Source organism: Chlamydia avium 10DC88 (assembly GCF_000583875.1).
Classification (GTDB): domain Bacteria; phylum Chlamydiota; class Chlamydiia; order Chlamydiales; family Chlamydiaceae; genus Chlamydia; species Chlamydia avium.
In genome coordinates, this window is the sequence record NZ_CP006571.1 from 57,672 (window position 1) to 115,342 (window position 57,671).

Below are 57,671 nucleotides of genomic sequence, written 5' to 3' on the forward strand. Positions count from 1 at the left end.
GGGTGTTGGTGTTAAAGAATTGTCAGTATATTGACATGCGCGCAACTCATTAGTTTTATGATAACGAGTAAAAGCAGCAAAGAGAGCTCCCCCTTGATTTGTTCCGATAAGCTTAATGGTGTTATCATCATTATTGTCTACAGCGTTAAATAGGATACTATGGTGAGGGGCACTTCCGCGATGTTTCCAGGTTTTAGGAATAGCTAACAATGGTAGCTGGAATGGTGGGGCTGGATCCTCCTGGATCATAAGTTTTATCCCAGGATTGGCTTTACTTTGATAACAAGATACCTTTGTTCGTCTAGACGGAGTAAATTGTGCAGATACTGCATGGCCGGGAAGTTGTCTGAAGTATAGATCTAATGATTCTAGCCAATTTCCATCTGCGTTTTTTGTTAAGTTTATGTAAGCAAGTATAGCGACGCTAGCAAATAACACTGAGGCTATGAGTAAACTAAGAAATATGGGGGATCCCAAAGTAGCTGTTAAGGTTATTCCTGCAATACCCACACCTATAGCTAGTGTAGAGAGGAGGGAAACAATAGCTACTTTTAGTATTTTTTGATTTCTCTGAACGGCAAGCTCTTCCTTAGAGAACATTGCGACAGAGTTTGAGCCCGTACTGGTAATTTGTGAGGGTAAGATAGGATTCGTCATAATAATAATTTTTTATAATTTCATTACTTAATTATATCACTAATTTATTTTTATTTAACATCAATTAGGCAAAGTTATTATCTACAAAATTATATTTTATAACTTCGAAAGAATAGGATTCGCGAGTTAGGTAGGTTTTCTGGGGATACAGAGCTGTTATCTTTCTTAGTGTCAATTGTATAGGGACAAGAAATGTATAGGAACAAGAAAGTGTGGGGGAGTAGCAGAAATAAGGGGTAACAGTTTACAGTAATAACTCCTCAAAGATTAGTATCGTTAGGAAGGAAACAACACAGCAACAGAAGAAGGAGAAAAATTTTCCTTAATTCTTGAGTTAGGGTACCTTCGGCGAATAGCAGATTAGGAAGATCCTCATGAGGAGAGGGAGAGGATAAAACCACGACAAAACAATATTAAATTAGCTCATGAGACTAAAATTCTATTTGAATTAAACTTTTTTTTCAGGAGCTTTGTCTCTGTCTGCATTGGTGAGTAGATATACTTGAGAGTTAGAAGTTTTCTGAAATTCTTGGAGGGTGATAGGGCCCAAACACCAGTAGATTTTGTTAGGGAATCTAGAGAATAGTTTAGTATAAGCACGGACCCCCGAGGGACTAGTAAAAATAATATTTTTATAGGGGGAAAAAATAGAAGGATCTAGGTCGCGTGGTCGGACTGTGTAATGAGAATAAGCAAAAAATTGTTTGTTTTCCCTAGTTAAAAAATCTGTAATTACTGGACGGGAGAAAGAAGAGTGTGGATATAAGATCCGTGTATTGTCTGTTAAGGGAAGAATTAGGGGAAGAATACCCTCACTAGTTTCTGTCGTCGCAAGGGAATAGTGTGCACGAGGTAGGAAATCAAGGAGACGTTTTAGGGTGACTTTTCCTATACATAAGTAGTGTAAATTTCTTAGGTATTGTTTGTGCTTTTTCATTCTTGCAAAGAAAAGGGATGTTGAGGAGGGACTAGAAAGTACAATATGAGACGTACGTTTTAGGTAATGAGTGGCTTGACGTATTTGAGGAGAGCTTTTGGCATAGGGGACGAGTTTTAAGATAGGGATGTAGTCAGCATGGTATTGTTTTGCTGTTTGTGAATTGAGTCCTAAATATGCAGTTTTTGTCTCGCAGAAGCGCTTATATATTTGAGGATGCATATCTTTCCTTTTTTCATAAAGAGGTATAACAGGTTTTTTACTATTTTATTTACTTGAAAGTGCGTTTTTCTCACTGCCTAATTTGGGTAAGGAGCGGATTGACTTTTTTCGATACGCTAGCTAGGATGTCTTTTTTAGATCTGGGATTTTTCTCTAAGAAAAATTGCGCTAGTCCCCAGGGGTACTTGGGTGAAGGAATGCATTTAATTTTTTTCCGTTCAGTTGTTATAGGATTCAGTAATGTCATCGTTGTTGCATAAGTTTTTAGAGAACACAGGGAAACGTAGTCAAGATCTTGCTAGTACAGCTTATTTAGCTGCGTTGGATCACCTTATACATTCTTTCCCTTCCATAGGAAAAAGTATTATTAATGAGTTGAAGAGTCAGCGTTCTTGTTTGAAGATGATCGCTTCTGAAAATTATTCTTCATTATCCGTACAGCTGGCGATGGGGAATTTATTAACGGATAAGTACTGTGAAGGTAGTCCTTTTAAGCGTTTCTATTCGTGTTGCGAAAATGTAGATGCAATTGAGTGGGAGTGTGTAGAAACAGCGAAGGAATTATTTGGGGCAGAAAGTGTTTGTGTACAGCCTCATTCTGGGGCCGATGCTAATTTATTAGCTATGATGGCAATTATTACGCATAAGATTCAAGGGCCTGCTGTTAATCGTTTAGGCTATAAAAACATTAATGATCTTACTGAAAAAGAATATGTAGAGCTAAGGAATGAAATCGGATCTCATGTTTGTTTAGGCCCCTCACTAAATTCTGGTGGACATCTCACACATGGAACAGTGCGTTTGAATATTATGTCTAAATTAATGCGCTGTTTACCTTATGAGGTGAATCGTAAGACGGAACGTTTTGATTATGCAGAGATTGCACGTTTAGTACGCACACATAAACCAACTATTTTAATAGCTGGTTATTCTTCCTATTCTCGGAGATTAAATTTTTCTACTTTAAAACAGATTGCAGATGATAGTGGAGCTATATTATGGGTCGATATGGCGCATTTTGCAGGATTAGTAGCTGGAGGGGTATTTGTTGAAGAGGAAAATCCCATTCCATTTGCGGATATTGTTACAACAACTACGCACAAGACATTACGAGGACCCAGGGGAGGAATAGTATTAGCGTCTAAAGAATATGAAGGTATGCTGAATCGTTCATGCCCTCTTATGATGGGTGGACCGTTGCCTCATATGATTGCCGCCAAAGCAATTGCATTAAAGGAAGCATTGACAGTAGATTTTAAAAAGTATGCTCACCAGGTTGTTGATAACGCGCGCTTATTAGCAGAGCATTTTCAAAAACAAGGTCTACGTATCCTCACTGGGGGCACAGATAATCACATGGTGATTATTGATTTAAGTTCTCTGGGTATTTCTGGAAAGCTAGCTGAGGATGTTTTGAGTTCTTTAGGTATTGCTGTGAATCGTAATACTATACCATCAGATTCACCTGGGAAATGGGAAACTTCAGGTATACGTTTAGGAACAGCAGCTTTAACTACTCTCGGTATGGGAAGTAGTGAAATGGAAGAAGTTGCAAATATTATTGTGAAAGTATTGCGAAATATTACTTTGAGACGTAATGCTGATAATAGTTTGAGTAAAAATGAAGAAAAGTTGCCAGATAGTATTGCTCAAGAAGCAAGGGAACGAGTAACTAATTTGTTAACGCGTTTTCCTTTATATCCTGAGATTGATCTGGAAGCTTTAGTTTAGTTGGGAGATATGTTGTTTTATGCCTGATGGGGAAGAAGTCCGTAAATTACAAGACGTTATAGAAAAAAGAATTTTAGAATCCCGTCGGATATTCTTTTCTGAACCTGTAACGGATAAAAGTGCGGCGGAGGCGATTAAAAAATTGTGGTATTTAGAGCTCACTAATCCTGGCCAACCTATTGTCTTAGTTATTAATAGTCCTGGGGGCTCTGTGGATGCAGGATTTGCCGTTTGGGACCAGATAAAGATGCTAACTTCCCCGGTGACCACTGTTGTAACTGGATTGGCTGCATCTATGGGCTCTGTATTGAGTTTATGTGCGTCTCCAGGGCGTCGTTTTGCAACTCCTCATGCACGTATTATGATTCATCAGCCTTCTATAGGGGGACCTATTACGGGACAGGCTACAGATTTAGATATTCATGCACGGGAGATTTTAAAAACGAAAAAACGGATTATTGATGTTTATTTAGAAGCTACAGGCCAATCTAGAGAAGTAATCGAAAAAGCTATTGATCGAGATATGTGGATGACAGCAGACGAGGCTAAAGATTTTGGTTTGTTAGATGGCATCTTGTTCTCTTTTAACGACTTGTAAGCGATTTCTTTATTCTGGGGCAGGGAACCGTTTTATTCTTACTACCGATACCTGCTTAGATCAAGATCATAGCTTCATTTCTATCCTATGCCAAGAGAAACAGGTAGATGGGATACTATATATTCTTCCTTCTTTGTGTTCCGATGCTCGATTGGTAATTTTTAATGCAGATGGCTCGCGTCCTAGTATGTGTGGTAATGGTTTACGCTGTGCTATGGTGCATGTCTCCACTTTAGTATCTAAAAAACGTATTAGTATAGAAACAGATATTGGAGTGTATTCAGGAATAGTATATTCTTCTCAGCGTGTTTTTGTGGATATGACTCTTCCTCAGTGGAATTATTGTTGTCATCAATTATCACATACAGTTCCTGGATTGCCTACAAAGGTATTTTTTATCCATACTGGAGTACCTCATCTTGTAGTTTTTGTTGATAATTTATCAGAAATTCCTGTACATGCTTGGGGGCAATTTTTGCGCTATCATGAAGCTTTCTTTCCTGAAGGTGTGAATGTGAATTTTGTTCAATATTTGAGCAATCGAGAATGTTGTATTCGTACTTATGAACGAGGGTTAGAAAGGGAATCTTTAGCATGTGGCACAGGAGCTACAGCAGTTGCTCTCGTTGTTTCCAAGTGTTATGGGTGGCAGAGAGGTAAGATTGCTATTCGAACCTGGAGTGATGTTATTCTTAAAGTTTTTCTGAATCATGGTCGGGTGTATCTTGAAGGTCCTGTAGAAAAGGAAGGAGAATTTTAACCAACTTTATAAGAGTATTTTTGACTTACGTTTTTAGATCAAAAATAGCTAGAAAGAAATTATATTACTTGTATTCTTATTTAGAAGCTTATTGTATTGGGATGAGTTTCTTGTATCTAAATCGAATCTTTATAATCTAGATAGAATTTATGACAACATATCCTGTTCCACAAAGTCCTCTTTTATTACGTGCTTTGCGTTTAATGAATGCCTTTTCAAAATCTGATGACGAGAGGGATTTTTATTTAGACCGTGTTGAAGGTTTTATTCTTTATATTGATTTAGATAAGAGTCAGGAAGATCTTGATAAGATTTATGAGGAGTTAGATGTTAATGCTGAGAGGTATTGTCTTATTCCTAAGTTGACGTTTTATGAAGTAAAGAAAATCATGGAAACCTTTATCAATGAGAAAATTTACGATATAGATACTAAGGAAAAATTTCTTGAGATTCTACAATCGAAAGATGCTCGTGAGCAATTTTTAGAGTTTATTTATGAACATGAGTCTGAGTTAGAAAAGTGGCAGCAGTTTTATCTGGAGCGTTCGCGAATTCGTATTATTGAGTGGCTACGTAATAATAAATTTCATTTTGTTTTTGAAGAAGACTTAGATTTTAGTAAGCATATTTTGGAGCAATTGAAAATTCATCTTTTTGACAGTAAGGTGTCTAAGGAGTTAAGCCAGGCGCGACAATTGTTAATGAGTAAAGCTAAAATTTATTATTCAAATGAAGCCTTGAATCCTCGTCCGAAAAGGGGGCGTCCTCCGAAGCAATCAGCTAAAGTAGAGTCAGAAACAACAATATCTAGTGATATTTATACGAAAGTCCCTCCTGCTGCACGACGTTTTCTTTTCCTTCCGGAAATTACATCGGCATCATCAATAACATTTTCTGAGAAATTCGACACGGAAGAAGAGTTTCTAGCTAATCTTCGAGGATCAGGAAGAGGGGAGGATCAATTAAATCTTGCCAATCTATCAGAAAGGTTTGCTTCTCTCAAAGAACTGTCTGCTAAGTTGGGTTATGATTCTTTGTCTACTGGGGATTTCTTTGAGGACGATGATGAAGACAAAAAAGTTTCTGCGAAACCTAAATCTGCTAAACGTGGGCGTAAAAAGTCTTCTTGATATCAGGCCTTTATTTTTTTTCGAGGACCCAAATTGTTGCTGCTCCGCAAGTGAGTTTGCGTTTTTGAGTTATAGCGAACTTTGATTTTTTAAATAATTGCTCTAAATCCCGATCTTTAGGAAGTTGTACGATGCTTTGACTTAGATAGGTATAAGCATCCGTACTTGTGGAATAGTATTTTCCTAGTTTGGGAACGATATAGTTTAAGTAGAACCAGTGTCCTAGATATAGAGGATGTTTTCGTGAAGGCTGGGTAAGCTCTAATATTCCCAGGGATGCGTGTTTTTTTAGGACACGGTAGATTTCATTTAAGGCATGTTGTGGTTCAGGAAGGTTGCGTAGTCCATAAGCTAAGGAAGCTAGTACATGAGACTCTGAATTGAAAGGTAGTTGTGTAATATCGCTTTCTATGAAAGTAAATGGAGAGTTGGGATAACGCTTCTTAGCTTCGAGGAGCATGTTGGGGGAGAAGTCTACGAGAATGGCCCGTGCTTGAGGATAGTAACAGGTATATTGGTGGGCAACTTTTCCCGTACCAGAGCATAAATCAAGAATACATTCTGATTGTCCAAGCATTTTTGAGAAGATACGATTCCAGTAGTGGTGCATTCCTAGAGATAAGATGGTATTGATTTTATCGTATTTAGGGGCTAGGAAATTAAACATTTCTTGGATATTAGGTTTGTTCATAGATTTTACTATAGTATTCTCGGAATTTTTGGAGTCCTTCATGATCATCTTCTTTTAATCGGTAACGGCATAAGGAATAGTATTCTTGAATTAGTTTTCTAGGAAGTTTAGATTGTCGTTCTGCTCGAGCAAGGACTTCATTAGGAGAAGACTCATATTGATAGAGGGAGTGTTCGAAAGCATCTTGTACTATTTCTTTTTTTTGAAGAGTAGGGCAGAGGATAGTAGCAAAAACGAAAGGAAGGTGAGTAAGTTCATACCATCCTTGAGCTAAGTCATAAGTAGAAAATCCGGGGATATTGGGATGACGAAGTGCTTGATCTCCAATGAGTAGTAATCCGTCATAGTTACCAGGAGATGCCGTGATGAGAGTATTAGACGGGAGTCGTATGCTATTAGGGATTGGGGCATTCCATAGGTATTTACAAAGAATATGCAGGAGATGTATGGAGGACAGGCTTTCGTTAGTTACTCCGATGAGTGGTTTCCCCTTAGCGAAAAATTCTGGTGTTGCATAAAGATTGACGCTAAGGATTTTTTTGTATGCAGCTATGCCAAACTCGGGGAAAAAGTTCAGAGGATAAATAAAAGATCCTAGAGAGGATGCGAGTGCATAGTGTAATTTTTTCTCGAGCAGTTTGGGAATAAGATCAGCAGGAGGAGCAGTGTGGAGAAGGATATCGCTTCTTTTTGCTAATCCTAAAGAAAAAGGTAGAGCATTGATATAGCTTATGCATCCTATAGCTAGACGTTTGTTGAGTTTGTTAGACATGGTATACGTTTTTTCTGTTTGATGAGATGTTCCATACCAGCGATATCCATTTTTATTTTTTTTGAGAAGAAGCCATGGTGAACACTTTTTCTCCTAAATGAGTAGATGAGAAATCATTAGCTCCACAAGATAAGAGGTGGAGTGCTAGATCGATTCCTAAATAGTTCCATAGGGCCTTAATATTTTTAAAGTTGTCTAGGAATAACCTAGAGACGGCAATGATTGAAGCTGGAGGAATACGATGTGAGCGTCCCCATTTGGTTAAGCGCTTTCCTAAGGAATTATTTTCTGCTGCAAATTTCAGCATGACAAAGTTTTTAAAACCTCGAGTCTCATCTTGTAAATCTCGTAATTTTTGCATATGAGTAACGATATCTTCAGGACGTTCTTTGTGGTAACAAAGTAAGGTACTGTTGCTGGGGATTCCAAGTTGATGTGCTGTTCTATGGATTTCTAAGAATTCTTCAGAAGATAATCTTTGGGGAGCTAATTGCTTGCGTATTTCATCAACTAAGACTTCAAAGCCTCCTCCTGGAATAGAATCCAGTCCAGAATTTTTTAAAGTTAACAAGACATCTTTAACAGAAATATTATGCAAATCCGCTAAATAAGCATGTTCTATACCAGTGAGTGCTTTAATGTGGATATGGGGGAAATCTTTTTTTATTTTTGTGAATAATTCTACGTAATAATCAAGATTACATTTAGGGAAGCACCCAGAAACAATATGAACTTCGGTAATAGTAGGGGCTTGATAAATTTTTTCTATTAGTTGATCTGGAGAATATAACCACCCTTTACTATCACCGGGCTTTGCATAGAAAGCACAGAATGTGCAATTAAAATCACAAAAATTTGTTGGATATAGATACAGGGTAGAAGAATAGTATACTACATCTCCTACATGTTTTTTTCTTATTTTATCTGCAAATGCCCATAACGAGCGTTGGTCATTATCGTCTTCTAACAGTAATAGGCGTAAGGCACTTTCTTGTGAGCACCGTTCACCTTGATCATAATCATAAAAAAATTGTTTTAACCAGGCATTTTTAGGGAGAATGCGTGTCGTCATGGTGGGGGGCCTTTGTTTTTGAATCGGCTTGTGTATATGTGTTTTGAGATGTTTTCTGACAACAGTCGGATTTCCCACATCCTTTAGATAGAGGTCTGCCTAATAAATAGGAACCTAGAAATATTACAATGGCGCTTACCCCTAATAATGCAGCTGCGCAGATAATTAAAAGAAAAAGACTCATGATTCCTCCTCAGTTAGTGTAGATCAATCCAAATAGGAGAGCTCCATGCCATAGATTGGTCTACTTGAGTTACTCTTAAATAGTAGAAAACAAAAGGTTGTTTTCCTTTTGGATCGGGAAGAGTTACTGTAGCTAGAGGTTCCATATCATCATACTCATAGTCAAAATTGTTACTTTGAGGATGGAAGGTTTTGAGAACTTCTCCATTACGAATAATTTCAACGGTTTTGATTTGTGTAGTTCCTGCTACATATCCGGAGATATGTCGGTTAACAGTAAGCCCTGGCTTTGTTACTGTTGATAGTTCTGATCCCATGGGGGCTGAAGTAATATCGAAGCTTAGAATGATTCGTGCTCCGGTTGTGGCATAGCAACGACGGTTGTACAATGCTTCAACCAGAGATTCACGATTGTACTTGTTACATATGATTGCTGTAAGTCCTGGTGTGTATTGGTATTGATTCTCATCGAACAAGTTTTTATATATTCCTCGATCATCAAGACCTCCTGCAACGAAGCCAAAACGCAGGTTATTTCTGAGTGCTTGTATTAAGGTTCCTGAAGCTGTTTCGGAAACGGCTCCCTTAATAGGGAAAGGATTTCCTTCTTTTTCGGTTCTTTCTGAGCATCCCCATGCATTATAAATTTCTACAACACGTTCTAAATCTGGATGGAAATTTTGAAAATTACATTCATAAGTTTTTGCTGCTGTGAAGCAAGGGATAGAAATGATTTCGTGGGGAGATACGCTTTTATATAACTTGGATAGAGAAGGGATTTTACAATCTTTATGTTTCGATCCTGACTTGTTTTCTTTCACATAAAGGATATGTCGGACTCCTTCACTGGGATCTTCTCCCCAATATTGTAATCCTGGTAAAGTTACGAAACGATCTTCTTCATTAAAATCAGTAATTGCTTGTGTGATCATTTTCCAGAGATCGGTATTTAGTCCTTCCTGATTTTCAAAAGAGGATGAAGCATAAAAATTGAGCGCACAATCATCTCTGAAATGGCGTAGACAAGCTTCGATATTTTCTTCAGAATCTACACGTTCTGATTCCCCATGGAGTAGGCCCCACATGAGGTTAGGCGCAGTTTCTGAGAAGCATTTAATAGGAGACGAAACAAAAATTTCTTTTGTGAGTAGATTTTTTAGTTGGATTCTATAAATGCCTGGTTCATTGAAGTATAGGTTGGGTAGGATGACAAATCCTGTTTCTGGGATGAATAACTGCCAATTGAGATTTTCTCGTAGATGTTCATAAGAGAGTTCTATACGTGTATTTTCAGGAGAAAAATTGGTTAAATTATTGAATTCATCTTCAAAACGTATAGTGATATCGAAGCGTTTATTTTTAATGACGTAGGAAGGGGTAAAGATTTGGATATGTTTTAAAATATTTCCTCTGATATCCATAGAGAAGATATCGGGTTCATCATAATTGCCTTTCCCTGTAGGGTCTACGTAAAGATAAAAGAGCTTACGACGCTGAGTGAATAGTTGAGCTCCGTTACCATTTTCATCTAATTGTGGATATTCAGGCGAAGGTCCAAGAACGATAGCTAGGGTTTCTCCTGCTTCTAGTTCATAGGGTAGGGTAAATTCATATTGTGGTGTTTGGCTTTTTGGTAGGGAAACGGGGACGGCTTCTAGAATATCGCCTTTGTGTGTTTCTAAGTAAATCGTATTTTTGGGTTGTTTGAGGTTAACAGAAGGAGCTTCCCAATCAATTGGCCTGCCCTGACTTCCTAAGTCAAACTTGAGTTTTGTTTTTTTTGGTAGGTCATCTACAGGGGAATAAAGAAATTTCCACGTAGATATTTGTCCCGCTCTAGCTACGGAAGGATTAATACAACAAACAGATCTGCGCATAATAACATAGCGAATTGAAGTCAATCAAAAGCAGACTATACACTAGAAAGAGGTTTTTCTCAATCTTCGTCTTTAGATAGTGTTTGTAATGCTTCTTGTACACTATCAAACATTTTAAAATAGGAGAGGAATCCTGTGACATATAGAGTTTGTTCTATTGTTTTTGGAACTGAGGTGAGAACAATTTTCCCAGAGTTTTTCCCTACTTGATGATAGCTTTGTAGTAGCATACGAATTCCTGCACTAGACATGTAATCTAAGTTTGTGCAGTTGATGACGATGTTTTTTGTTCCTTTGGATAGAGATTGTGAGATGCTTTCCTGTACTTCTGGAGAGAAGATCCCATCGAGTTTTCCCTGAAGATGAAAGACAGTCGTGGTTCCGTGTTCTTCTTTTTGAATGTTATTCATTATCGTTACTTCTCCGGACTTATAGTCGTTATTTAAGACCTAACTCTCGTAAATCTTTTGGTTTTTTGCAAAGGGATTTTTTATATTTTTAGGTATTCTCTTGTAGAATACAGTGAGTTAGTAAGATGAAGCTCTCTTTTTTCTTGGGGTGATTTTGAGTTTCCCAACACTACGTTCTGAGCAGGTAATGATTTCGATATCAAAATTCTCGTGATGAATTTTCATTCCTTTTTTAGGAACAGCTCCTACTTTATGGAATACGTGGCCTCCTAAAGTATCGTAGCTATTTTCATGATCGATTTTTAGGTTGAAATGTTCTTCAGCATCCGAGACATTCATGCGGCCATCTACGATCCATGAATTTCCTATTTTTTTATAGGGGAGATCTTCTTGTACATCATATTCATCAAAGATTTCACCAAAGATTTCTTCAATGATATCTTCCATGCTGACGATTCCTTCGGTAATACCATACTCGTTAACTACAATTGCGAGGTGGCGATGTTTTTGACGAAAATCTTGTAGGAGAGAAGAGACTTTTTTGATTTCTGGAGTATAGAGGGGAGGTTTAGCTACAGAGGCTATGGGTCGAGAAGACTGCATGGACAGAGAATCCATGGTGAGTAGATCTTTTACTAATAGAATTCCAGTAATATTATCGATATTTTTCTTGTATAAGGGAATACGACTATAGCCTTCTTCTATAATTGCGGGGACAGCGTTACGAATAGGGGTATCTTCTTGAAGAGCAAAAATGTCTACTTTAGGAATCATGATTTCTCGAACGATGAGTTTATCAAAGGATTGTAGACTGTGAGATAGTGGGTTCTTTATATGGGCTGTGTAGACTTTTGCAGAGGATTTTTTTTGTGGCATGCAGTGAAGGAGAAAACAAGGGATTTGCAGAAGATGTGCTAGTGTGCGTAAGGAGGAATGTATTTTCTTAGGTAGTTGAACTACATAAGGTAAGAGATTGTAAGCGAGTGGTGCTGCGAGTATATAGACAATCCAAAAGAGTATGGTGAATTTTTGTATTTGTGGTGTAGAGGTATGTATGATGGTGCCTAGGATACCGTAAATACAGAGCAATACGGCAGATAGGATTTGGGAGGGAATAGGGGAATGTACGAAAAAGTTCTTATGATTGCTTTCTGTAGTTTTGCATTCAAGAGATTTTTCTGCGGAGGATTTTTGAGAAAGAGTTAAGGAAAAGAGAAGAATAAGAACGCAGATTGCTAATAAATAATACAGCATTTTAATTTATTAAGAGAGCTTGTTTTTCTCTTAACATACATAAGGCTTGATTTTCTTTAACTCTCATTTTTTTACGTTCCTCAGGAGTTTGATCATCGTATCCTATCATATGTAATAGGGAGTGAATGATGTAGCGAGAGATTTCTTCATGTAATGCTTCGGGATCATTTGCACGATGTTTTAAAAAGCGTTGAGCAGCTTTTGGGCTGATAAAAGCTTCTCCTAGGATATGGGGGGTAGCTTGTGATTGTGGGGAATCAAGAGGTAAGGTAATTGTATCTGTTAGTGAGGGGTCTGCAAATACTTCATTGTGAAGATGAGCCAAATCCTCATCTTCTAAGAAATAAATAAATACCTGATCGGTGGTAATCCCCCAGTATTGTAGACAACAAATAACTAACTTTTTTACAGAACGCAAACAAATAGACACATCTTTTTGTCTATTATAAGCATAAACCTTTGTAAGAGATTTTTTCAAAGCTGTCATTTAATTATTTAACCACAGGAGTTTTTGGTAGGCCTGTGACTTTTTTTGCTGTAGCATCGTTCCATCGACCTAATTTGCGAAGAACTTCTATTCTTTCAAAACGCTTAAGAACATTTCTTTTGGTATCTCCTTTAATGGATTTACCGTAACTACGATGTCGAGACATAATTTTACTCTAGTAATTAACACTCATTTGGGGGATAAAAATGCTTTCACTATTTACAGCATTTTTGTGCTCTTTATAAGCAATTCTTGGAGCAGGCTTAGGATGAACAATAGCATAAATAGGTTTACGCTTTTTCGGACAAGCTGATCTCCTTCGGGCTTGTTTACTTAGACGTGTCATAAGATAACCCAATATTTAATTTTTTAATTCTCCAGTAAGTTTAAAAAGCTGGAAAATCTTTCAAAGAAAAGGATAAGAGAACAAGTGTTTTTTTTTCAATAGGTGAAGGAGTATTCTCTGATCTAAGGTTTACTGCCAAGGGTCTCGGTGATAGATGAGGAGGAAGTAGAAGAACTTGTGGTTAATACTCCACACGAGATCACGTATTTGAATGCGTCTTCGATTTTCATGTCTAGGAGAGTAATATCAGATTTTTTAAATAGTGTGAGAAACCCTGAAGTAGGATTAGGGGTTGTAGGTATGAAGACGGTAATCATAGGGTTTTCGGGATCATCAGAACTGATATAGGGGGCGTCTCCAGCAACTAGGCCTATGCAATGCACTTGTGGATTAGGGAAGGGGACAAGGACAACTTGTTTAAAGGAGCGAGACTGTGATCCGAAGATTGTTGTCATAACTTGTTGAGCAGCTTTATATACTGTTTTTATTATGGGAATGCGGTGGAGTATTTTATCGTAGATGGAGAGTAAGGATTTAAAGATCATTAGTCGAGCGAGGAATCCTAGAAGGACTGTTGCGAAGAATAGTCCGAAGAGCAGGATGATTTGCAGAACTATTTTTAATAAGGCTTTGTGTTTAGAGTAAAAGCTAATACGCTCAAAAAAATCTGAAACCAGTCCTACAAAAGGTTGGGTGAGGAAATTGATAATCATTCCGACAATAGCGAGGGTAATTGCTAAGGGTAGGAGGATGACTAGTCCTGTGATAAAATACTTTTTCATAAGCTGCTATTGTTTTTGATGGTTTTATAGAGATAGCTTCTGTGGAGTGCGGTTATTTCTCCTTTTAATTAGGGGAGCAATTATACTTCTCCATAAAAAGATGATCTACTTTAGGTTAAGGATGATATCTATTTCAATAAAAGCTTAAAATCTTTTTCATTCTAACATTTTTTTAAAATTTATAAAGTTTTTTCTAAGACAAGAAAGTTTTAATCTATTTTTCTAGATTTTGTAGGACAAATCTCCAAGGGAGATCTCGGTATTCTTGAGCATAATCAATTCCTATGCGGGGAGTTTGTAGGATAGTTCCTGTTATTTTTCTTTTGCTTATGTAAATTGATGGGGATGTAATCGAATGGGCATTATGGTTCAGAGTTAGGCTGAGTGCTTGGCATACTTTCCCTGGGCCATTAGTAAGAAGATGAAGGGGTTTATTTTTCCATTGTCTTCTTTGGATCATGATGTCAGTTCCTTCGTAGGGGAGAATTGCGCGAATCAGTATGGCGTGGGGGAGATTTTTTTCCCCTGTAACAATGTTAAACAGAGTATGTATTCCATAACAGCGGTAGAGGTAGGCAACACCTCCGGCACAATACATGGCTGCATTTCTCGGTGTTTTTTTGTAATTATAGGCGTGACATGCTTTGTCATCAGGGCCACGGTATGCTTCAGTTTCTGTAATGAATCCTGAAGTAGTTTCTCCTGCTATTTTAGTAACGAGAAGGTGGCCGAGGAGTTGCTTTGCTATGAATAGTACATCTTTGTTTAGGAAAAAACTTTTAGGGAGCATCACCTTGTTTTCTTTTTTTTGCGACTTTTTGTTTTATTTGTTGTGGGGACGGGTTCAGTACTTTTTGTTTTTGTGACTAACGACCAGGTAATTGTTTGTCTGAAGAGATCAACACTAGTCAGGCGTACGGAAATTTTCGCTCCTGGGCAGATCTTACTTGGGAGGTTTTCAGGAAGGGTTTTCTTTTTAATGACGTAGTTTTTGGGTAATTGTGCTGAGGGTATAAAACCTTCTTGGCAGAACTCAGGTACTGTGAATGAAATTCCTTCGGGGTTGGTTGTGATGATATATGCGGTGTAGGTAGTTTCTGGTTGTTCTTTTAAGAATTTATTTAGAAAACGTATTTTTTTTATGGTTTCGAAAGCTGATTCTGCTTTTGCTGTGATGCGTTCCTGTGTTGAGCAGGTTTTTACAATATGTTCTAAGCGTGTTTCTTCTATAGATAGGGAGTGGAAAAGTAACCGGTGGACAACGAGGTCAATGTAACGGCGAATTGGACTGGTGAAGTGGGTGTAGAAATCAAGTTTTAACCCGTAGTGACCTTTATTTTCTGTAGAGTAAGATGCAGTTTTCATGCTGCGTACAAATTGGGAGTGGAGAATAGCTTCTAAGGGATGTCCTGCGGAACTAGTTTGAAGAAGGTATTGATAATCCGGCTCTTGTGTTGGGGTCATTACGATATCAAATCCCATAGCTTTTGCCATTTCTTGAAAGGAGAGTAGGTTTTCGTCATTAGGGGATTCATGAATTCTGAATGGGAGAGAAACTCCTTGGTGTGAAATATGATAAGCGATTACTTCGTTAGCTTTTAACATGAACTCTTCTATGAGTTTATGAGCTAGTGTTTGTCGAGTTTCTATTAAAGCAACGGGTTCTTGGAGGTTGTCTAAGGACATAGTAAATGATGGTAATGTGAGGTGTATGCATCCGCGTTCTTCCCTTAGATCAGAAAATTTTTTACTTAATTTAGCCATTTCTTGGAGAGTTTTTGAAATCGGGTGGGTTTGTTTTTTTTGATGATCTCATTGACTTCGTCGTATGTCATGCGATACTTACTACGAATCACACTACGAAATATCTCGTAATTTGATAGATGTCCTGATTTAGTGAATGTCATGAATACTGAAACAGCGAGTCTATCTATATTAGGCTTTAGACTACAGAGGTTGTCAGAAAGAGCTGATGGCAGCATTGGGACTACTTTCCCTGGGAAATAAATAGAGTTGCATCGTTTGCTTGCTTCTTGGTCTAGGGCTGAGTGGGGAGTAACGTAATAAGAAACATCAGCAATATGTACGCCAAGGATATAGTTATCATTATTGTCATAGGTTAGGGAGACAGCATCGTCAAAATCTTTAGCAGTTGCAGAATCGATAGTAAAGCATAGGAGGTCACGAAGATCTTTTCTTGATCTTAAGGCTTGGCTAATGTGTTTTTGAGAGAAACGAGTGGTTTCTTCAATAACAGCTTCAGGGAAGTCTTCTTCGATACCATATTCTGCTTTTATGCATGGGAAATCTGATTTTGCATTAGAAATATTCCCAATAAACTCCAGCATTTTTAATGGGGCATTTGCTTTAGATTCAGTTTTTTTCTTCCATTCTGGAGTGCTGAGGAGTATGCGATCTCCAATTTTATATGAACGTTTGGGAAGGAGGGTAGCTTGTACGGGAGTATCAGGGCCTAAAGCATTGACGCAGACAAGAGCTGTTGTTGTATCGAGTAAAGAGGTGATAGTTCCTACCAGGGTGGTTTTCCCTCTAGATAGGACTTCGTGAATCACTCCTTTTCTTTTTTCTCCTTCTTTAGAATTTGGGAAAAGAGAAACAATGACATGGTCTCCATCTAGTGCTCCTTTGAGATCTCTTGCGGGGATAAAAATATCAAAGGGATATTCTTCGGGATGATCTGGGGAGACGAAGCCGAAACCTTTTTTGACATGAACGAATAGGGTTCCTGAAATTAGGATTTGTTTAGGATGTTTTTTAAAGGCTTTTTTCGGTCTTTTTTTTCTTAATTTTTTCACTAGCTACGCTCCATAAGCTGTAGTGTAGAATTTATACATTTACTTTGTCTTTAATTAGATGTTTTTAATGCAAAGATATTTTTTTATGAATAAAGAGTTAATAAGAAAATTCCCTATTTCTCATTGAGAAATAGGGAACCAAGGATAGGATTTTAGGATATTAATTGTTAGGTTTATCTACGATTTCTACATCGGCTTCTTCAATGTTGTCATTGTTGTTAGAAGATGTAGAGGTTCCTCCTGCAGGAGGTCTTGTACTGAAGCTATGTTTTTTCAAGTCTTCGGTATTGATGTTTGGTCCTCCTTGAGGATTTGCCGATGCTGATTGAGCTTGCATAGCTTCTCCGATTTTTTGCATATGTCGGCTGAGTTCTTCAGAAGCTGCTTTGATTTGTTCAATAGGGGCATCTTCTTTTAGAGCTGTACGCACTTTTTCTATACGTTCTTGAATTTCCTGAGTTAAGGATTCTGGGATTTTATCTTTATAGTCTGTTATTGCTTTTTCAGCTCTGAAGATCATACTATCGGCTTCATTTTTTACATCAGAAGCTTCTCGTCGTTTTTTATCTTCATCCTTGTGGATTTCAGCATCTCGGATCATTCTTTGAATTTCATCTTCTTTTAATCCTGAACTGGCTTCAATACGGATTTTTTGTTCACGACCACTTGCTGCATCTTTTGCAGATACATGAAGAATACCATTGGCATCAATATCAAAGGTGACTTCAATTTGTGGGTGGCCTCGAGGTGCCGGAGGAATATCAGTAAGATCGAATCTTCCGATTTCTTTGTTGTCTTTTGCCATTGGACGTTCTCCCTGTAGAACAACAATAGTTACTGCAGGTTGGTTGTCTGTCGCTGTGGAGAAAATTTGTTTTTTCTGTGTAGGTATGGTTGTGTTTCTCTCTACAAGAGGGGTCATAACTCCTCCAAGAGTTTCAATACCTAGGGATAAGGGAATAACATCTAGAAGTAGAACATCTTTGACTTCTCCACCAAGAACTCCACCTTGAATTGCTGCTCCGATAGCTACGACTTCATCGGGATTGACACTTTTGTTAGGTTCTTTTCCGAAAATTTCTTTTACAATTGCTTGAACAGCGGGCATTCTTGACATACCACCGACGAGTAAAACATCATCAATGTCACTTGCAGAAAGTTTTGCATCTTGTAAAGCTTTGATACATGGAGCTTTTGTGCGTTCGATGAGTTCAGCTGCAAGTTTTTCGAATTGTGCTCGTGTTAGTGTTAGAGCGAGATGTTTAGGCCCACTAGAGTCCATTGTAATGAAGGGCTGATTGATTTCAGTTGAGGACATACCGGAGAGCTCAATTTTTGCTTTTTCTGCGGCATCTTTAAGTCTTTGGAGTGCCATATTATCTTTACTGAGGTCAATGCCTTCTTGTTTTTGGAACTCTGAGATCATCCACTTCATGATGACATTGTCGAAATCATCTCCTCCAAGGTGAGTATCTCCGTTGGTGGATAAGACTTCGAAGACACCGTCTCCGATTTCTAAAATAGAGATATCGAAAGTTCCTCCTCCCAAATCGAACACTGCGATTTTTTTATCTCCTAATTTGTCGATTCCGTAAGCAAGAGCAGCTGCTGTGGGTTCAGGAATAATTCGTTTGACTTCTAGTCCAGCAATACGTCCTGCATCTTTTGTAGAAGCTCTTTGTGCATCATTAAAATATGCTGGTACAGTAATTACTGCTTCAGAAACAGTTTCTCCTAAGTAGGCTTCAGCAGTTTCTTTCATTTTAATAAGCACTTGTGCTCCAATTTCTTCTGGAGTGTAGAGGTGCCCATCGACGTCAAATACAGCGTCTCCTTGTTTTCCTGAAGTTACTTTATAAGGAACGGTTTTGATTTCAGACTCTACTTCTGAGTATTTTCTTCCGATGAAACGTTTTGTGGATGCTAATGTTCTTTCAGGATTGGTTATCGCCTGGCGTTTTGCAGGGATTCCTACTAATTTTTCGTTTCCTTTGAAGGCGACGATAGAAGGCGTTGTTCTTGTTCCTTCTGAGGATGTAATGACCTTGGCTTGTCCTCCTTCCATTACGGATACGCAGGAATTGGTTGTTCCTAGGTCAATACCAATAATTTTACTAGATTTTTTTTGTTCGCTCATGATGAATACCTATACTTAATTCTTTAGGGTTAAATTTTATTTTTCTATTTCCTCTGTGTTTTTAATAGAGGGGGCTTTGGCTACCTTAACTTTGGCCACTCGAATGGGTCGATCTTCAATTTTATAACCTTTTGCAAATTCTTCTATGATAGTTCCTTCAGGAATTTCAGTGGTTTCTTCTGTTTCTACTGCTTCATGTAGGAACGGATTGAATTTTTGGCCTAGGGAAGAATATTCAACAATTCCCTTGTCTTCAAAGACTTGTTTGAATTGTTGCAAAATCATGTTGAATCCTAGTGCCCAATTTTTAACTTCATCAGACATTTGTGAGGTAAATTCTAATGCCTTGCCCATGTTTTCCATAGGGACCAGAAAATCTAAAAGAGCATTTTCTACGGCATATTGCATCATTTCTTGACGCTCTTTTTGCATGCGTTTACGTGCATTTTCTGATTCAGCAAGGACCATTAAGTATTTATCATTTTTTTCTTTTAATTCCATTTTCAATGCTGCGATTTCTTGCTGCAGATCTTGGATTTCATTGTCAGATGTTGTAGAAGCGGATGGATTGTGCTCCTCATTGTTGCTTGAGGTGTCTGTCATGCTGTCTCCTTAGGGGGTAATAATTGGATAGAAGAATATCTTGCCAGTAATATGGGATCATTAGAGAGTTTGGGATCAGATGGACAAGGTCTTCTAAAAGATAATTTAAATTTATAAAAACTTTTCGTTAGGCTGGATTTGATCTTATCTGCAAATACTAATAGGGTGTTGTAGATTTCTTTGTAGGGAAGGTTCATGGGGCCAAGAACACCGAAGGCTCCTAGGGGAGTACGATTCATATAGTAAGGAGTGGTGATAACGGTACATTGGGGATTCGGTGTTCCGAAGATATTTGAGAGTTCGCTTCCTATAAATGCTGTGGGTCGATCTCTATGCATACCGATATCTAGAAGTTTGCTCATATGACGACGATTCTCAAAAAAGGATAGACCTAGAGCAAGCATATCAGGATCTTTGAAAGATTCATACTGAAGGAGTTTGGATAATCCTGTTTGATATAAATCTTCTTCACTGAAATTACAGTGGTGTGTTAGGTAGCGGATGACAATTTCGTTATATAGAATCATTCCCAAGCCTTCTTCTTTTTGAGAGATGGCTTCTGTGGGTAGTGGGAGCTTCTTAATATATTTTTGTAGGAAATCTTCGATTCGTTTTAAAGAAGTGGAGGTTATAGCTTCTGGTAGCCATAGGGTGTCGGTGAATACTTGTCCAAATTCTGTAGAGAGAATGACGACGACGCGTTGTTCATCGACTTGGGTGAGTTGGACGTTGGTTACTGCATCGTTTTCGAATCTTGGTGAGGAAAAACAAATGGGTAACTGGAGAGCTTCGCCTAATAGTTCGGAAGCTTTTTGGAGATCTTTGACAATATTACGACTTTCTTCGGGTAATTGGTTGAGTAGGTGAGTAATAGATTCAGGTAGTTCTTCTGGACAACAATTTGCACAGTGATCTACGTAGTAACGAAATGCTAAATCTGTGGGGATGCGTCCTCCTGAAATATGGTTTTTCTTTAAAAAGCCCTCTGCTTCTAATTTTGAGAAATAGTTGCGAATAGTTGCTGTACTTAAATTGGAACGCTCGTATTCTTTAAAAGTCTTTGACCCTACTGGTTGTCCTGTTTTCAGATATAATTCTGTCGCTGTTAAAAGTATGTAAAGGATCTTAGAATCTCGTTTAGATACCTGTGGTTTAGACATGGGCTTCTTCCAGATAATAAGTAATCTATACTGTACTAGTTATTCGCTGTTGATCATTATAGGGAAACTACCACCAGAGGTCAAGGTTATTTAGCACTCAAACTCAAAGAATGCTAACCAGTAGTTAAAAGGCAGGGCTAAGATTTTATTTAGGAAGATGAATTGAGAAGATGAGCTTTGCACCAATTCAAGAAATTCCTTGGTTCTAAAGAAAATTTTTGATGGGATCGAGATTCAATTTCTAAAATTCCCGAGTTGTGAAATGTTTTTCCTAAAATGAGTTTGTAGGGAATCCCAATAAGATCACTGTCTTTTAATTTAAAGCCAAGACGCTCATTACGATCATCTAATAGGGGAGAGTAACCGGAATGAAGCAATTGTTCATAGAGTTTTTCTGCTTCTTGTTTCGCAGGTAGGTCGCCCCCATTATAAAGAACAGAGATATCAAAAGGAGCAATGGCTCGAGGCCAAATAATTCCGCGATCATCAGCAAGTTGCTCTATGCACGCTGCTAGGGTTCTCCCTATCCCGATGCCGTAAGATCCCATCCAACAGATTTGTTTTTTCCCATACTCATCTTGAAATCCAACATCGAAACATTCAGTATATCGCGTTCCTAGATTAAAAATATGTGCAACCTCGACACCTGAGAAGATTTCATAGGGAGCATTTTGGTTTTCTGGGCAACCGTCTCCTGCTTCAGTAAGGAGAAAATCTGCGTATTGGGGTAGGGGAATATCCCGGAGCCAATTAACATTTTTGTAATGTTTATCCTTTACATTCCCAGCGCAAATAAAATTGGTCATTTTCCGTGTGGTTTCATCGCCATAGAAGGGAATGGGGCAATGTAGAGGGCCAACAAAACCTTTTTCAGTTCCTAGATGTTGTTGGATTTCTTCATCAGAAGCAAGGAAACATTCATCAGCATCAAAAATCGCACGTACTTTCGTTAGATTAACTTGACGATCTCCGCGTATCCCTACAGCAACGAAAGATTCTTTTCCTTGATGTAAGCATTTGAATACAAGTGTTTTCATGATTTTGTATGCAGGTAAGGAGAAAAAGTCTGTGAGTTGTTCAATAGTACGTATATTAGGAGTCTCTATCTCTTCCATGGGTAAAAGCGTTGTGTCATAGGTATATTGAGGGGGATGAGCTACGGCAGTTTCGATATTAGCTCCGTAGTTTCCACTTACACAAAGAGTATCCTCACCCAGAGAGCAAAGAACATGGAATTCTTCGGATTTTCCTTTACCAATTTTCCCCCCATCGGCTTCGACAATAATATATTTAAGTTCTAATCTATTGAAGATATTCTGATAAGCTTGTCTGATAAGAGCGTACTGCTCTTCCATTTGCTCTGGGGAATCCGAAAAGGTGTAGCTATCTTCCATGAGGAATTCTTTAGCACGCATTAAGCCAAACCGTGGACGGATTTCATCTCGGAATTTCGTAGTTATTTGATATAAATGGATGGGCAGTTGTTTTCTTCCTGATAGCCATTGAGAGACAAATAGGGAGATGATTTCTTCATGTGTGGGAGCGAGACAAAATTCTTTATCTTCTCTATCTACAAGAGTATAGAGAAGACCTTCAGAACGGAAAGCTTCCCAGCGTCCTGTTTGTTGCCAAAACTCTGCAGGATGGAGGATGGGGAGGACAAGTTCTTGTCCTCCAATAGCGTTGAGTTCTTCGCGAACAATATGCATCATTTTGCTCGCTACACGACAAAGTAGTGGTGTGTAAGTATAGATTCCTTTGGCAATTTTGAAAATATATCCCGCTTTTTCTAGAAGCTCATAAGAAAGAACTGTGGCTTCCTTATTTGTATTTTTTGAAGTCTTATAGAAAAGCTGGGAGGTTCTCATAGAGTGGCCATTTTATCAATCTTCGTAGTTTTGCTGAGGTCGTTACTAGGATTTTCTTTAACATTATGTAAAGAAAAATCATTGATTTCTTCTCAGGGGATCTATCCTAACATAGCGGGTTTTCTTGATCAATCTGCCTTTGTTTCTAAATAAATACTCTTATTATTAACGTAGTTTGATTTTAATAGAAATGATAGTTGTAAATTAGTTATAAATATAATTATTAAGTCGAAAAAATAATTATTTTTATTAAGCTTATGTCAACAATAGGAAATACTGGAACTAGTTCCCCTAATCCTGAAGATCCCAATTTAGCTCATTCTGAGCATTTTGATGATGAGTCTAAAGAACAGGTTGGATCTACCGAATCTGGTCTAAGTGTTACAGTTGCTGTCTCTAGGAGTTTAGTGAATCCAGCTCCTCAAGAAATGCAAGCAGTTCTTGTTGAAGATACAGCCAGAAATGTGATGCAGCATGGGGGGGCTGTATCGGGTTTAGCCCCAAACGCTAATTCTGCAACAGAAGCTGCATCTATGTTAGCAAATGTAGAGCAAGAGTCAGAATCAGTAGAGAGTTTTCTATTTATAAATCAAGAATATCAAGAGTTATTATCGACCATATTAGGATTAGAGAATCGCTTTGATGAGCTATGTCTGCATATAGAAAAGTACCGAGATAAGCAACATACTTCTCAAACTAGAAGATCAACAAGAAGAGGAGAAGATTCCTCCTTAGTAGCACAATATCAAGATGTACAGAGAAGAGCAGGGGATTTGCAAGTTGAGTCAGCTTATCTTGTTTCTCTTTTAAGTGATTTACATAAAAAATTTATGGGATCTTCCTATGACGAGGTATGTGAGCGTTTAGGAGAGGGAGGAGAGGCTATTTTATCAGCTATTTCCTCATTAGGGTTAGAATACGACAAAGATAATAACGATTGGAAAATTTCTTCTACAGGATATGTTCCTAGATGTCATGAGTCAATTCGTAGTTTATGTACAAGCATTGAGAAATACGAACCTTCTAGTTCTCAAGCAAGTTCAGAAACTCGATCTCCATTGCGGGAAATTTTTCAGCAATTTGTGGAATTGTGGAATTCCTTGTTAGAAATGTTTGCTAGGCTAAAACAGCGTTTTATCTTTTTCATTTTGTGGTTGATGAGGGTAGTGTATAATCGCTTGGGAAACAGTCAAAGTGTTCCTACTGAGAATCCCTATGCAGCAGCTGCTTTTACTGAGAATAGAGGATTTCAGTCGTCTTCTTCATTAAGGTCTACAATTTCTGGTAGAAGTGATGTGGGAGATGAGGAACAAATTCGTCGTGCAGATTCTTCTTCCACGAGTACGCAGTCACGGAATGAAGAACATACAAAAAATCGTTCGAATAAAGAAGATAAGGACGAGAAGAGTGGAGAAGAAAATAACTAGTCTTGATTAGTATTTGAGTATTGTTTTTTTTTAAATTCTTCAATATGTTTAGCTCTAGTGTTACGGAGTCTTTCGAGGAATCTTTAGATATGAATTTTAAAAAAAAACTCTTCTTAACTGCCCTTGGAGGAATAGCGTTTACTCTAGTGGGATGTTGTTCTATAACAAATAAATTTTCTCATTCTTCCAAGACATATCTTCCTATCATTAATCATATTTTCAAGCTTTGTGATTTACATGAAGTAGATGCTTCTAATAAGAATTTAGTTGAAAGTATGCGACCACTGCTCATGACTAGAGAACAACGTCGGGATGGTATTTTTGATCCTTTAGTAGTTAAGGATGTTCATGCTTTGTATAATGATCTTTCGTTATTGGGGATGACTCAGGTTGTTCCAGCCCATGCAGCCACTTATGATTGTGCGGTAATTTTCGGGGGTCTTCTTCCTGCTATGCGTCAGCGTTTAGATTTTCTTATTCGTGAGTGGAATCGTGGCGTTCGTTTTCGAAAGATTATTTTTCTTTCTGAGGAGAGAGAACGCTATCCTGGAGTTGAAACTTTTGAGCAGTTTTATAATCCACAAAATAATCCTTTTCCTATAGATAAGTCTTGGCACTCCGAAGATTATTCTCTTCCTTCTTCAGAGAATGAAATTGCTAAATTTATTTGGTCACAAATGTTACTTCCTGCTTCATGGAGGGATTCTACAGATGTTCAAGTTGAGTTTCTTGTTGCTGAGCCATCAGGAGATTTACCCTATACTACTCGTCACGATGCCTTGACGATATTTCGCAAGTATTGGGGAGATTCGGAAGGACGTATTTTATTTGTAAGTAACCAACCTTTTGTGCCTTCAGATCGTGTGCGTATGGCTAAATATTTTACTAAGGATTGTGATATATCAGGCCCTGGATTTGGACAGGCTGTTTTAAAGCAGAATTGGGGTCCTAGGGTGTGTTTACATGCATTGGCTATTTGGGTAAATGAAACTGATGGCCGTCTTGAGCTGTCTCAGGAGTAGTTCTTTGGATACAGAATATTGGATTTTGGAGGTGAAGGTTATCCCAAGATCTAAAGAGAATGCTTTAGCAGGATTTGAAAATGATATGTTGAGAGTCCGTGTTACAGAAGCTCCTGAAAAAGGTAAAGCTAATGATGCTATCATTGCTTTGTTATCTAAGGAGCTTTCTCTTTCTAAACGTGATGTTACGTTAATCTCAGGGAGTACTTCAAGGAAGAAGAAGTTTTTATTGCCTAAGGTTACGGAGTCCATTGTCTCACAATGGAAACGGGAATACTTTAAGCAGGACTAGATAAAGCTTCTCCTTCTATTTTTTCAGTATTTTTCGCAGCGGTCTTTTTATCTTTGAAAATGATTGAACGGAACTGCTTGCGTTCTGTCTTATTAATTTTTAATCCCAAGCGACGGATGATCTCTTCGTTAAACATGGTTGTTTGAGGAAGGGGCTCGGTAGTAATTTTCTTTAATCCTTCGAGATTGGAGTCACAATTGAGAAGATAGCTAATCATCTGTCCTATTTGTTTCCCTGATTTTTTAAAATCCACGCCACAAGCGACACAAGCGCCTTCAGTAACTAAAGATAGGTCATCTGTAATAACAGGAATTTTTTCTTTTATAATATCTTCAATTACAGCAGTACCTTGTTCATAGGATAGAGATGAAAACGGTAAGAAAATTGCTGAGGGACGTTTTTCAATTGCTTGCTGGATACGTGCCTTAAAGTTTGTGGCTGTTATAGGAATAGATGTTACGGAAACTCCCGAAGCACTAAGTTTTTTTGTAATTTCTTGTTGTAAAGTTGAAGGATAAGGTTCTACGGGATTTAGATAAATGAGTGCCTCTGTATTGGTACGTACAGCTTGTATAGCGAAGCAGCATTGATCAATATCTAGAGTATCATTAATTCCATAAGTATTTGCTTGATTTTTTGGGAATGATAAGGTTTCTCCATCAGGAACAGCTGCATAAATGATAGGTTTTTTTGTTTCAATTTGACTCATAACTCTTGTTGCTATGGAGCCTAAGGTTACAATAGCTACAACATTATGATCATTATGAAGTGTGCGAGCAAGCTTCTTAGCTGTTACTACACTATCTTCGGCGTTTACAATGCATATTTCTGGAGATTGTTCCAGAGTTTTTAGTACTTCAATGCAACTTTGAGAGCAATCTTCTAGTAAGGAATGAGAAAAAGAAAGAAATACTGCTATTTTTGGAGATATTTTTTCAGTATTAGGCGAAGACATTACAACAGCTATGAAGGAGCCGATGATGGAAAGAGAAAAGAAGTATCGAGTTATTTTATAAGAAATCATGATGACAGCACCATTCTATCACAGATGGGTGATTGACTTAATCGTTGGCAAGCAAGAAGAATATCTTCTGTTTTCCCTAAAGCAGAAAACCGCATGTAACCTTGCCCGCATGACCCAAAACCTATTCCAGGAGTGATAGCAATATGATACTGGTGTAAGAAAAAGTCAAAAACATCTTCGTCAGAAATTCCATTTGGAATTTCTACCCATAAATAAGGAGCGTGCTGACCACCATATACAGTAAGTCCTGCTTTTTGTAGACTTTCATATAAAAGAGCACTGTTTTGACGATAATAAGAGAGAGCTTCTATATCGGGGAATAGAGAAAGCCCAGTAATTGCAGCTTCCTGTACGGGCAAAGATGCTCCATTAAATGTTGTGCACAAGAGACGTTGCCAGTCATGTATAACGTTGAATCCATTAGCATAGGTAAGCTGTTCAGGAACAACGTTCCATCCTAGACGCACTCCGGAAAATCCTAAGGATTTCGAGAAAGAATTGACTTCTATAGAACAAAAACGTGCTTCAGGAATTTCAAAAATACTTCTGGGTAAAGAAGGATCAGAAATAAAAGCACTGTAAGCAGCATCAAAAATAATAATACTTCCCTGGTGATTAGCATAATTCACGAGTTGACGTAATTGTTCTTTTGTTAAGACAGTCCCTGTAGGATTGTTAGGGGAACAGAGACAGAAAACATCAATAGTTTCTCCATGAGGAATTTGAGGGAAGAAATGAGTTTGTTTCGTACAAGGCAACCTTAGGATTTTCCTTGCTCCAACTAATTGGGCTGCATCACTATATACAGGATACGAGGGATCTTGAATTGCCAGAGTTTTCCCAGGACCAAATAAAGCAAGCAAACGAAAAATATCAGTTTTAGCTCCGTCAGAAATAAACACTTCCTTAGGAGAGATAGAATCATGATATATAACATGAGCAATTTTTTCTCTTAATGGTGACAGCCCTAGTTCAGATCCATAACCAGAGTATGTTTCAGGATTCCCTAATTTGTTTATAGATTGTGTAAAAGCATGTATGACTGAGTGGTGGAGGGGCTGCGTTGTATTCCCTATGGAAAGATCAATAATAGATGCATGAGGATGGTGTTGCTGGAAAGCATGGATTTTCTGGCGAATACTAGAAAAAAGATAATGTTCTTCTAGACGAGAAAAATTAGTGTTCCTGTCCATTTTTTTGTATTTTTATCGTTGAGTACATTGAGAACATCTTAGAAAAGACATTGTTTTTTTTGTATACCTTTTCTATTTTTCCCTAATATTCTTTCTAGGTTATAAAAGGCTGCAGAGGGTAGGGAATCCTATATCTTCAGAAAAACTCCCATCCAGTTCACTGGAAATACTGGATGGGAAAGGAAATGCTTTTTTGCAACTTATGGACACTAGTTGCATCTTTAGGAGAAAGGGTAGGAATAGGTAGGAGTTTTTGTACTATAAGTATTCCAAACTCATATGTTCTTCTTATAATTATTTTGTAATTTTTGTCATATCTTTTTATTAATTTATTCTGTTTTTCAAGTTATTTTATTTTTAAAGCTAATTATTGCATGTATTAATTAAATGAATTTATAGGAAGTCACCTGGGGTTTCCCATAGGGAATTTATAGAATTTTTTATAAATGTATAGTTCGGTTGCGAAATAAATCATTTCTCTTCTATAGATTGCGGATATCATGGGAAAACTATTCTGTTACATTTACTATTTATGTAGCTTAGTATTACTGAGTTATGTTTTTTGTTATTCTTCTATCGATGCCCGGGAGAACAGGTGTTTAGATTGTAAGAATTTCAATAAAGGAGTGTCTTGCACGGATCAGTTGCCTGATAACATCCAGGGGTCGGAAAATAGTTGTTATCTCACGGGATATGTTCAAGCTCTTGTGGATATGCATTTCGTAGATAGCGGGACTCAGGTAGTTGTTCAGGACGGTGTTGCCTATCTTTTTTCTCTCCCTGTGGAGGCATCGCTATCTTCAGCTATTGTTTCATTCGTTAAGGATTTGCCATTTATTTCCTCCATTATTATTTGTGATTCCTCTTATCAGGATTATCAACACATGGCATATCGAGATCCCTGTCCTTTGCCAAAACATAGGGCTTTAGGAACCGCGATAATTTGTGGGAAGGAGGGAGTATGGCTTCCACAGAATACTATTCTTTTTGCTCCATTGATTGCGGATCCACGTCAAGTAACTAATAGTGCAGGAATTCGTTTTAATGAAAAGGTGATTGGGAATCGTGTAGGATCTGCAATTTTTGGTGGGGATTTTATTATTCTACGTTTATTCGATATTTCGCGTTTTCATGCAGATATGGATATTGGATTGCAAGGTGGTGTATTTTCGGTTTTTGATTTAGACCATCCCGAAGCATGTATGGTGAATTCAGATTTTTTTGTTGCTGGCTTAATAGGATGGGCTGTGGATAGATGGAGCTTTCGTTTCCGTCTTTGGCATCTTTCTTCACATTTAGGAGATGAATTTCTTTTAGCTCATCCAAATTTCCCTAGGTTTAATCTTAGTGATGAGGGTATCGACCTTTTTGCTTCTTTACGTTATAACCCACAAATTCGTCTATACGGAGGATTGGGTTATATTGTTAGTAGGGATCTAACATTTCCTGAACGCCCCCTATACGTTGAAGCAGGGGTGGAATTACGTCCTTTTGGATTGCATGAGGACAATTTATATGCTCAACCAATTTTCGCTATGCATTTTCGTTTTTGGGAAGAACAACGTTTTGGAATAGATCAGACTTATATTCTTGGTATGGAATGGTCAAAATTTCGTGACATTGGGCGGAAAATTCGTGCGTTTGTTGAGTATCACCAAGGATTCTCTAAGGAAGGACAGTTCGTCCGCGAACCTTGTAATTACTACGGATTTCGTTTGAGTTACGGTTTTTAAGTTATTTAAACGATAACAAATCCATTAGGGAAGGAGGGATAATCTGGACCTATAGGTAGAGTGTTTGTCATATACTTTCGGAAAATTTCTATCCCTTGTTGAGGAGAAGAAATACAAAAGATACAATTGCTTACCCATTCAGATCCTCGGTTGGTTCCTAACCGGCAATTACTGCGGTAAATAGGAGTGATTTTTTCTTTCCAATAATCTGCAGAACCAAGAAGGAAGACAGGAACAGGAGGCTTTTTCCCTGTTTTTATGCTAATTAGTTCTAAGGCAAATTCAAAATCTGTCCCCAATCCTCCAGTTACGAATATAGCTAAGTCTACGTGAAAGTGTTCTTGACGTTGAATGAGAGCAGAGAGACGGTAGGTCATTTTTGCCTGAACTGCACGGTTAGGTTGTTGTTGAGTAGAGGAAGATTCAAAATCTATTGTGTTCCCACAGGAAAGTATTTGAAGTTCTTGAGCTACTTCGTTGCCAATGGCCATAGCTCCCGGACCTCCCCCTGTCATAATAGCTAGGGGAGTACCTAGAGGAAATCCAGGAGGAGAGTAAGTTTGCATTAGGTTTTTTAATCCTTGTAAAAGAATTAGTAGGTCTTGTTTATAGCCTTCAGAAATAAGGCAAGAACCATGAATACCGACAAAATATGCCGAACAAAATTCCTGAATGCGTTTTATGGGAACAAACATTCCTGAATCTTTTCCTCGACGTTTTACATACTGTAAAACTTGATTTGATTTTGTATCTGCCCAAAATACAGAGATTCCTGCAAAGTATAAATCCATCAATAAAGAACGGTCATTATCAGAGAAATATTCTCCGTAAGAATAGGAGGGAATTTGAAAGTAGATGTGTTTGAGACAAAAGTTTACATAGTAAGAGAGGAGCATGCCTTTTAGGGAGGACGAAGGGAAGTACCTAGAGAAAAGCACGCCTTGGCTGGTAATGTGTCCTGTTTCCATAGCTTTAAGGAAAGGGAAACAGGGTTGTGCCTCTACATATGTTTCTAGGTTTTTTGGTGGAGAGTCGTGGTCATAGAATGCATCTTCTGATCCTACAATCCAGGAATCTGCAGATAGATGGAGAATTTCACTTCCTTTAGAGATGAAGGTAGCTGCTTTTTCTTTTTTCCCGGTAGGGTTTTGAAAATATCAAAAATACAGGCATCAGATTCTAGGGATGACTGTAATAGATCTCGATAGCAAAAGAAAGAGTGTTCTTTATAGGGTTCTATGGTAAAGAATTCCAAAGGGATTTTTTCTATAGGAGAAGCACTATCTCCATATAGTTCATAAATATCCCCAGATTCTTTTGTTGTTGGTTCTAAAATATTTGCTGCTGTATGAGTGACCCCTGGGGGTAGGAGGTTATTTACGACTCGAGCAAAGACAGTACGGACGTATAATGGTTCTGTTTTTATAAGTAAGATACGGTTATTTATCAGATTTTTTTCTTTATCTACCTTATGTTGGTATAAGGAAAGGAAATTACGTATTCTTAAATTGGGCTGGCCTAGAGCTTTCCCTACTAGGGGGAGAAGTCCATAAATTTTATGATCGTATTGGATAACTCCTGGAAGAGTAGGAAGGAAGACCACGAGACGATCATCGATAATATCTAGAGAGATCAGGTGCTCTAATTTTTCCCCGAAACAGAGTAAAGGGGACCCTTGATGATCTGTATGTTTGAGCATTCTTTCTAGGTATTTTATAGAACGTACTAACCTGCGATCATCGGCAGCAAAGAGTTTCGCGACGTAATCTCCGGGTGATAGTAGGGTGAGCATAACAGAGGCAATAGGATCATGACTACTGAGATTCAAAGAAACACGGGCACGTCGTTGTGTCTTGCTTAAATCAATTTCAATGGCTTTGGCATCTACCCCGAGTTGTGCTAGAGAACTTTTTAAGTTGAGTTGTAAGCAATGCTTAGGTAAACGAAATCCCAAGAAGTACTCAGGGATATTTAGGATTTCTATTTCTCCTTCATAGATAGTAGGAGAGATCATACGGAGGGGAGAAGTAAGGTAGCCATCAGGAGAAATAGCATCGTGGTTTCTATGAAATAGATGATTCATGCTTTAAAGGTGGTTTTGTAGTCAGAAGGCTTTGTTTTAAATAAAAAAGGTTTTTAAGAAAACGGAAAGAAATATCTTTGCGATTGAGAATTATTTTTCTCTGCATACAATGGAGGGTTTTTAACAGGGATGGAAAATATGCGAATTCCGAGAAGCGTTGGTACACACGACGGTTCTTTTCATGCTGACGAGGTTACAGCATGTGCGTTGCTTATTTTGTTCAATCTTATTGATGAAGACAAAGTTGTCCGTACGCGAAGTCCAGAGAAACTTGCAGAATGTGAGTATGTTTGTGATGTCGGAGGCGTCTATTCTATAGAAGATAAAAGATTTGATCATCATCAAGTTTCTTACGAAGGTCCTTGGAGTAGCGCAGGGATGATTTTAGATTATCTTAAGAGATTAGAGTTAATTGATACAGAAGAATACCAATTTCTGAATCATTCTTTAATTCATGGTATCGATGAGCAAGATAATGGGCGATTTTTTTCTAAAGAAGGCTTTTGTTCTTTTTCCGATATTATTAAAATCTACAACTCTGAAGAAGGGAAGGATTCTTCAGATGCGGATTTTTTTTTCGCTTTAAGATTTGCTCTAGATTTGCTTAAGCGTTTGAGGAGTAAATTTCGTTATGACCGTATGTGTAGAGATGCTGTACGTTCTGCTATGGAAAAAGACGACTTTTGCTTGTACTTTGATCGTCCTTTAGCATGGCAAGAAAATTTCTTTTTCCTAGGGGGAGAGAACCATCCTGCAGCTTTTGTATGTTTTCCTACATGTGGTCAGTGGATACTTCGTGGAATTCCTCCCACTTTGGAAAGACGTATGGAAGTTCGCGTGCCCTTTCCAGAGAGTTGGGCAGGATTATTAGGAAAAGAGCTAGAAGAAGTAAGTGGGCTTCCGGGGGCAATTTTTTGCCATAAAGGTTTATTCTTATCTGTTTGGGATAGTCAAGACCATTGCCGGCGTGCTTTACAATGGGTATTGGAACATCGGGGATTAGTATGACCATTTTTGAAAAGATCATTGCAGGTACTGTTGAATGTGATAAGGTATTTGAAAATGAAAACTTTATTGTGATTAAAGATCTCTTTCCTCAAGCAGCTGTTCATTTATTGATCATTCCCAAAAAACATATTAAGAGATTACAAGATATGCAAGAGGATGACTTTACTTTGCTTGCTGAGGCAGGAAGGATTATTCAGCAATTAGCTGAAGAATTTTCCATTGCTGATGGGTATCGTGTTGTGATTAATAATGGTATCGAAGGAGGGCAGAGCGTATTCCATTTACATATTCATCTTTTAGGAGGAAGTTCCTTAGGGGCTATAGCATAGTTTTTTTATGTTTTTATAGTCCTGTTGTGCAGGGATCGGATTCTTTGCGACAGCAGTTACTAATTCGGAATTTTTCTGTAGCTATACAAGAAGCCAAAGGATTATTGTCTTCCTCAGACTATTCTCTTGATCAAGCACGGTTAGCTTTACGAGTTTTGGTTCAGGGAAAAGAGTATTCCTCTTGGCGTAGTTCGTTTATTGGTTGTCAACAGCGCTATCCTCAATTATCTCGGGATCGTGATGTTCTGGAAGATTTTGCTCAACAGATTCTTATTGATGGCATTCGTCATCCTTCCATGACAGTACGTGCTTTAAGTGTATTGGCTATGGGATTAGCTCGAGATTTCCGTTTAACGCCTTGGATTGTTTCTAGTCTTTATGATGATAGTGTTATTGTTCGTACACTAGCTTTACAGGTTGCATTGCATTATGGATCTAAGGATTTAAAAGATGCTGTTTCTTATGTAGCACGCTATGATGATGCCATGCAGGTACGTATTATGGCATATCATGTTGCTGCTATGCTGGATATAGAGGAATTATTTCCTTATCTTCAGGAACAGTCCAAGAATTCTCTTATTGATGGAGAAGAACGTCGTGCTGCTTGGCAGGCTTCTTTACGGTTTCCTTCACAGAAAATCATGCTAACAACTGTACAAAGTGATATCGATCATGCAGTATTTGCATGTAAACTTTTTCTTGAAGGTAAAGAGGAGTGCGAAGAAAGCACTTTGCAAAATCTTTTAGCTATTCCTTATCCTGAAGTTCAGGAAATGGCTCTTCGTATTGTATTGTCTTGTGGAAGGGATATGAGTTGTTCTTCTCCATATATTGCTTCTCAAGTACGTAATATTGCAGTGAATTCCCCCATACCAAAAGTAAGTTTACAAGCTGCAGCTATCTTATATCTTCAAGGAGATCCTTTAGGTGAGGAGCTTTTAACCACAGGATTGCTATCTCCATATGCATCTATTTGTGAAGCAGCTTCTGCATCTATATGTTCTTTAGGAATTCGAGGGAAGGAGTTGGCTAATAAGTATCTTGACACTGTGGTTTCTAGGAAAGCTGCTGCTAATTTAGCTATTTTACTTCTTGTAAGTCGAGAGAATGTGGAAAAAGCAGGAGACGTGATTGCTGATTTTATTTCTGATCCAGAGATATGTTGGGCAGTGGAACATTTTCTTTTTGATTCTCCCTGGTTAATACAGGCATCTCCTCCAGGATATGCTGATATGGTGAAAAGTGAAATCGTAAGAAAGTTAATTCGTTTACTATCGGTAGCCCGATATAGCAAGGTTAAACAAGTAACTCGAGATTTTTTTGCCGAAAGGCAACACCAGGGCTGGAGTTTTTTCTCTGGTCTCTTTTGGGAAGAGGGGGACGAATATACCCCAGATACTTGGAGCTTGGATGAGAATTTTGCTACGCAATTAGAAGCAACGCTTTCTGTGTTGTGTAGGGAAAAAACATCATCTTCTTTGCAAAAAGCCATAGGTTTATATCCTAAAAGTAGTTGGCAAGATAAGCTAACTATTTTAGAAGCCATTGCTTTTTCAGAGAATTTGAATGCAATTGATTTCCTTATAGATTGTTGTTATTTTGAGACCCCCTCACTACGGTCTGCAGCTGCGGGGGCATTGCTTGCTTTATTTAAGTAAGGTTGCGTTCGTATGCGGATCTGTCATAGGATTTTCTTGTAGGTTTTTTTTATACTGTTGGATGTCTTCAATCAATAATGAAAGCAGACGCTCTTGTTCTTCTTTGGAAACACGAGACTTGAAATATTCCCCTAGGGTGGCTAGAGTTTCATCTAAGAACTGTATTAAGTAAGCAATATTTTTTTTTAAATAGTTTTTGTAGATTTTTTTAAGACTTTTATAAAGCATAATTATTTGTTTGTTTTCTTTTTTTTAAATTGTTTCTATATTTGTTTCTTTTTAATCAAGGTGGATTTTGGTTGTTTTTAAAAATTGCTTATTCTATTCTTGAGTAGAGGACTGTGGTATTAAGGCACTTAGAGATGTCTAGTTTTTTTTTGATTAAGCTTCTGTCGATTCAGTTCTTTCTGAGCTACCGTTATTCAGGTCGCTATCTCCATCATCACGCCTAACTTTTTCACACAAAATTGTTTGTTACTATTGCATGTCACCTGCTTCCTTGCAGAGGCACGGTTGGCTATGGGATAAATTTTTAAGTTAGGATTTTTACGATGGATTTTGGATTGTTTTTGTTTTGTTTATTTAGTGTTCAGGCCTTATGCCTATTTGTAGGAAGGAAATCTAGTTCTTCTACAGAAGATAGAGAGGGATATTTTTTAGCTGGACGTAGTTTAAAAATGCTTCCTTTAACCATGACTTTTATTGCTACTCAAATTGGGGGAGGAGTCCTTCTTGGAGCTGCAGAGGAGGCTGCACACTATGGTTACGGGGTGATTTTTTATCCTTTAGGGGTAGCTATAGGTTTGATTTTATTAGGAATAGGGCCTGGGAAGAAGCTTGCGTCAGGATCGGTAGTTACTATCGTTGCCCTTTTTGAAACAGTATATAAATCTCCTAAGTTACGTAAGTTAGCTTTTTTCATTTCAGTAGTATCACTATTCTTTATTCTTGTTGCTCAGCTTATCGCTTTAGATAAGTTATTCGGTGTTTTTTCTTATGGAACTGTTCTTACAGCAATTTTTTGGGGTACCCTAGCTCTATATATCTCTTCAGGAGGATTTCGTGGAGTAGTAAGAACAGATATGATTCAAGCTGTGTTCCTCCTATGCGCAGTGTGCTTCTGTACAGTTATTGTGTGGTTGAAATCCCGGGATTTGCCTTTAGTAACACCCAATTTCTCTCCATTACCTGTAAATAAATTGTCTTCATGGATTTTCATGCCCATGGTATTTATGTTAATTGAACAGGATATGGCACAACGTTGTGTTGCGGCATCTTCTCCCAAAAACCTACAGTGGTCAGCAATTCTTGCAGGACTTGTGATCCTTATGTTTAATTTTTTCCCCCTATTTTTAGGTTCCTTAGGAGCAAAACTAGGATTTTCTCCTGACTGTGTCCTTATTCAGATTGTCTCTCATGTCGGTGGACCATCGCTAGCATCAGTTATGGCAGCAGCCATCGGTATTGCTATACTGTCTACTGCGGATTCATTGATGAGTGCGGTTGCTCAACTTATTAGTGAAGAGGTGCCACCACTAGCTTCCATAAACCCTCGTTATCTCATTTTCGCTATTGCTTTGCTTACTCCTATAACTGCTATAGGATTTACAAATATCGTAGATGTGCTAATGCTAAGTTACAGTTTGTCAGTATGTTGTCTTTCTGTTCCTATAGGTGTTGCTCTTCTTACGCGCTATCAAGCAGCAAGGTTATCAGCATGGGCATCAGTGCTTATAGGTGGCAGTGCTTACATTTTAGGAGCATTTGTTTCTTTTCCGTTTTCTAGAGATTTAGTTGCCTGGCTGTGCTCGTTGGCTGCCTTCGTTATCGTAGAAGTTGCTACGGTCTACGGAACAAGCGTTGTTAAGAAGCAAGTCTGATACTTGCCCTTAGAAAATAGTTCACCCCCTTGTTTCACATAAACAAGAGGGTGAAGGGCTGAGAGGAGCTATCTTATGCTAGGATTCGGAAGTTGCTTTAAGTGAGAAAGAAGATCTATGAGCGAAGACAAGAAGGCTTGAAATAAGGGTTCATCGGTATGATGAGTAATACCTCTAAGTAATTTTCTACAATAATAAATAAGCCAATATAAAACATAAAATAAGCATTGTAGAAGATAGAGCTTACATGTGTGTTTTATCATATACCTCCTGAAGAAATACTCTTATTTCCTCGTTTTATTTGATAGTCAAATAGTTAAAAATATAGAAACTATGCAAGAATTATTTTGTGATTATATTTTTTATTTGTAGTTTTTTTTATTCAGTTCATTAGTGGGAAATGGGAGCACAGTTTTGAATTGAAGAAAATAATTCTTTCAATTCTTGGGGAGTAATGTGTTGTTTACCATCACAAAGAGCTTGTTCAGGATTTTCATGGACCTCAATAATTAATCCATCAGCACCTGCTGCCATAGACGCTTTTGCAAGAGGTATAACCAAGGAACGTTTCCCCGAAGCATGAGAAGGGTCGGCAATTATAGGTAGAGGGCAGATTTCTTTAATAAGTGCTAGGGTATTTAAATCTAAGGTATAGCGTGTCGAAGTTTCAAAAGAGCGAATTCCTCTTTCACATAGAATCACTCCAGGACATGTAGGAGAATTCAAAATATATTCTGCGGAGGATAACCATTCTTCAATAGTTGCCGAAGGATGGCGTTTAAGAATAATAGGACGATGAGAACGACTAACCTCTTGGAGAAGAGTGATGTTTTGCATATTTCTTGCTCCAATGCGAAGGATATCCACATGTTCTGCAGAGATTTCTACATCACGAACATCTAAGACTTCTGTTTCTGTTAGTAATCCATGAATGCGTTGTGCCTCTTTGTGCCAAGAAACTTTCTCTCTATCCCACCCTTGAAATGTATAAGGGCTTGTTCGAGGTTTCCTGATCGATCCTCGGAGGACAACAGCTCCTGCTTCTTTAACAGCCAGACCTATGGCAACTGTATGCTCATAACTCTCTAATGTACAGGGGCCCGCAATGAGTAGAGGAGATCCTGGACGTAAAGGAAGGCCTAGAGAAAGAAAACGTGTGGAAATATCATTATGGTCATCAGAACGTTTCAGAGTATGTGGTAGAGGATAAGTTGTTTTAAGAATAATGTGTCTCCTTTGCTATCTGAAGTTCGTTATTCGTTATTTTCTAGTCGTGAGGTGTCTTCAGCATCTTTTCTTAACAGGCAGTTGTAGTGATTAAATGCACGGAATATATGGATGTGTGCTCTATCCTCTGGAGAATAATCTAATTGCAGAAATCCATGAGTTGTCGAAAGTGGTGTAAGTTGTGATGGTGTTTGTGATAGGGAAGTATCTGCAAGATATTGACAAAGGCCTATAAATCCTAAGGAACTAGAAAGAGCTGAAACATGTTCGTCCTCTGCTTGGGAAGTAATGGAATCAAAGATACTTGTGAGTTGATCAACATGAAGTTGTTCGAGTTGATGTAAAATAGTTAGGCGTGTCTCCATAGGATATGCAGTAGGGCGTAGTGTGGAGAGTAAAAATGAATTCTGCAGTTTATTATAGATAGATAAACGGGGACAATTTTTTATGATAAGTTTTTGCCACCGTAGTTGGTTGTTAGCCAAGAGCTCTTGACGTATTTTATTTGTTTGTTGCTCAAGATAGGCCTGGCATTGTTGACCTAAAGTAGAAGACAACGGCCATATTTGGGGATAATGGTTAAGAAACGCAGTGAGTAAGAGTTCTTTAGGTAATAGAGACGATAGTCGAGTTTTGTATTCTTGTGAAGATCGGCGACCAACAGTATTGAGATGTTTGATAAATGCATTCCATTCCATTAGATATTGTGCTTTTATGTTGCGAATGAGTTCACGAGCAGCATGATGACTTGAGGAACTCTGCACAATGTCTAGAATAGCTTGCTGCAACTTAGGATCACATAAGGAAAGTGTTACAGGATATCGGATCAGAAACATAACCGTAGATTCAACTACCTGAGGGTTAATTTCTGAGTCTAGTTTAGGAGGACAACTACAGAATAGACCCCAAAGTGTTTCTGAAATAACTTCAAGTTTTTTGTGATTTGAGTGCTTCCTTAAAGCTTGCTGTAGGTAGGGAAAAAAGGTTGATAGTAATTTCTTAGATGATTCTGCTACATTGGGGTCAGGATCTCTTAATAATAGAGGATGTTGGAGAATAAAGAAAAATAATCGTATAGACTGAGCATACTCTTTCTCCATCGGAGTTTCATCGAGTTTTCCAAATAGGGGTGCAGAAAGAAAAACAGAGAAAGCAAGGGTTAGCTGGGGTTGGAATTGAATGCTAGATAAAAGGACACTATTTGTTTCCTTAAGTTCTAAATTTAATAGAGATGGCGGTGCAGTGGATAGCAACCGTAGAATAATCATAAATATGTGCTCTAGTTGAGGAATGACAAGAGTACCTTGTATCCCTTCAGGGAGAGAGAGAAGAGAATCGAGTGCGCATATCGATAATTTATGTGACCAACACTCTTTGAGGATAGAATTTATCACAGCAGATTGTTCTTGGTCACAATTTAGGAATTCACAAATATCTGTTTGCTTGTCTAGGTGTGTTTGTAAAGCCGAGCGAGCTAATTTCATGTAGGCATCGCAGGAAGTATTGTGGTTAATGCAAGATGGGTGGCAAAGTAAAAAAGCGGTTAGCACTATGTTCGTGGGTGGAGGTGTTGGCGTACTTGATTGATGTAGTGTTTCAGAGAAACGTGTGTAATGAATATGAAGCTCTTTAGGGAGAAAAGTGACTACTTTTTCAGCATGATCATTTGTTATTCCAGCTGCTGTTAATATAGATGAGCATGATTGTGTGAGTTCCTGGAGCATAGAGTGGGCAGCACGGTGTTGCTCAGAAGGTTGTTGTTCAGAAGAAAATAGTGATTGTAAGAATTCCAAAAGAAGTAGTGCTTGTGTTGTTGTAGTAGTCGGTGGAGGTTGAGTATTTGAGAACATTTCCGTTAATACGGAGCTAGAGGGCTGTATGCGCATAAGTTCTCGAAGAGAAGATAGAAGTAAATCCAAGGTATCTTCCAATTGTCCTAGAATTAGAGCTTTTAGGTTTTCTTCTCCTCCCAATGCTTGTATACGATTGCAATTCGTTACAAAAAGAGCAAGCGTACGAAGATACTTCACACCTATTGATGTTTGAGTATGAGAAAGAAGAACGAGATCAAACAAGTCTTTTAGTGTACGGAAATTTTGACAAGAGTGCAGAAGGCTTGCCATGTTTTTAGAAACTTTATAGTTTCCCGGGGAAGACGAAGCAAAAGGAAAAGATAAAATACGCTCGGCTTCTTCAGCAAAGACAGCAGGGTTATTTTGGCGCATTAGGTGGGATAACCACCCTACAAAGCAAGCTCGATAGAAGCAGTTTCCATCTCCAAGAACGTCAATTATATAAAAATTATTATCTAAGTACTGCAGTTGTTTTAGCTGTAAATTAGCTACGAGATATTCATCTGATTGAGGGTTTGTGTTTTGCAACTTTTGTTGTAAGTTCAGGATAGTTTGAAGAAAGATATCTTTGACTTTCATAGGATAGGTATTTAGGAATGTAGGGTTGCTAGTCTTGAGAATATCTAGGGTAGGACGAGCACTATAGGGGAGTAATCCCTGTTCTCCATAATATACTAGGGATTGTAGAGAATGGGGAGCTACCTCTTTAGGAAGATGACCTAGGGAGAGGATTCTTGATAGGAAATCAGGTTTTGTCGGGGGAGTACTTGGTGTGTAAGAAAATAGTGTGTCAAGTGAGGTAGGAGGAGGAGATCCTGAACTAGGAACATCACCCTTCACATGAGCATCGGGGGCTTTCTTCTCTTTGGGTTGTATTATTTTTTTTACAGAGGTTTCTTTTGTTCCTGGAGAAGGGGGCGGGGGAACATCTTCTGTAGGCTGCTTATCTTTTCCTAGAGTGGTTGGAATCTCTGTTTTTATGGGTTCCTCGGGTTTGGGGGGAACAACAGGGAATATAGATCGTGTGTGATCCTCTATAATATGTCGATCTAAGTAGTGGATGAGTAGGAGGATACCCAGGGTAATGATATGCAACATTATGTAGGCAATCACGCGTAGTATGCGGATATATAGGGGGTCTTGAGGGCAAGTTTGTAGGTGGTAAAAATTATTCTTGCCGTGGGGTGGGCAAGGTGGTGGGGTAGGTGACATAAAGGACACAGATAAAGGAATTTTACCTAGTTTGTAATTTTAATTTTTGAGTAGAGCTTTGAAATTTGATAATTTAAACTTCCTGATGTATATTATAACAGATTCATGGTTTTGTGGAATATTTTTATGAAAACAATGGGTTGGATACGTAGGGTTTTTCTATGTAGCTGTTTGTTTATAATTGGATGTGTTCCTTCTCCGGAGCGTGATTCTATCTGGGTTGTGGGAACAAATGCTACCTATCCACCATTTGAATTTGTTGATGCCGATGGTAAGGTTGCTGGCTTTGATATTGATCTTGCCGAAGCTCTTAGTAACAAATTGGGGAAACGTTTAGAGATACAAGAGTTTTCTTTTGACGCTTTAATTTTAAATTTGAAAAAGCACCGTATCGATGCTGTGCTTGCTGGAATGTCAATTACGAAATCCCGTAAAAAAGAAATTACTATGATTCCTTATTATGGTGATCAGGTAATTGAATTATCTTTGGTTTCCTCTCAACCCCTGGACATGGCTGCTCCCTTGGATAGATATACTTCGGTAGCTGTTCAGACAGGGACATTCCAAGAGGACTATTTATTATCTCAGCCCGGAGTGGTTGTGCGTTCTTTTGATAGTACTTTAGAAGTACTCATGGAGGTACAATGTAGGAAATCTCCTGTAGCTGTTTTTGAGCCTTCAGTAGCATGCGTAGTATTGAAAGATTTTCCTAATTTGTGTGTTACTACTCTTCCTCTTCCTGAGGATTGGAGGGTATTAGGTTTCGGTATGGGTGTAGCTAAAGATCGGCCCGAACAGGTGAAAGAAGTGCAAAAAGCTTTACAAGAGTTACAAAAGGAGGGTGTTCTTGCTGATCTCGCTAAGAAGTGGGGGTTAAGTTAAGGGCCACTCACAATATTATCTATGGAAATCCTAGGGCATCTGAATTTTTGAAAAGTTCTTTTTAGTTTTCATAAAAGTATTTTCTAGTTTGTTTAAAGATTAATTTGTGCAGCTCTTCTCCCAGCAGTTGTTTCAGAGGAGCTTCATAATTTAGTATGATTTCCTTATTTGAAGAGACTAGTGTATGTTTGGTTCTTATCCTTGCTATCCAGGGTTTCAGGATAGGTTGTCTTATGTAGGTATACATTTTTATTGCTCTACTTGTCAGGGAGTGGTTTTGCCTCATGAAGTTTCTGTTGTTGTAGTTGATAGTAATGGTCAGCCAAGTGGTGTGGCTTCTGTTTTGCGTTGTAAGAACCATCCTATTCGCGGGACACATTCTTCAGGTCCATTGACAACCTTATGGGGATTAATACCTAAAGATCAAGAAGCCGTGGACATTCGTGAGCGCATGAGCCGTATATGTTTTAGTATAAGAAACTTAGATATTTTTACTCTCTTAAGTTCCTTAGGTGGGGGGGGATGCATATTTTCCGGGGTAGTGCTTTGTATGATCGTGGCTTCTCCCATGATTCTTGGTCTGCCTTTATGGTGTTTCTCTTCTATCCTTTGTGGAGTTGGTTTTATTTTGTGTTTGCTTGGGGTCATATTGAATTATTATGCACGTTTTCGTTTACGAGAATGGCTACGCTTATCTCAGGATTATATCCGATGCTGTGATCTTATTCCGGTTCAGAAGGGGACAGAAAAGTACGTAGTTCTTACGGAATTTCCTCCTTCGTGTCATATATTGGATCCTTTATTGGCTAAGGACCCAGGAGAGACTCCCCCTTTTTCTTAATGTGCTAGACAGTTACAATTTTATTTTTTCTTTTAGGAGGTTTGGAGGAGACAATGCTACAGCAGGATATGCAAAGAAGGACAGCTTCAGGGAAGTTAATTTTTTTAGGAACAGGGAATCCTGAGGGCATCCCTGTTCCTTTTTGTTCTTGTTCTATTTGCTCAGGTAATAAAATACATCGTTTACGATCTTCAGTATTGATACAGTTTGGTAATAAAAATTTTCTCATTGATTCTAGTCCAGATTTTCGACAGCAGATGTTAACTCATAAAATCATACGTTTAGATGGGGTACTTCTTACTCATCCTCACTACGATCATATTGGAGGGATCGATGATTTGCGTGCATGGTATGTTGTGAATCAACAGACTCTTCCTGTAGTGCTTTCAGCAAGTACTTATAAATATCTTTCTAAGGCGCGAGAGCATCTGGTTCAACCTCCGAATCAATATGGGACATTAGCAGCAGCATTAGATTTCACTATTTTGAATGAATATCATGGCTCGTATTGTTTCCTTGGGTTGCCCTATACCTATGTTTCTTATTATCAAAAATTTTGTCAGGTTACTGGATATCGTGTGGGGAATCTTGCTTATCTCACGGATATGCAAAGATATGATCAGGAGATATTGAGTTATTTATCAGGAGTCGATACGGTAATTCTTTCTGTATCTCCTACGCAAGAATCTTCTCCATTTTTAGGCCGAGGTTATTCACATCTTACTTTAAGTCAGGCAGAAGATTTCACTTCTCGTTTGGGTGCCAAGCGTTTGATCCTTACTCATATTAGTCATTGCTTACAAAAAGAGCTGGATGAAGACCCTCATAGGATATGTGCTTATGATGGTATGGAAATTTCTTGGTTTATTGAAGGGATGGATAATGAAGAAGACAGATTCTGATGAGAATAAAGGTCGCGAAAGTTCTTTAGGATGGCGTTTTTCTCTTCCTTGTGAGGAACAGGATCCAAGTTTAGCTTTAGCTATAGTATGTTATGCAAGTAAGGCAGAACAGAAAAATGTCGAAGAACATAAAGAAGAGTTGATTTCTCTTGCAAGTTCTTGTGGTATTTCTGTTTTAGAGACTCGTTCTTGGATATTACGACTTCCCTCGCCATCTACATATTTAAATGAGGGGAAGTTGTTAGAAATTCAAGAAATTTTATCAAGATTTCCTTCGATTGGGACTTTAATCATTGATGAGGAAATTACTGCTTCACAGCAGAGAAATTTAGAGAAGCGTTTAGGTGTTGTTGTTTTAGACCGTACGGAAATTATTTTGGAGATTTTTGCTTCTCGAGCTTTGACTGCGGAGGCAGGTCTTCAAGTAGAGTTAGCACGTGCTCGTTATCTTCTTCCTCGTTTAAAGAGAATGTGGGGGCATTTGTCACGCCAAAAATCTGGAGGGAGTAGTGGAGGCGGTTTTGTCAAGGGAGAGGGAGAAAAACAAATCGAACTTGATAGAAGGATGATTCGAGATAAGATTCATAAGTTAACAGCAAGCTTGAAAGATGTAGAGAGACAGCGTAAAGAACGCAGGAAATCAAAAGAGAGACAGGGAATAACTTCATTTGCTTTAATTGGATACACGAACTCAGGGAAAAGCACATTATTAAATCTTTTGACTTCAGCAGATACTTATGCTGAAGATAAACTTTTTGCTACTCTAGATCCGAAAACGCGACGTTGTGTGCTTCCTTGTGGCCGGTGTGTTTTGATTACTGATACTGTTGGATTGATTCGTAAATTACCTCATACCCTGGTTGCAGCGTTTAAAAGTACTTTAGAAGCTGCTTTGCATGAAGACGTTTTACTTCATGTTGTGGATGCTTCTCATCCTCTAGCTTTTGAACACATAGAAACAACAAAATCTTTAATTCAGGAATTGGGGATTGAAAATCCTAAAATTATTACTGTATTGAATAAAGCGGACGCTCTTCCTGGAGGGAGAGTATCTACGAAATTGCGTTTATTTTCTCCACGTTCTGTGGTGATTTCAGCAAAAACTGGAGAGGGGATTCCTGCGTTTTTAGAAGTGATGTCAGAGGTTATTATGCAGAATTACCCCGAAGTACGTTTAGAATTCTCTTATAAAGATTATGGGAAGTTCACGGAACTATATGATTTAGGTTTAGTTCTTTCACATTTTTGTAAAGACGATGTTTTATTTGTAAATGCCCATTTACCTCAAGAACTAGAGAAAAAATATCGTCCATTTATTGTGTCCCATTCCTAATGTTTTCTAAGGATATGTGGGTAGAATACGTATAGAATTTTTCCTAATATTTAAGAAAAGAATCTTTAATTAGTGAGTAAAATAGCAATATTTTAGAATACTTCCATTGAATGAGTTTAATTTATAGCTAATTATTCAAACTTATGACAGTTGCGGAAGTTAAAGGTACCTTTAAGCTTGTATGTTTGGGTTGTCGTGTCAACCAGTATGAAATTCAGAGTTATCGCGATCAGTTGACTTTTTTAGGTTATCGAGAAGCCACTGATGTAGATCCCTGTGACTTATGTATTATCAATACTTGTGCCGTTACTCGATCAGCTGAAAGTTCAGGACGTCACGCTGTTCGCCAGGTGTGTAGGCAAAATCCTGAAGCTTTTTTGGTTGTCACGGGATGTTTGAGCGAGGCGGATAAGAATTTTTTTTCTTCTTTGGGTCGTCAGTGTTTATTGGTTTCCAATAAGGATAAACACCAACTTATGGAGAAAATTTTCCCTCATCTTAAAGAACTTCCTGAATTTCGCATTCGGAGTTTTGAGGGGAAATCACGGGCATTCATTAAGGTCCAGGATGGATGCAATTCTTTTTGTTCTTATTGTATTATCCCTTATTTGCGTGGCAGGTCGCGTTCACGACCTGCAGAAAATATTCTTAAAGAAGTTTCTGATTTGATTTCTCAAGGCTTTCGAGAGGTGGTGCTTGCCGGGATTAATGTTGGTGATTACAATGACGGCAGCCATACACTTGCGGATTTGATTCGTAAAGTGGATAATTTGGAGAACATAGAAAGAATTCGGATTTCTTCTATAGATCCTGAAGATGTTGATCAAAGTCTTCAGGAAGCGATTATTTTTGGTAAGCATACCTGTCATTCTTCTCATCTTGTTTTGCAATCAGGATCAAACGCAATTTTAAGGCTAATGAATAGAAAATATTCACGGAAAGATTTCTTGCATTGTGTCGAGTCTTTACGTTCTCTAGATCCTCAGTATACGTTTACTACTGATGTGATTGTCGGTTTCCCCGGAGAAACTGAACAAGATTTTGAAGAAACATTGAGGATTATTCAGGATGTAGGATTTATTAAGGTGCATATTTTTCCCTTTAGTCCCCGCGAGCGTACGAAAGCTTATACCCTACCCTCTCAAGTTCCCCCCTCAGTCATCTATGAAAGGAAAAAATATCTAGCTTCTGTTGCTGAGGAGGTGGCTTATCTGGAGATGAAGAAACGTATAGGTGGGACTTATAGTGTTCTCGTGGAAAAAATTGATGACCAAGGTATAGCGCATGGCCATACCTCATATTTTGATATGGTATGTTTCCCTTCGGATAGCAAAGTGTTTGTGAATACAATGGTTGACGTGCGTATTGATTCTGTAGAAGAAGGTATTCTTAGAGGAAATCGCATATGATTAAATTGACTCAACAGTTTAAGCCTTATACGTTGATTCCAGGGTCATGTATCCCCATCCCTGGCTCTAAATTTTATGCTCGAGTATTCCCTACGCTTTGGCAAGTATTTTCTTCTAAACATGAATTGGTCGGGGAAGGGAGGATTTCTTCATCAGGTCCTTTAAAACGTTTTTGTGTTTTTCAAGATTTACATCGGGGAGGTATTTCCGTATTCTCAGAGAAGTATAAGTATTATCTTTTGCCTTCGGGGAGAAAAGTAAGTTCTGTACGTGGTTGTCTCCCTCATGCGGATCAAGCAGAGCCTTTTCTGTCTTTGGGCGTATATAAGCATGCAGATTTGCATAAGATGCGTCTGCGGAGAGACCTAAAAGAAATTCTTCCTTTTTGGTGGCGTTTAGCAGCTTTGATACCTCCGGATTCTTCCGAGAGTTTCCAGGAGATACAAGGAGGTATTGGGAATCTTTTTCATGTTGTTCATCAAAAGATATTGCAAAGAGAGAAAACAGAAATTCATTCTTCTTTGTTATCGCTATATCTCGCAGGATTTTCCGAAAATTTTTTACCCAGAATCTATGATACAGAATATCAGGGAATTCTTAATGATTGTTTTGATGTAGATACACAATCTCATGTGCCTTTTTCTTTACTTCATGCGAGTTTTTGTTTGCTTCGTGATATTTTTATTTCCCACGATGGGGAAGTGCTTGATATCCTCCCTTCTTTACCTCCTGAGTTCCCCTGTGGAAAATTAATCCATCTTTCTCTGGAAGGTATCGGAAAAATTTCTCTAGAGTGGAGAAAGAAAACTATCCGTAAGGTTTGTTTGCATGCTCAGGAGAATAAGGATCTCTTTTTGAGGGTTTCTTCACCTTTAGTTAGTTGTCGTTTACGGCAGTGGAAACAGAAAAAGATAATTTTTTCTTCAAGGGTTTCCTTGGGAGAAATTATGGAGATAAAAGCAGGAACGACGTATGTGTGGGATTGTTTCCTTAAGTAGATAAGTTGACTAATGGTCGAGAGACTTTTAAGTTCAGAAGATATTTCCTTGCTTGTTTCAGGAAGGCAGGTCTGTCCTCATAAATTTTTGGGTATTCTTTCTATAGAAGAAACCCAGGATAGGATTGTTCTTTTTCGTCCCGGGGCATCTTCTGTTGCTATAGAGTTTCAAGGAAGTATAGAATATGCACATGCCCACAATTCAGGGATGTTTTCTTTTCCTGTTCCCAAAGGAACTCTTCCTCAGGACTATCGTATTTATCATCAAAATGGATTACTGGCTCATGATCCCTATGCGTTCCCATTGCTGTGGGGAGATTGGGATATATTTTTATTTCGTCAGGGGAATCATCGTCGTATTTATGATCGTATGGGAGCTATTCCTTGTGAGGTTTATGGTATCCATGGTGTTTTATTTGTTGTTTGGGCGCCTCATGCTCAACGCGTCTCTGTAGTTGGAGATTTTAATTTTTGGAATGGTTTAGTGAATCCTTTGAGTAAGTTAGGGGATTCAGGAATTTGGGAGCTCTTTGTTCCTGGTCTCCCCGAGGGAACCATATATAAATGGGAAATAGTCACCCATTCGGGAGATATAATAGTAAAAACTGATCCTTATGGAAAAAGTTTTGGTGTTCCTCCTCAGAGTGTTTCTCGGGTTGTAAATAGCGATAGCTATGTGTGGCAGGATTCCTTATGGATGGAGAATCGGAAGAGTTTGACTCGAGAACGTCCTTTAATGATTTATGAAGTGCATTTAGGTTCTTGGCAGTGGGAAGAGGGGAAGCCTTTAGGGTATCGTCAAATTGCTGAAAGATTAGCTCGCTATTGTCAAGACATGCATTATACTCATGTGGAGTTATTACCTATAACAGAACATCCATTGAACGAGTCTTGGGGGTATCAGGTTACGGGATATTATGCCCCTACTTTACGTTATGGTTCCCCAGAAGATTTCCAATTTTTTGTAGATTATTTACATTGTCAGGGGATTGGCGTGATTCTTGACTGGGTCCCTGGGCATTTCCCTACAGATACTTTTGCTTTATCTTCTTTCGACGGATCTCCTGTATATGAATCTGTTGATTATCAGGATCCTCTTCATCCCCATTGGGGGACATATACGTTTAATTATCGTAGTCCCGAGGTTGTGAATTTCTTACTAGGTAGTGCCCTATTCTGGTTAGATAAGATGCATATCGACGGCTTGCGTGTTGATGCCGTTAGTTCTATGCTTTATTTGGATTATGGGCGTAAGCAAGGGGAGTGGATCTCTAATATTTATGGAGGTAGAGAAAATCTCGAGGCTATTGAATTTTTGAAACGTTTAAATTCTGTGGTTCATGAGGAATTCCCTGGGGTCTTAATGTTCGCTGAAGAATCTACGGATTTTCCTAAAGTTACAGAACCTGTGAGTTGTGGAGGATTAGGTTTTGATTATAAATGGAACCTAGGATGGATGCACGATACGTTTCGCTATTTCAAAGTTGATCCTATTTTTCGTTCTTATCATCATGATGATCTTACTTTCGCTCTTTGGTATGCTTTTAATGAAAAGTACCTTCTTCCTCTTTCTCATGATGAAGTTGTACATGGTAAAGGTAGTTTATTATCAAAAATGCCTGGAAATTCTTGGGAGAAGTTTGCTCATATGCGTTTGCTATTGAGTTATCATATCTGCCAGCCAGGTAAGAAACTCATTTTTATGGGTGGGGAGTTTGCTCAGGAACACGAGTGGTCTCCCGAGCGTCCCTTAGATTGGAGTGTACTTCAGCATTCAGAAAATATTGCTTTACATCGGTGTGTTGCCGATATGAATTCTCTATATTGTCGTCTTCCTTATTTTTGGTTAGGAGATGGGACTCCCGAGTCTTTCCTCTGGGTAGATTTTCAAGATACTGAGAATCACGTGATTGCTTATTACCGTTTTGCTGGTGATGATCGTAGTCAGGCCGCACTTTGTATTCACCATTTCAGTCCTATCTATTTCCCTTCCTATGTTTTTCATTGTCATAATATAGACACTTGTCAGCTCATTTTTAATAGTGATTCTATAGAATATGGAGGGTCAGGGAAAGGTCATCGCCCTCCTATTTTTTGTCGAGATGCTCAAGGGGTTTCTTGGGGAATTGATGTAGATCTTCCTCCTTTAGCTACTTTGATATTTCAAGTTACTTTTTATTCATCTTAATTAATTATCCAAAATATAATTTATTTGTTTTTGTTGTTTGTTTTCATAACTTAATTTGTGATTATAATTAATTAAATCAAATAGATTGTATTTTTATTTATGTCTGTTTCTAGAATTCCCAAAGATGATCCTAATAACTTAGGTATGGTGAGACAGTTAGGTACCTATCCTATAGCTAATCGAGGGTCGTCAAATAGTTCTGTCCCTTCTCCGATATCTTTATATCCTAAGGATATCTCTATAGAAAATAAACAGTTTTCACATTCTGTAGGTTTGTTCGCTGGGTTAGCAATTTTTACCTTGGCTATGGTTATTGTTGTTGTAGCATTAACTTGCTTAGCTCCTGGGATTCCTCAGTCTATTATTTTAGCTATAGCTCTGTCTGGTGTTTCTCTAGGCGGAATTTCTGCTATGAAAAATATAGTCTATAAAATCAGAGATGTTTTTTCTCCCCATATGTCTGAGAAACAGCGTATTAAGAGTGCCATGGGAGTGGGGATAGGATTTTCAGCTCTAGGATTTGCTATGAAAGTAGGAGGAATCTTTGTTCCTGGAGGATATGATGCTGTTGTCGGACGATTAGGAGGAAGTGCCTCTTCAGGAGGAACGAGTTCTTTATTTACGAGCCTCTCTCACTACATCTATGTCAAACATTTTCGTTCTCAAAAAGCAGCTTCTGGAGAGCCTCTGACGCGTATTGAAATCATGCAAGAAGCAAGAAAACTACATTACATTAGCTTGAGTTTATTGAGCTTAGGAACGGGATTTGCAATTCTGGGTATTGTTCTGGGTATCGTAGGTAGTTTGGTTGTAGGAGGAGTGCCTGCAGCAGTCCTACTGGTTCTCTCACCTCCTTTGATTTCTATTGGCATTGAATTTGTTTTAAGGACACTATTACATAGTAGTGTTGCTAAGTGGAAAAACTTTTTAGAATCTAGAAGAAAACAAGAATTATTTGTTGATTTTGGATTGAAAGATATACGTAATGAAGTTTTGTTAGGCGAAGATCTTGAGGAGAGTATTAGTATTAACAATCTTCATGAGGAAGGTACGCCTCAGTACGCAAATATCCAGGGAAAAGGGGGAGCTGGGATTTCTTCTGAGGAAATTAATCGTCGTTTGTCTTTAACAACACGTCAGAAGATATTATTTTCTCTTTCTGTGCTACTTTTAATCGCAGGAATTGCTGCAATTTTTGCTTCGGGATTTGCAGGGATGACTGCTATTCAGGTTCTTCTTGTATCTACTATAGGATCTACAGTTGCTTTTTCAGTACTCCCTATGGTTTCCTCAGGTTTCGCTCACAGTGTATTCCAAATGAAAGCGCGATTTAAAATTGCTCAAGCTCGTCGAAAAGAAAAACTTGAGAAACAACGGTTTCTTCGGCAACTTCCCAAAGATGTGGAAAAACTTTGTACAGAAGAAGAGATTAATCATCTTTGGGCAACTTTTGGATCTGATGTCATTGTAAATACCGAGGTTTCTATAAAGCGAGAACTGGATGCTTTTGATAAAGGGATTAGCACGCAAGGGAGTATATTCGCGGGGATTTTCCTTGTCTGTGGGATAGGTATCATGCTATTTGCTTTGATTCCTGCTCTCAGCCCTATTGTTGCAGGAATTTTAAAAATTGGTTCCACATTTTTGGTTATTAGCGGTGGGCTTTATCTAAAGCAGCTCTCGTCATGGATGTTCCTACAGCTAGTGAAATTACGCTACCGTTTGAATTTGCGTAGGGAGCAATTACACCACTTCACTTCGAAAAATGATATTTCTGACGAGAGCTTTATTCCTATCGATCCCGTGTTCGATGATCTAAATCCCGGGGATTTCGATGCTAGTGACAACAGTTCTGAATAAAATCTCATTTTTAGTTCTTTAGTTTTTCTTTATTTATTTTTAACAAAATTATTTTTGTGTTTTTATTTATTTTATTAATTTTTTTGTATGTTGATAAAATATGTTTATAAATAAAAATATTTTTTTAATATAAAAGGGGACGCATATGTCCGGGGTTAGTGGAATCAGTGGTGGGTCAGGAACAGGAAGAATTCCCCCTGAGAGAAATGGTGATGATGATAAGTCAGTTAATAAGGGAAGTATCGGTGGACATGAGGTGTCTTCACGAAGTTTCTCTGAATCATCTGAGAACAGCAGTTCCAATGTTCAGCAAAGAGCTCAAGAATTACTAAGTCAACGATTTGATGTGCGTTCTCCTGAGGAGCATGCAGACTATTTAGCTTCTCAAAATAGAGGAACAAATCCTGGATTTTTAAGTCGTATTTGGAAAGCAGTTAGAGATTTCTTCCGTCGACCACAACAACAACCCATGGAAATTTCTTCACCAAGACTTGTTGGTTATCGTAGTCGTGGATTAGAAATTCCAGCAAGACAGGAGTTTTTCTCGCGTTTAGTACGAGTTAGCTCTGATAACAGGCTTCCTTCCGATGAGGATATAAGTTCTGGAGATGAAGGTACTTCAAGGGAAGTATCTTCTACTGATATGGGCGAAAGTACAGCTACTACATCAGCAGCATCTTCAAAAATCTCTGGATCTAAATATCGTGAGAGGTTGTCTAATCTTGGAAGTAGGTTCTCCAGTTTCTTCAATACGGCATGGTCTAGAAGCGAGGAGCATACAGGACCTTTGGATCCCCAACATCTTATATCTCCTGAAGAGCTACGTGCAATGGCAGATAGTTATGAAAGATTATCTGGATATGCTACCGATGATTCTGAAAGACAACAGATGGCAGAGTTGGCCCGGGATTGCCGTGAAAGAGCAGAGTCACTAGATTCTTCCTCCGGAGGAGAGGAATTTGTACGCGTTGTAGGGAACTCTTCATTTTATGTAGAAGACGTAGAACGTGTGGTTCGCGGTGCTTCTGATAATGATCTTACACGGATTATGAAAGAGGCAGAAGAGGCAGAGCATATTCTAGGTGAGATTGATGAAGATGTTCGAGTTGTTCTGGAATCTGCAGATAGAGTAGTTTTACAATTAGAATCAGATCATTCATTAAGAAATCGCATTCGTGATGCATTGAGGAGATTAGGAGAAAGCATTGTCTCCATGTTAAATGTGATAAGAACAGTAATTGTTGGTTTATTCCGTTCCATGAAAAGAGGAATTGTCGCCCTGGGAGAAGCAATTACGCGATGCTGCCGCTATAATGAGGAAAGTAGAATATATGAAGAAGTAGCAGCTACGCAGAGTTCCGAAGGGGAATCACGATTAAGAAACATGGCAAACACTGTTAAAGAGCGTTTGCGTACTATCCTACGACAAAATAGCGATTCTATTTCGCTTTCTAGCAGGATAGTTGGCCTTTGGAGACGAGGTAGGCCAGATTCTGTTGTTTTAGGTGATGATAGTGTGATCGGTGGACAAGGATCTGACGGTTTATATGAAATTATGGACCTCTTCACACCCAATAGAAGAGGCGGAGTCCTAGGGAATTATGATGAAGAACCTCATTATCGGATACCTGATAGAATTCCTGTACCTCAAAGAGAACCAAATCCTTATGTAGGTGAAGAGCCTGAATCCTTTCCAGGTATACCGCTGTCAGGGATATATGACCATCCTCGTAGTCGTTTTATTTACGATATACCCCGTACTAGTGACTACGACACCCCTCGTTTTACGGGTAGAGAATCGGAGTATTTAGAAATAATTGGATCTGTTGATGGTGCTAGTGAAGAAAATATCTATGAAGAGCTCGAGGTATTTGGTGGGAACTCAGATGAAGGAGTAAAAGTAGAATTAGGAGTGACTCCCGGGTATGGAGCTGCGGCAAAAGCAGCTCTTATGTCAGATGGATTAGCAAGAGCACAAAAACGAGTACAGTTTCAGTTACAAGTCATGGTAGAGGAGTTTGATCCTGACCGTCCTCCTTCTACTATTGGTAATACGAATACATATTCTGCGCCATTGCGTAATAGTATGGGTGATGAAGAAAGCACATCTATCTTAGGAACCATAAGAAGAGCATTTGGAAATTTTCGCTCAAAAACGAATCAATAGATAAATAGTATTTAAAATACAAAAAGCTATAGAGAAATACTTTTCTATGGCTTTTTGTATTTTTATGATTTTAATTTTTTCATGTAGGCATCTTTCTTCTTATCTCAAATAACATGGAGAAGAAGATTCTTCTTTTGATAGCTATGATTTTTTCTTAGAGATGTTAAAAAGTAATATGTGTTCCTATGTGTAGGTAATTAGAGAAGGTGGATGAGGAGATTTCGCCTTTATAATTGCATAGGATTTTCATGTTGTGGAAGATTTGTGTTTCATTATTGATATTTGCTGCGAAAGCATTTCTGGCTACAGGGCTTCCTTGAGAGAGCCACGAGCCGTTGCTAGCGATTAGAGTGGTTAGGATTTTAGGGTATTGTCTGTACACAAGAGGTTGGTAGGAGAGATAGCATTTCCATAGGGAAGGAGCCGTGAAACTATCTTGTTTTATTTGTATAAAGATTCCTATGGGTAGTGCCAAAGTATGTAGGGGGGATTCTGTAGAAAATATTCGAGGATAGTCTCCTATTTCTTTACACTGGGATGTTCCTGAAGCGAAGGCCACAGCTTCCAGAAATGCTGCTAGGCTATAATTTTTTCGCATTAGGAAGATAAGAGTGGTTTCAAGTGTCGCAAGAAAGCTATGAGTATAGAATGTTCCTTGAGAAGATTTATTATTTTCGTAGTGACTAGAGAGTTTATGATCACCATAGTTGTAAGCTAAAGATCCTGTGGTGATGAGTTTCTTATGCATCCAAGGGAGCTGAATTTGCATTCCGGCGAGATAGCTTTTTGATGAGATTTTATTGTGAGTAACTTTTTCTTTGATATGCGTGAATTGCTGAGAGAATATGAAGGCGAGTTTTTGATTTGATATTGTTGTAGATGCAGGGACGACAGCATATCCTCCCGAGATCATATGGAATCCGTGGATATGATTTCTTGTACTTTGATGAATATTGGTGCCTAGGCCATAACCAGAGATGAAGAAGCTACTCTCTTCATCGGTGGGGGGGGGGGGGTAGTGGGATTTTGTAGTATATAGATTCCCCCACAAGGAGTTAGCAACTAAAGGAGTATTGTATTTAGGATTGGGAATGTAGTATTGAGTGGCGGTCCAGTCAGCATAAAGCATACGGTGAGAAGTATTTGCTGTATCTAGAGTTGTTCCTGCTGTTGTAGTATATTCTTCCCAATAGGGGGACCAGATGCCTTGATAGCCATAGTGTTGTGTGTCATTAATGGCTTCGATATTGAGATTGTCAATAGTAATTTTTTTTGTAGCATTATCACAGAGATAAAGGAAGGGAACTTTAGTAATGGAATTAGATAGGTCTACGTATTCATAGGGGTTTTCATTTTCATCATTAACTAAGGTTAAGTTTCCTGAAATTGTTACAGTGGGGTTGTTATCCTCAGTATATGTAGTAGTGTTATCAGTAGTAGTACTACTAGGATAGATCCATATTTTTGGAGCTTGTGCGTCTTCTTTGAGTAGAGAGGGCAGATTAAGAGAGAGCTTTGTAATTTCTAAGTTGCAATTTTCTGTGGTAGTATTAGACCCTGCTTGTTTTTCTGTTCTGATTATTCCTTGATTTCCTAGACGTAAGAACCCTTCAGTTTGTGTCAAAGAATATAGGGCTAGGCAGGCTCGGTCTTCTACAGCCAGTGTCCCATAAGCGATTTGATTTGTATTTTGTAAATAGCTTGTATAATCTGCTTCTTGTGGTGATGCATCTGGAACATTAGCTCCCGAAAGAAGAACGGTCCCTAAATGGTAAGTTTCTGGATTAATAGTTACGGATGCTGATGGGGTCGTGTTTTCAATAGGATCATAAAAAACAATACAATATCCTTTTCGTGATCCAATTTTTAAGTCGAGATATTCTGTAGTACTGATGGCATTTCTATAATATTTATCAGTTGTTGAAGTGAAGTTTCTATTAAAGATGATATCACCATAGTCTGCTGACAAATAAAATTCTGCTGCTGCGTTTTCCTGCCCTTGATTTATTAAAGCTCCTCCTTGTTGTGAGTTATTATTTGAAAATAATATAGGACCGTTATCGCGAATTGTGAGGTTTTTAGTATAAATCCCACCGCCGAGTTTTACAGCAATATTATTGGTGAAAGTAATTGTTTTGCGATTATTTATTATATTACAAGAATCAATACAGTAAATAGCGCCGCCTCCTGCTCCTGTCTCCCTATTACTAACACAGTAATTGTTGGAGAAAGTAATTAATTCGTCATTGTCAGAAATTATTAATGTCTCTGCATAAATGCACCCATTATTTCCCCCTTGGTTATTCTTAAATGTAATGGGGGCATGGTTTTGTGTTATAGTTACAGTCTTTATCGCTCCTATACTTCCTCCCCTGCCATATTTGTTAGATTGATGATTGGACCAGTTACATTTATTATTTTGAAATGTTATTTCCCCATAGTTATTGCTGATCGTTATATTATTACGTGCATAGAGTGCCCCTCCTTCATCTGTTGCGATATTATTTAGAAAATGTATAGGGCCTTGATTATTAGAGATATCGATATTTATAGCTCGTATAGCTCCTGCATTTTTATAGATGCCTGAGGATCCTGCTATATTTTCCATAAAGCAACATAGCTGTTGATTATTCGAGATGACGCAATTGTTTAGGCAGTAGATAGCACCCCCATTTCCTATAGTGTGGTTTGCTTGGAAGATCACAGGGCCAGGATTATTTATAATACTGAGATTATTTACAGCAATGCCTCCGCCTCCTTCCTCTTGTGACTGTGAAAACTGACCTCTTATATAGAAATAGTCGTTGTTAGAGATCTCGAAGTCTACACTTGTATCATTTAGTTTTCCTAGAGTTTTAGATGAAAGATAGGAAAAATAGGAATCCTCGAGATTTTCGATATCAAAAGATTCAGATGATGCATAATCATTTGCTAGGATATTGTGCGGATAAAATGTAGTCAAACAACTGAGTAAAACAAGAGAACAAGCGTAGGAGCGCATAATTGGATAACTAACAACCAGAGAATCACGTACTATACGTCTCTATAACGTATGTCTGATAAGTTGTCTAGGTGTTTATTTGTAATTATTTTTCTGTTTTTGAATAGCTTTATTTTTGTATTTATAAGAGAAGAAAGTTTATAAAAATGGAGAGAAAGATCCCTAGGGCAAAGAACCTTTCTCTCACTAGTGGCTAGAATATGCTTTGAATTCCAGTGATTATACGATGATTGATAGATGCTTGTTTGGAATTGTAAACATAATCTATGTATCCTGTAATTCGTTGAGAAAACTGAATATCATCGTGTAATTGTAATAAGAATCCGTTACGTGTTAAGGGGATCCCTCGTATAGTGAAGGTTTCACTATTAGTTATGATTGTCATATTAGTGTGAGGGTTGGTTCGGTAGACATCAGGTTTATAAGCAAATTTCAACATGAGTGTCGATGGAGCTCGTTTAAATGGAGTATACCATGTTGAAACAAATCCTACGGGAAGGGAGAGATTATGTCCCTTGCCTCGGGAGAATTTTCTAGCTAAACTTCCGCTTTCTTGAAATGCGCTTTGCCATCCTCCGAAACATTCAGCAGAGATAAACCCAGTGAGATGGAATTGCTCAGCAAGTATTTGTGTGATGTCAAACCATAGAAGAAATGGGTGATTCACAGAGACGGAAACATAATAGACGTTATTATACCAAGTGGCTTGAGATTGCAAAGGAGTCTGCAGGTAAGATCTTGAATAGTTTGTGGTCATGTGGTTTTTAGCATAGACATATGCGGATTCCCAAGCAAAATGGATTTCTCTATTTGGCGTGGCAACAGGGAGATTTCCAAATAAGCCAAAGAAAACCATTTGTTCGCTACTTTTAGCTTGATATAGCTTGCTTTTTATTTGTCCATAGAGCTGACCGAAGGCTATACCTAGAGCAGCTTGGTCAGGGTAGTAAATACGGACATTTGTTTGGTATCCTCCGTGTCTTCCTGAAAATCCATCATATTGTGATCGAGGATGTTGATGGGAATAAGCGCCTAATGCTTTGATTGAGGAGCCCCAACCTTCGTGTTCTCCCTGAATATGGTCTCCCAGTAGGGAATTTGCAAATATTTGTGCAGCAAAAAATGAAGACCATAAGGAATTAGGAACTAATTCTCCACGACGTTCAGGAGCAAGAATATAGGACGCATATGGGGATGGTGAAGGATTCCAAATTAAGTATAGTGTGCGGTTATCTGTTCCTGAAGGTACACCACCATTGGGTGTTGGAGATAATAGAGGAGCAGACCATGAGGATTCCCAGGATCCTTGATAACCATAGTGATCGGGAACAGGGATTTCTCCAGTGGTGAAACTTGTTGCTGTAGGATTATTATTATTATTTGAAGTAAACGTGGCAAAAGGAATAGTTAAGGAACTAGCTAATAATGAATTATCATATGTAGTTTCTGGATCCTCGCAAACAACAGCTAGTTGTCCTTCTAGAGTGATTGTCTGTGCTCCTGAGTTGACAGTTGCTGTTTCCCAAGTAGGGCTGAGATAAGAAGTGACATCACAACCTAGGTTTTTTATACTAAAATCAGTTGCTGTAGGAAGCGTAGTAGTAGGGGGAGTTCCTGAAGATGTTAACAAGCCGATATCTGCTCCTGAGCCTAGAGT

47 protein-coding genes and 3 pseudogenes (2 of these 50 cut by a window edge) are annotated in these 57,671 nt (G+C 38.3%); 22 read left to right on the top strand and 28 right to left on the bottom strand.

Annotation, left to right across the window (positions count from 1 at the left end):
* Positions 1 to 657: the 5' portion of a hypothetical protein gene (locus RT28_RS00240; protein WP_038499999.1), read on the bottom strand. The gene continues 444 nt to the left of window position 1, outside the view; only the first 657 of its 1,101 coding nucleotides appear in the window; the start codon lies at positions 655 to 657; its stop codon lies off the left edge, out of view.
* 448 nt (positions 658 to 1,105) lie between these two features.
* The gene (locus RT28_RS00245; RefSeq protein ID WP_038500002.1) at positions 1,106 to 1,816 is read right to left on the bottom strand and encodes a uroporphyrinogen-III synthase; all 711 of its coding nucleotides are present in this window, start codon (positions 1,814 to 1,816) and stop codon (positions 1,106 to 1,108) included.
* Between the two features lie 125 nt (positions 1,817 to 1,941).
* On the opposite strand from RT28_RS00245, the gene RT28_RS05015 reads away from it, so the two are divergent.
* The 5 genes from RT28_RS05015 to RT28_RS00265 all read left to right on the top strand — a co-directional run bounded on the left by RT28_RS05015 (position 1,942) and on the right by RT28_RS00265 (position 6,035).
* A complete protein-coding gene (locus tag RT28_RS05015) occupies positions 1,942 to 2,076 on the top strand; it encodes a hypothetical protein (RefSeq protein WP_277140104.1) in 135 nt (44 codons plus the stop codon).
* Positions 2,057 to 3,547 carry a glycine hydroxymethyltransferase gene (locus RT28_RS00250; protein ID WP_020355925.1) on the top strand — a complete coding sequence of 497 codons (1,491 nt, stop codon included), beginning with the start codon at positions 2,057 to 2,059 and terminating at the stop codon, positions 3,545 to 3,547. The genes RT28_RS05015 and RT28_RS00250 overlap by 20 nt, the downstream gene beginning before the upstream one ends.
* A 19-nt stretch (positions 3,548 to 3,566) precedes the next feature.
* A complete protein-coding gene (locus RT28_RS00255; protein ID WP_020355926.1) occupies positions 3,567 to 4,145 on the top strand; it encodes an ATP-dependent Clp protease proteolytic subunit in 579 nt (192 codons plus the stop codon).
* Positions 4,114 to 4,905 (top strand): bifunctional diaminopimelate epimerase/glutamate racemase, encoded by a 792-nt coding sequence (dapF, locus tag RT28_RS00260; protein WP_038500005.1) that lies wholly within the window; start codon positions 4,114 to 4,116, stop codon positions 4,903 to 4,905. Before RT28_RS00255 ends, dapF begins: the two co-directional genes overlap by 32 nt.
* A 149-nt stretch (positions 4,906 to 5,054) precedes the next feature.
* Positions 5,055 to 6,035 (top strand): UPF0158 family protein, encoded by a 981-nt coding sequence (locus RT28_RS00265; RefSeq protein ID WP_020355928.1) that lies wholly within the window; start codon positions 5,055 to 5,057, stop codon positions 6,033 to 6,035.
* A gap of 10 nt (positions 6,036 to 6,045) precedes the next feature.
* Here the strand turns inward: RT28_RS00265 and ubiE are convergent, their stop codons facing one another.
* The 17 genes and pseudogenes from ubiE to RT28_RS00340 all read right to left on the bottom strand — a co-directional run bounded on the left by ubiE (position 6,046) and on the right by RT28_RS00340 (position 22,493).
* The gene (gene ubiE, locus RT28_RS00270; RefSeq protein WP_038501243.1) at positions 6,046 to 6,726 is read right to left on the bottom strand and encodes a bifunctional demethylmenaquinone methyltransferase/2-methoxy-6-polyprenyl-1,4-benzoquinol methylase UbiE; all 681 of its coding nucleotides are present in this window, start codon (positions 6,724 to 6,726) and stop codon (positions 6,046 to 6,048) included.
* Positions 6,713 to 7,498, bottom strand: coding sequence for a menaquinone biosynthesis protein (locus tag RT28_RS00275; protein ID WP_038500009.1), 786 nt, complete (start codon positions 7,496 to 7,498; stop codon positions 6,713 to 6,715). The genes ubiE and RT28_RS00275 overlap by 14 nt, the downstream gene beginning before the upstream one ends.
* Positions 7,471 to 8,570: pseudogene (locus tag RT28_RS00280) on the bottom strand (CofH family radical SAM protein). The gene RT28_RS00275 and the pseudogene RT28_RS00280 overlap by 28 nt, the downstream one beginning before the upstream one ends.
* Positions 8,548 to 8,757 carry a hypothetical protein gene (locus RT28_RS00285; protein ID WP_174362031.1) on the bottom strand — a complete coding sequence of 70 codons (210 nt, stop codon included), beginning with the start codon at positions 8,755 to 8,757 and terminating at the stop codon, positions 8,548 to 8,550. The pseudogene RT28_RS00280 and the gene RT28_RS00285 overlap by 23 nt, the downstream one beginning before the upstream one ends.
* Positions 8,758 to 8,767: 10 nt before the next feature.
* Positions 8,768 to 10,630 carry a CehA/McbA family metallohydrolase domain-containing protein gene (locus RT28_RS00290; protein WP_038501245.1) on the bottom strand — a complete coding sequence of 621 codons (1,863 nt, stop codon included), beginning with the start codon at positions 10,628 to 10,630 and terminating at the stop codon, positions 8,768 to 8,770.
* A 59-nt stretch (positions 10,631 to 10,689) separates the two neighbouring features.
* Positions 10,690 to 11,040, bottom strand: coding sequence for an anti-sigma factor antagonist (locus RT28_RS00295; protein ID WP_038500015.1), 351 nt, complete (start codon positions 11,038 to 11,040; stop codon positions 10,690 to 10,692).
* 117 nt (positions 11,041 to 11,157) lie between these two features.
* Positions 11,158 to 12,294, bottom strand: coding sequence for a hemolysin family protein (locus RT28_RS00300; protein ID WP_038500019.1), 1,137 nt, complete (start codon positions 12,292 to 12,294; stop codon positions 11,158 to 11,160).
* A gap of 1 nt (position 12,295) precedes the next feature.
* Entirely contained in the window at positions 12,296 to 12,781 is a 486-nt protein-coding gene (ybeY, locus tag RT28_RS00305; RefSeq protein ID WP_174362026.1) for an rRNA maturation RNase YbeY, read from the bottom strand.
* A 4-nt stretch (positions 12,782 to 12,785) separates the two neighbouring features.
* Positions 12,786 to 12,947 (bottom strand): small basic protein, encoded by a 162-nt coding sequence (locus RT28_RS04785; protein ID WP_020355937.1) that lies wholly within the window; start codon positions 12,945 to 12,947, stop codon positions 12,786 to 12,788.
* Between the two features lie 9 nt (positions 12,948 to 12,956).
* Complete coding sequence (locus tag RT28_RS04875) at positions 12,957 to 13,127, bottom strand: hypothetical protein (protein ID WP_166484580.1); 171 nt, start codon at positions 13,125 to 13,127, stop codon at positions 12,957 to 12,959.
* Between the two features lie 122 nt (positions 13,128 to 13,249).
* Complete coding sequence (locus RT28_RS00310; RefSeq protein ID WP_038500021.1) at positions 13,250 to 13,909, bottom strand: DUF502 domain-containing protein; 660 nt, start codon at positions 13,907 to 13,909, stop codon at positions 13,250 to 13,252.
* Positions 13,910 to 14,123: 214 nt separating this feature from the next.
* Positions 14,124 to 14,699 carry a DNA-3-methyladenine glycosylase gene (locus tag RT28_RS00315; RefSeq protein WP_038500024.1) on the bottom strand — a complete coding sequence of 192 codons (576 nt, stop codon included), beginning with the start codon at positions 14,697 to 14,699 and terminating at the stop codon, positions 14,124 to 14,126.
* Positions 14,699 to 16,725 (bottom strand): annotated as a pseudogene (locus RT28_RS00320) (ribonuclease R family protein). Before RT28_RS00320 ends, RT28_RS00315 begins: the two are co-directional and overlap by 1 nt.
* A gap of 160 nt (positions 16,726 to 16,885) precedes the next feature.
* Positions 16,886 to 18,862, bottom strand: coding sequence for a molecular chaperone DnaK (gene dnaK / locus RT28_RS00325; protein WP_020355943.1), 1,977 nt, complete (start codon positions 18,860 to 18,862; stop codon positions 16,886 to 16,888).
* Between the two features lie 36 nt (positions 18,863 to 18,898).
* A complete protein-coding gene (locus RT28_RS00330) occupies positions 18,899 to 19,465 on the bottom strand; it encodes a nucleotide exchange factor GrpE (protein WP_020355945.1) in 567 nt (188 codons plus the stop codon).
* Positions 19,462 to 20,625: a heat-inducible transcriptional repressor HrcA gene (gene hrcA / locus RT28_RS00335; protein WP_038500029.1), complete on the bottom strand. Its 1,164-nt coding sequence runs from the start codon at positions 20,623 to 20,625 to the stop codon at positions 19,462 to 19,464. The genes RT28_RS00330 and hrcA overlap by 4 nt, the downstream gene beginning before the upstream one ends.
* A 149-nt stretch (positions 20,626 to 20,774) precedes the next feature.
* Positions 20,775 to 22,493, bottom strand: a complete 1,719-nt coding sequence (locus RT28_RS00340; RefSeq protein WP_038500032.1) for a proline--tRNA ligase — start codon at positions 22,491 to 22,493, stop codon at positions 20,775 to 20,777.
* A 257-nt stretch (positions 22,494 to 22,750) separates the two neighbouring features.
* Between RT28_RS00340 and RT28_RS00350 the strand changes: the two genes are divergently transcribed.
* The 3 genes from RT28_RS00350 (at position 22,751) to RT28_RS00360 (ending at position 25,234) form a co-directional block, all read left to right on the top strand.
* Positions 22,751 to 23,920, top strand: coding sequence for a CT392 family protein (locus RT28_RS00350; protein ID WP_038500035.1), 1,170 nt, complete (start codon positions 22,751 to 22,753; stop codon positions 23,918 to 23,920).
* Positions 23,921 to 24,009: 89 nt separating this feature from the next.
* Positions 24,010 to 24,942, top strand: a complete 933-nt coding sequence (locus tag RT28_RS00355) for a hypothetical protein (protein ID WP_038501247.1) — start codon at positions 24,010 to 24,012, stop codon at positions 24,940 to 24,942.
* A 4-nt stretch (positions 24,943 to 24,946) separates the two neighbouring features.
* Positions 24,947 to 25,234, top strand: a complete 288-nt coding sequence (locus RT28_RS00360; protein WP_038500038.1) for a DUF167 family protein — start codon at positions 24,947 to 24,949, stop codon at positions 25,232 to 25,234.
* On the opposite strand, the gene RT28_RS00365 is transcribed toward RT28_RS00360, so the two are convergent.
* Positions 25,221 to 26,258, bottom strand: coding sequence for an ABC transporter substrate-binding protein (locus tag RT28_RS00365; protein ID WP_038500041.1), 1,038 nt, complete (start codon positions 26,256 to 26,258; stop codon positions 25,221 to 25,223). The genes RT28_RS00360 and RT28_RS00365 overlap by 14 nt on opposite strands.
* Positions 26,255 to 27,451, bottom strand: a complete 1,197-nt coding sequence (locus RT28_RS00370) for an LL-diaminopimelate aminotransferase (RefSeq protein WP_038500044.1) — start codon at positions 27,449 to 27,451, stop codon at positions 26,255 to 26,257. Before RT28_RS00370 ends, RT28_RS00365 begins: the two co-directional genes overlap by 4 nt.
* A gap of 500 nt (positions 27,452 to 27,951) precedes the next feature.
* Between RT28_RS00370 and RT28_RS00375 the strand changes: the two genes are divergently transcribed.
* Positions 27,952 to 29,184 (top strand): DUF1207 domain-containing protein, encoded by a 1,233-nt coding sequence (locus RT28_RS00375; protein ID WP_038500047.1) that lies wholly within the window; start codon positions 27,952 to 27,954, stop codon positions 29,182 to 29,184.
* Positions 29,185 to 29,189: 5 nt separating this feature from the next.
* On the opposite strand, the pseudogene RT28_RS00380 reads toward RT28_RS00375, so the two are convergent.
* A pseudogene (locus tag RT28_RS00380) lies at positions 29,190 to 31,267 on the bottom strand (LOG family protein).
* A 138-nt stretch (positions 31,268 to 31,405) separates the two neighbouring features.
* Here RT28_RS00380 and RT28_RS00385 point away from each other — a divergent pair.
* Genes RT28_RS00385 through RT28_RS00395 form a run of 3 tightly spaced genes read left to right on the top strand, consistent with a single transcriptional unit; the run spans position 31,406 to position 34,262 of the window.
* Positions 31,406 to 32,275 carry an MYG1 family protein gene (locus tag RT28_RS00385; protein ID WP_038501249.1) on the top strand — a complete coding sequence of 290 codons (870 nt, stop codon included), beginning with the start codon at positions 31,406 to 31,408 and terminating at the stop codon, positions 32,273 to 32,275.
* Positions 32,272 to 32,604, top strand: a complete 333-nt coding sequence (locus RT28_RS00390) for a histidine triad nucleotide-binding protein (protein WP_020355958.1) — start codon at positions 32,272 to 32,274, stop codon at positions 32,602 to 32,604. Before RT28_RS00385 ends, RT28_RS00390 begins: the two co-directional genes overlap by 4 nt.
* A gap of 44 nt (positions 32,605 to 32,648) precedes the next feature.
* Complete coding sequence (locus tag RT28_RS00395) at positions 32,649 to 34,262, top strand: HEAT repeat domain-containing protein (RefSeq protein ID WP_038500050.1); 1,614 nt, start codon at positions 32,649 to 32,651, stop codon at positions 34,260 to 34,262.
* Here the strand turns inward: RT28_RS00395 and RT28_RS00400 are convergent.
* Positions 34,251 to 34,490 carry a hypothetical protein gene (locus tag RT28_RS00400; RefSeq protein WP_038500053.1) on the bottom strand — a complete coding sequence of 80 codons (240 nt, stop codon included), beginning with the start codon at positions 34,488 to 34,490 and terminating at the stop codon, positions 34,251 to 34,253. The genes RT28_RS00395 and RT28_RS00400 overlap by 12 nt on opposite strands.
* Before the next feature lie 323 nt (positions 34,491 to 34,813).
* Here RT28_RS00400 and RT28_RS00405 point away from each other — a divergent pair, with 323 nt between their 5' ends.
* On the top strand, positions 34,814 to 36,142 hold the full coding sequence (locus RT28_RS00405) for a sodium:solute symporter family protein (protein WP_038500056.1): 1,329 nt from the start codon (positions 34,814 to 34,816) through the stop codon (positions 36,140 to 36,142).
* Between the two features lie 68 nt (positions 36,143 to 36,210).
* Here RT28_RS00405 and RT28_RS04795 read toward each other — a convergent pair whose 3' ends face one another.
* The 3 genes from RT28_RS04795 to RT28_RS00415 form a co-directional block, all read right to left on the bottom strand.
* Entirely contained in the window at positions 36,211 to 36,405 is a 195-nt protein-coding gene (locus tag RT28_RS04795) for a hypothetical protein (protein WP_020359211.1), read from the bottom strand.
* Between the two features lie 127 nt (positions 36,406 to 36,532).
* Positions 36,533 to 37,249 (bottom strand): 3-deoxy-7-phosphoheptulonate synthase, encoded by a 717-nt coding sequence (gene aroF, locus RT28_RS00410; RefSeq protein WP_420834634.1) that lies wholly within the window; start codon positions 37,247 to 37,249, stop codon positions 36,533 to 36,535.
* 146 nt (positions 37,250 to 37,395) lie between these two features.
* Positions 37,396 to 40,434 (bottom strand): OTU family ubiquitin thioesterase, encoded by a 3,039-nt coding sequence (locus RT28_RS00415; protein ID WP_240991516.1) that lies wholly within the window; start codon positions 40,432 to 40,434, stop codon positions 37,396 to 37,398.
* A 126-nt stretch (positions 40,435 to 40,560) separates the two neighbouring features.
* On the opposite strand from RT28_RS00415, the gene RT28_RS00420 reads away from it, so the two are divergent.
* The 9 genes from RT28_RS00420 to RT28_RS00460 all read left to right on the top strand — a co-directional run bounded on the left by RT28_RS00420 (position 40,561) and on the right by RT28_RS00460 (position 53,013).
* Complete coding sequence (locus RT28_RS00420; protein ID WP_038501253.1) at positions 40,561 to 41,316, top strand: transporter substrate-binding domain-containing protein; 756 nt, start codon at positions 40,561 to 40,563, stop codon at positions 41,314 to 41,316.
* 184 nt (positions 41,317 to 41,500) lie between these two features.
* Positions 41,501 to 42,157: a hypothetical protein gene (locus RT28_RS00425; protein WP_038500059.1), complete on the top strand. Its 657-nt coding sequence runs from the start codon at positions 41,501 to 41,503 to the stop codon at positions 42,155 to 42,157.
* A 68-nt stretch (positions 42,158 to 42,225) separates the two neighbouring features.
* Positions 42,226 to 43,059, top strand: coding sequence for an MBL fold metallo-hydrolase (locus RT28_RS00430; RefSeq protein WP_240991539.1), 834 nt, complete (start codon positions 42,226 to 42,228; stop codon positions 43,057 to 43,059).
* Positions 43,040 to 44,392, top strand: a complete 1,353-nt coding sequence (gene hflX / locus RT28_RS00435) for a GTPase HflX (RefSeq protein WP_038500065.1) — start codon at positions 43,040 to 43,042, stop codon at positions 44,390 to 44,392. The genes RT28_RS00430 and hflX overlap by 20 nt, the downstream gene beginning before the upstream one ends.
* A gap of 143 nt (positions 44,393 to 44,535) precedes the next feature.
* Positions 44,536 to 45,801: a tRNA (N(6)-L-threonylcarbamoyladenosine(37)-C(2))-methylthiotransferase MtaB gene (mtaB, locus tag RT28_RS00440; protein WP_038500067.1), complete on the top strand. Its 1,266-nt coding sequence runs from the start codon at positions 44,536 to 44,538 to the stop codon at positions 45,799 to 45,801.
* Complete coding sequence (locus RT28_RS00445; protein WP_038500070.1) at positions 45,798 to 46,799, top strand: hypothetical protein; 1,002 nt, start codon at positions 45,798 to 45,800, stop codon at positions 46,797 to 46,799. The genes mtaB and RT28_RS00445 overlap by 4 nt, the downstream gene beginning before the upstream one ends.
* 12 nt (positions 46,800 to 46,811) lie before the next feature.
* Complete coding sequence (gene glgB / locus RT28_RS00450) at positions 46,812 to 48,986, top strand: 1,4-alpha-glucan branching protein GlgB (RefSeq protein ID WP_038500073.1); 2,175 nt, start codon at positions 46,812 to 46,814, stop codon at positions 48,984 to 48,986.
* Between the two features lie 99 nt (positions 48,987 to 49,085).
* Positions 49,086 to 50,846, top strand: coding sequence for a hypothetical protein (locus RT28_RS00455; protein ID WP_038500076.1), 1,761 nt, complete (start codon positions 49,086 to 49,088; stop codon positions 50,844 to 50,846).
* Between the two features lie 145 nt (positions 50,847 to 50,991).
* A complete protein-coding gene (locus RT28_RS00460) occupies positions 50,992 to 53,013 on the top strand; it encodes a hypothetical protein (protein ID WP_038500079.1) in 2,022 nt (673 codons plus the stop codon).
* Between the two features lie 163 nt (positions 53,014 to 53,176).
* On the opposite strand, the gene RT28_RS00465 is transcribed toward RT28_RS00460, so the two are convergent.
* The gene (locus RT28_RS00465) at positions 53,177 to 56,014 is read right to left on the bottom strand and encodes a polymorphic outer membrane protein middle domain-containing protein (RefSeq protein ID WP_051485696.1); all 2,838 of its coding nucleotides are present in this window, start codon (positions 56,012 to 56,014) and stop codon (positions 53,177 to 53,179) included.
* Positions 56,015 to 56,207: 193 nt separating this feature from the next.
* Positions 56,208 to 57,671, bottom strand: partial view of a polymorphic outer membrane protein middle domain-containing protein gene (locus tag RT28_RS04935; RefSeq protein WP_038500085.1) — the 3' portion only. Its footprint extends 1,533 nt past the window's final position; only the last 1,464 of its 2,997 coding nucleotides appear in the window; its start codon lies off the right edge, out of view — the gene reads right to left on this strand; its stop codon occupies positions 56,208 to 56,210.

Excerpts from the sequence above, each read along its gene's own strand:
- RT28_RS00245 (WP_038500002.1), bottom strand. The coding sequence starts at position 1,816 with ATGCATCCTCAAATATATAAGCGCTTCTGCGAGACAAAAACTGCATAT.
- RT28_RS05015 (WP_277140104.1), top strand. The coding sequence starts at position 1,942 with ATGTCTTTTTTAGATCTGGGATTTTTCTCTAAGAAAAATTGCGCTAGT.
- RT28_RS00250 (WP_020355925.1), top strand. The coding sequence starts at position 2,057 with ATGTCATCGTTGTTGCATAAGTTTTTAGAGAACACAGGGAAACGTAGT.
- RT28_RS00255 (WP_020355926.1), top strand. The coding sequence starts at position 3,567 with ATGCCTGATGGGGAAGAAGTCCGTAAATTACAAGACGTTATAGAAAAA.
- dapF (WP_038500005.1), top strand. The coding sequence starts at position 4,114 with ATGGCATCTTGTTCTCTTTTAACGACTTGTAAGCGATTTCTTTATTCT.
- RT28_RS00265 (WP_020355928.1), top strand. The coding sequence starts at position 5,055 with ATGACAACATATCCTGTTCCACAAAGTCCTCTTTTATTACGTGCTTTG.
- ubiE (WP_038501243.1), bottom strand. The coding sequence starts at position 6,726 with ATGAACAAACCTAATATCCAAGAAATGTTTAATTTCCTAGCCCCTAAA.
- RT28_RS00275 (WP_038500009.1), bottom strand. The coding sequence starts at position 7,498 with ATGTCTAACAAACTCAACAAACGTCTAGCTATAGGATGCATAAGCTAT.
- RT28_RS00290 (WP_038501245.1), bottom strand. The coding sequence starts at position 10,630 with ATGCGCAGATCTGTTTGTTGTATTAATCCTTCCGTAGCTAGAGCGGGA.
- RT28_RS00295 (WP_038500015.1), bottom strand. The coding sequence starts at position 11,040 with ATGAATAACATTCAAAAAGAAGAACACGGAACCACGACTGTCTTTCAT.
- RT28_RS00300 (WP_038500019.1), bottom strand. The coding sequence starts at position 12,294 with ATGCTGTATTATTTATTAGCAATCTGCGTTCTTATTCTTCTCTTTTCC.
- ybeY (WP_174362026.1), bottom strand. The coding sequence starts at position 12,781 with ATGACAGCTTTGAAAAAATCTCTTACAAAGGTTTATGCTTATAATAGA.
- RT28_RS04785 (WP_020355937.1), bottom strand. The coding sequence starts at position 12,947 with ATGTCTCGACATCGTAGTTACGGTAAATCCATTAAAGGAGATACCAAA.
- RT28_RS04875 (WP_166484580.1), bottom strand. The coding sequence starts at position 13,127 with ATGACACGTCTAAGTAAACAAGCCCGAAGGAGATCAGCTTGTCCGAAA.
- RT28_RS00310 (WP_038500021.1), bottom strand. The coding sequence starts at position 13,909 with ATGAAAAAGTATTTTATCACAGGACTAGTCATCCTCCTACCCTTAGCA.
- RT28_RS00315 (WP_038500024.1), bottom strand. The coding sequence starts at position 14,699 with ATGCTCCCTAAAAGTTTTTTCCTAAACAAAGATGTACTATTCATAGCA.
- dnaK (WP_020355943.1), bottom strand. The coding sequence starts at position 18,862 with ATGAGCGAACAAAAAAAATCTAGTAAAATTATTGGTATTGACCTAGGA.
- RT28_RS00330 (WP_020355945.1), bottom strand. The coding sequence starts at position 19,465 with ATGACAGACACCTCAAGCAACAATGAGGAGCACAATCCATCCGCTTCT.
- hrcA (WP_038500029.1), bottom strand. The coding sequence starts at position 20,625 with ATGTCTAAACCACAGGTATCTAAACGAGATTCTAAGATCCTTTACATA.
- RT28_RS00340 (WP_038500032.1), bottom strand. The coding sequence starts at position 22,493 with ATGAGAACCTCCCAGCTTTTCTATAAGACTTCAAAAAATACAAATAAG.
- RT28_RS00350 (WP_038500035.1), top strand. The coding sequence starts at position 22,751 with ATGTCAACAATAGGAAATACTGGAACTAGTTCCCCTAATCCTGAAGAT.
- RT28_RS00355 (WP_038501247.1), top strand. The coding sequence starts at position 24,010 with ATGAATTTTAAAAAAAAACTCTTCTTAACTGCCCTTGGAGGAATAGCG.
- RT28_RS00365 (WP_038500041.1), bottom strand. The coding sequence starts at position 26,258 with ATGATTTCTTATAAAATAACTCGATACTTCTTTTCTCTTTCCATCATC.
- RT28_RS00370 (WP_038500044.1), bottom strand. The coding sequence starts at position 27,451 with ATGGACAGGAACACTAATTTTTCTCGTCTAGAAGAACATTATCTTTTT.
- RT28_RS00375 (WP_038500047.1), top strand. The coding sequence starts at position 27,952 with ATGGGAAAACTATTCTGTTACATTTACTATTTATGTAGCTTAGTATTA.
- RT28_RS00385 (WP_038501249.1), top strand. The coding sequence starts at position 31,406 with ATGCGAATTCCGAGAAGCGTTGGTACACACGACGGTTCTTTTCATGCT.
- RT28_RS00390 (WP_020355958.1), top strand. The coding sequence starts at position 32,272 with ATGACCATTTTTGAAAAGATCATTGCAGGTACTGTTGAATGTGATAAG.
- RT28_RS00400 (WP_038500053.1), bottom strand. The coding sequence starts at position 34,490 with ATGCTTTATAAAAGTCTTAAAAAAATCTACAAAAACTATTTAAAAAAA.
- RT28_RS00405 (WP_038500056.1), top strand. The coding sequence starts at position 34,814 with ATGGATTTTGGATTGTTTTTGTTTTGTTTATTTAGTGTTCAGGCCTTA.
- RT28_RS04795 (WP_020359211.1), bottom strand. The coding sequence starts at position 36,405 with ATGATAAAACACACATGTAAGCTCTATCTTCTACAATGCTTATTTTAT.
- RT28_RS00415 (WP_240991516.1), bottom strand. The coding sequence starts at position 40,434 with ATGTCACCTACCCCACCACCTTGCCCACCCCACGGCAAGAATAATTTT.
- RT28_RS00420 (WP_038501253.1), top strand. The coding sequence starts at position 40,561 with ATGAAAACAATGGGTTGGATACGTAGGGTTTTTCTATGTAGCTGTTTG.
- RT28_RS00425 (WP_038500059.1), top strand. The coding sequence starts at position 41,501 with ATGTTTGGTTCTTATCCTTGCTATCCAGGGTTTCAGGATAGGTTGTCT.
- RT28_RS00430 (WP_240991539.1), top strand. The coding sequence starts at position 42,226 with ATGCAAAGAAGGACAGCTTCAGGGAAGTTAATTTTTTTAGGAACAGGG.
- hflX (WP_038500065.1), top strand. The coding sequence starts at position 43,040 with ATGAAGAAGACAGATTCTGATGAGAATAAAGGTCGCGAAAGTTCTTTA.
- mtaB (WP_038500067.1), top strand. The coding sequence starts at position 44,536 with ATGACAGTTGCGGAAGTTAAAGGTACCTTTAAGCTTGTATGTTTGGGT.
- RT28_RS00445 (WP_038500070.1), top strand. The coding sequence starts at position 45,798 with ATGATTAAATTGACTCAACAGTTTAAGCCTTATACGTTGATTCCAGGG.
- glgB (WP_038500073.1), top strand. The coding sequence starts at position 46,812 with ATGGTCGAGAGACTTTTAAGTTCAGAAGATATTTCCTTGCTTGTTTCA.
- RT28_RS00455 (WP_038500076.1), top strand. The coding sequence starts at position 49,086 with ATGTCTGTTTCTAGAATTCCCAAAGATGATCCTAATAACTTAGGTATG.
- RT28_RS00460 (WP_038500079.1), top strand. The coding sequence starts at position 50,992 with ATGTCCGGGGTTAGTGGAATCAGTGGTGGGTCAGGAACAGGAAGAATT.
- RT28_RS00465 (WP_051485696.1), bottom strand. The coding sequence starts at position 56,014 with ATGCGCTCCTACGCTTGTTCTCTTGTTTTACTCAGTTGTTTGACTACA.